The following is a 55,749-nucleotide window of genomic DNA, read 5'->3' on the forward strand; positions in this document are numbered from 1 at the left end:
GTGCCCAGCACGACCGGCAGCTTCGCCTGCTGCCCGGCGGCGACGATGCCGTAGGCGAGCGCGGTGTTGCCGGTGATCTGGCGGTAGGTGCCCTGGTTGAGCTTGGCCGGCGCGACCTCGTAGGTGACCGCGAAGGACTCGGTGGTCTCGCCGTAGTTCCAGCCCGCCCGGAACGCCAGCACGTTGGCCTCGGCGATGTCGGGCTTCTTGGCGAACTTCTCGCGCAGGAACCGCTCGGTGCCCTCGGTCGGCCGGTGGTACATCCAGGACAGCAGGCCCAGGGCGAACATGTTCTTCGCCCGCTCGGCGTCCTTCTTGCCCAGGCCGGTGTTCTCCAGCGCGCCGATGGTCAGTGTGGCCATCGCCACCTTGTGGACCTGGTAACCCTCCAGGGAGTTGTCCTCCAGGGGGTCGCTGTCGTAGCCGACCTTCACCAGGTTGCGCTTGGTGAACTCGTCGGTGTTGACGATCAGCGTGCCGCCGCGGGGCAGGTCGCCGATGTTGGCCTTGAGCGCGGCCGGGTTCATCGCGACCAGGACGTCGGGCCGGTCGCCGGGCGTGAGGATGTCGTAGTCCGCGAAGTGCAGCTGGAAGCTGGAAACGCCCGGCAGGGTGCCCTGTGGCGCCCGGATCTCGGCCGGGAAGTTCGGCAGCGTCGCGAGGTCGTTGCCGAACGCCGCGGCCTCCGAGGTGAACCGGTCACCCGTGAGCTGCATGCCGTCGCCCGAGTCGCCCGCGAACCGGATGACCACCCGGTCGAGCTTGCGGGTGGTCTTCTCCGGGGAGCCACCTGGCGCGGCGCCGTTACCAACGTCGGTAGTCATGTCCTACGCCGATCCCTCTCTTCACGCCCGCTAGGGGCCAAGTCGCCCCTCCCCCTCCATCGAGGGTAGTCGTGCCCGTCGTCGAGCCGGTTTCCGCCGTACCACTGTGCGGGACGATCCGTCCCAAGTGGTGCACTGCCGGGCAACCCCGCGGTAACTCAGCAATCCTCCGTAAGTACCGGTCAGTAAGTGTTACCGGAAGTTACAGGTAAGTCGCGGGGTCTGTCCACAGCCCTCCGCTCAGGGGTGCCCGCTGATGCGGGCCTTCATCGCGGCCAGCTTGGCGGCGAACTCCGGCGTCTCGATGGACGCGACCTGGGGGACGATTTCGGTGTCCACGGCTTCACTGTGCTCGACCATGGCCGCCGTTCGCCGCATGGTCGCCTTGATGGTTCGGACCAGTTCCCGGGGAGCTTCGGCCGCCGGCCGGGCCAGCTCGACGGCCCGTGCGAGCAGCTCGTCGTGCCCGCCGTCGACCCGTTCCCACGCCAGTCCGTGCCGCACGGCCCCGTCCGCGTCCAGGACCTGCCCGAACAGCGTCATCGCGGTGGCCGTCTGCGGGCCGGCGAGGCGCTGGAGCATCCACGTCATGCCGCCGCCCGGGTGGATGCCGAGCTGGAGGAACCGCGCGTCGAACCGCGCCTTCGGACCTGCGAGCCGCACGTCACACGCGAGCGCCAGGTTCAGCCCCGCGCCCACCGCGGCCCCGCCCACGGCCGCGATCGTCGGCAACGAGCAGCCGGCGACGGCGAGGAACCCGGCGTAGATGCGCCGCAGCCCCTCCTCCCGGGCCTCGCCGAGCGCGGTCAGGTCGGCCCCCGCGCAGAACGCCGGGGGAGCGCCGGTCACGACGACGGCGTGGGCGTCCTCCTCGGCCCTTCCCACGGCCCGCACCAACTGGTCGGACAGGTCGAGCGTCAGCGCGTTGCGCCGGTCCGGGTCGTGCACGGTGATGACGGCCACACGGTCGACGAACTCCAACAACACCTCTGGCATGGCGGCACTCTAGGGGGCCGGTGGCCGGTCCAGCAGTCGGGAGAGCACGACGGTCGACACGGTCCGGTCGATGATCTCCACGGCGCGCAGCCGTTCCAGCGCGGTCTCCAGGTGGTGGATGTTCGCCGCCCGCAGGTGGACGATCGCGTCGGCCGCGCCGGAGACCGTGTAGGCGGCCATGACCTCGGCCATCGGCTCCAGCCGGGCCTGGATGTCGCCGGGGGTCACGTTGCCCCGGCAGTGCACCTCGACGAACGCCTCCGTGCCCCACCCGAGCTGCTCGGGGTCCACGACGGCCGTGAAGCCGCGCAGCACACCGGTGTCCAGGAGCCGGTCGACCCGCCGCTTCACCGCGGGGGCCGACAGGCCGACCTCCTTGCCGATGTCCGCGTAGCTGGAGCGGGCGTTGGCCATCAGGCACGAAATGATCCGCTGGTCGATCGAGTCCACACGCAACATTCTGCACTAGAAGACGCAATACTGCGGCGTTGTTCGCTGGTCTGAGGGTTATTTACCCTTCGATCCATGACCTCGGTTTCCCTCCTGGGCCCCGGCGATGAGCCGATCGTGCTGGGCGTCACCACGCCCGCCGCCCCCGTGCGCGTGCCGACCACCCGTCGGTACCTCATGTGCCCGCCGGAGTACTTCACGGTGGAGTACGCGATCAACCCGTGGATGGACCCGACCAAACCCATCAGCACCGAGCTGGCCCTGGCCCAGTGGACGGAGCTGAAGGAGACCTACGAGCGACTGGGTCACAAGGTCGACCTGATCGAGCCCCAGCCCGGTCTGCCCGACATGGTCTTCTCGGCCAACTCGGGCACGGTCATCGACGGCCAGGTCCTCGGCTCCCGCTTCCGAGCCGAGCAGCGCGTCCCGGAGGCGGACCACTTCCGCCGCTGGTTCCTGGCGAACGGCTACACCAACGTCGTCATGCCGGAGCGCACCAACGAGGCCGAGGGCGACTTCACCTGGACCGGCAGGTACCTGCTCGCCGGCACGGGCTTCCGCACCGACCCCCTGGCCCACTCGGAGGCCCAGGAGGTCCTGGGCGTGCCGGTGATCTCGCTACAGCTGGTCGACCCGAGGTACTACCACCTGGACGTGGCCCTGTTCGTGCTCTCCGACGACCTGGTGGCGTACTACCCGGAGGCCTTCTCCCCGGGCTCGCAACGAGTCCTGCGCCGCCTGTTCCCGGACGCGGTCATCGCGACCGCGGAGGACGCGGAGTGCCTGGGCCTGAACGCGGTCTCCGACGGCCGCCACGTGGTCCTGCCGGTCGAGGCGACGCACCTGGCGGAAGAAGTGGCGAAGCGCGGCTTCGAACCGGTCTTCGTGGACATCTCGGAACTCCGCAAGTCCGGCGGCGGCCCGAAGTGCTGCACGATGGAACTCCGGGACTGAGCGCTGTTTCGTTGAAGGCCTCCGACTGCGGTCGGGGGCCTTCGCGTTTCACGAACCCACAGACGACGCGTCGGCCAAAGGTGACGCGGGCAGGGGTGGCTCGGGGCCGTCCGGGCAGCCGGTGATGATCACCAGGGCATCGTGGCGGGAACGGGCGGAGCGCGCGTCACCCATAGGGCTGATCGGGCTAGCGACGGAACCTCGCGGAGTGCTCCGATCGACGGCACCTCGCTGTCGACCAAGGTAGGGAGCGCGCCATGAACGACCTCGACGCCCAGCGGGCAGAGCCGTTGCCCCAGCCGCCGGAGGAGGAACGGGTGGAACGCGAGAAGCCCGAGGTTCCGCACCAGCTCACCGGGATCGAGTGGCTGGTCAAGCAGGTTCAGCGGCAGCGCAACGGTTAGTCCGACACCTCCCGTTGGAACGCCGCCCACAGCAGGTTCAACGGGTGGTCGGCCGGGAACTTCGCCCGCTCCTCCTTGCGGGCGAAGACCCCGACCAGGCGTTCCAGGACCGGCTTCCGGTCGTTCTTCAGCTCCACCACCCGCAGGCCCGAGCCCTCGCGCAGCTCGTTGTTGGCCGCGACCACGCCCAAGCCGGACGTGACGATCATGCAGCCCTCCACCAGGCCGGACCGCAGCAGCGACATCCCGTACTGGATCTCGTCGATCTCCGCCGCGATGTCCAGCTCGTTGCGGTAGTCCGGCCCGAACCACCCGCGCAGGAACTCGGCGATCAGCCCGTCACCCGGCACCACCAGCGGCAGCTTCGGCAACTCCCCGGTGCCGACGCTCGAACCCAACCGGTGCTCCGGGATGTTCGTCAGCAGCGCCAGCCCGCCGCGCCGCCACTCGATCACGTCGAAGTCCGCGAACTCCGACCCGTCGCCCGCGGGCGTCACCACGCTGCCGCAGACGATGTCGACCTCCTTGCTCTCCAGCTTGTTCCAGATGTCCCGGGTCCGGATGTGCACGACCTTCAGCTCCACGTCCCGCCGCCGGAAGTCGTCGGCCACGTGGTGCCACGCCTTCGCCAGCGAGTCGAGCATGAACCGGGTGGTACCCACGGTGAGCGTCGTGCCGAGCTTGCGGCGGCACTCGTGAATCGAATCCAGCCAGTCGGTCATTGTGGACCGCGCCAATTCCACCAACGCCTCGCCGGTGGGTGTGATCAGCACGTCTTTTCCGCGCCCCTGCTTGACGACCAGCGGTTCGCCGCACAACGACTTGAAGTTCCGGTTCAGCGTGTCGATCTGCTTCTGCACGCTGGACTGCTCCCGCCCCAGCACCCGTGCCGCGCGCAGCGCCGACTTCGTCTCATACACCGCGATCAACGTCCTGAGCTGGTCGAACGTTGTGTCCAGCAGCAGCGGGGAGGTGTGCAGGAGCCTGCTGAGCCGGTTGCCCGCGGGGAGCAGGAGCTGTGCCGACGTGGACATCGGGGCCTCTCGGGTCGGGGTCGTACTGTTCTACCGATCAGTTGTACTGAACTTGATCGCAGTATGGGGTCAAATTATCCGAAGAACTTGGTTGCTTTGTCTGGACACGTATACACGGTTCGTAAGAGACTTCTTCCGCAACCAGGTGCGAGTTCACGTGGGAGCAATCAAGGGGGTTTTGGGGGGTTGGGGGCCCGCCGGGCGTGCGCCGGGCGGGCCCCCACGTATTAACCTCATCCGACGTGACGGTTTCCACCCTGGACTGGGGAACGAAGTACCGGGTCACCGTGCTCGACCTCGGGCTCGCCTGCTGCGGCGTCGAGGTCATGGCGGCCCTGGAGGGCGGACGGCCGCACGACCTGGCCGCGCTGGGGGTGGACGTGGCGCACGCCGCGGGCGAGGCGCACGTGCTGGTCGTGTCCGGGACGGTCACCGATGTCATGTTGCCCGCAGTGATCGCCACATACCAGGAGATGCCGGAACCCCGTTACGTCCTGTCCGTCGGGGCGTGCAGCAACACCGGCGGGCCGTACTGGGACTCCTACAGCGTCACCAAGGGCGTCGACCAGGTGCTGCCGGTGCACGTCGCCGTGCCGGGTTGCCCACCCCGCCCCGAGGCGCTGCTCGAAGGCCTCGCCGCCCTGCACAGGTTGGTGTCATGACCGCCGCGTCCGCCGACCTGGCCGCGCTCGTGGAGGGCGCGACGGTGAAGACCGCGTTCGGGCAAACGATTGCGCACGTCGCCGTCCAGCACTGGTCCGCTGCCGCGCGCCAGGCGTATGACCTGGGCTGCACCGCTTTCGACTGGCTGGGTGTCGAGGACGCCGGGCGTCCCGGCGCGTCCGGTGTGCGGCACGCGGTGTACCTGCACGTGCTGAACCCCGAGACCAAGCTGGGGCTGTTGCTGCGCACCGAGATCGGCGACGAGCCGCTGCCGAGCGTGGCCGGTCTGTGGGCGGGGGCGGCGTGGCACGAGCGGGAGGCGGTGGAGATGTTCGGCATCGCCCTGACCGAACCCGCGCCGCACCTGCTGCTGCCGGAGTCCTTCACCGGCCACCCGCTGCGCAAGGACTTCGTGCTGGCGTCCCGCGTGGTCCGCCCGTGGCCGGGCAGGCTGGAACCGGGCGAAGACGGCACCACCGCCCCCAGCCGCCGCCGCACCGCCCCACCCGGCGTACCCGACCCGTCCTGGGGCCCCCGACGCCTCGAAGGTGACCCCCATGCCTGACCCGACCCACCCGACGGACCCGACTGACCCGACGGACCCCACCGCCGCGCCCGCCAAGCCCGCCGAAGCCGCCGCGCCCGCCGCCGCAGCTGCCGTGCCCGCAGCCGAAGCTGCCGTGCCCGCCGCCACAAGCGCCGAGCCCGCCGCCGTGCCGGCCGAGCCCGCCGCCGTGCCGGCCGAGCCCGCCGCCGTGCCGGCCGAGCCCGCCGCCGTGCCGGCCGCGCCCGCTCCACCTCCCACCCTCGCCGCGTCGGCCCTCCCACCCCGCACCCGAGGCGTCATCGCCCTGCTCGAAGCCAACTGCACCGTCTGCATGATCTGCGCCCGCGAGTGCCCCGACTGGTGCATCCACATCGACTCCCACACCGAGGTCGAGCACCAGCCCGGCTCCGCCCGCCCCCGCGCCCGCAACGTCCTCGACCGCTTCGCCATCGACTACGGCCAGTGCCTCTACTGCGGCATCTGCGTCGAGGCCTGCCCGTTCGACGCCCTCCACTGGGCCCCCGACTTCTCCTACCCCGGCACCGGCACGCTCGACGGCCACGGCGCCGTCGCCGAACTCGTCCACGAACGGGATGTTCTGAACATGTGGGTGGAACATGTGCCGCCGCCACCTGTTCTCGACACCCAGGCGGAACCCGCTCCGGAGACCGGTGCCACACGCCCCGGACGAGGGGGTTCCGGAACCCCCGGACGTCCGGGAGCGTTGAGAGGGAGGACGTAGTCACCCGGAGGCGAACACCGTGCACAAGCACTACAACGGGTTGAAGACCGCGTTGCTGCTGGGCGCCATGAGCGCGCTGATCGTCGGGATCAGCTCGTTCTTCGGGCGCACCGCGCTGGTCATCGGCGTCGTGCTGGCACTGGGCGTCAACGCCTACGCGTACTTCAACTCCGACAAGCTGGCCCTGCGCGCGATGCGGGCCCGCCCCGTGTCGGAGGTCGAACAGCCCGCGATGTACCGGATCGTGCGGGAACTGGCGATGGCCGCGCGGCAGCCCATGCCCCGCCTCTACATCAGCCCCACGGCCGCGCCGAACGCGTTCGCGACCGGCCGCAACCCGCGCAACGCCGCCGTGTGCTGCACCACCGGAATCCTCGAACTCCTGGACGAGCGCGAGCTGCGCGCGGTCCTCGGGCACGAGCTGTCGCACGTCTACAACCGCGACATCCTCATCTCGTGCGTCGCGGGCGCGCTGGCGAGCGTGGTCAGCGCGTTGGCGAACCTGGCCCTGTTCGCGAGCCTGTTCGGCGGCGACGACGAGGACCGCCCCAACCCGTTCGCCATGCTGCTGATCGCCGTCCTCGGGCCGATCGCGGCGGGCATCGTGCAGCTGGCCGTCAGCCGGTCCCGCGAGTACCAGGCCGACGCGTCCGGCGCGGAACTCACCGGCGACCCGCTGGCCCTGGCCTCGGCGCTGCGCAAACTCGACCTCGGCACCCGCGCGGCGCCCCTGGCCCCGGAGCCGCAGGTGGTGTCCCAGTCGCACCTGATGATCGCGTCACCGTTCCGGCCCGGCGAACAGCTGGCGCGCTGGTTCTCGACCCACCCCCCGATCGCCGACCGCGTCCGCCGCCTGGAGGAACTGGCCCGCCGCTCCTAGCGCGGCAGGCCGGTCACCGCACCTCGCGGGCCACGCTCATCAGGTACTGGCCGTAGCCGGACTTCGCGAGCTTCTCACCCAGCGCGTAGCACTCGTCCGCGCTGATGAAGCCCATCCGCAGCGCGATCTCCTCCGGGCACGCGATGCGCACGCCCTGCCGGTGCTCCAGCACCTGCACGAACTGGCCCGCCTCCAGCAGCGAGTCGTGCGTGCCGGTGTCCAGCCACGCGAAGCCGCGACCCAGGTCCACCAGCTGCGCCTTGCCGCGCCGCAGGTACTCCAGGTTGACGTCGGTGATCTCCAGCTCGCCCCGCGCCGACGGCTTGAGGTTCCGCGCGATCTCCACGACGTCGTTGTCGTAGAAGTACAGGCCGGTGATCGCCTTGTTCGACTTCGGCACCGCCGGCTTCTCCTCGATGGAGACCAGCCGGCCCTCCGCGTCGACCTCGCCCACGCCGTACCGCTCGGGGTCGCGCACCGGGTAGCCGAACAGCACGCAGCCGTCCAGCGTCGCCGCGTGGTGCTGGAGCAGCTTGGAAAAGCCCTGGCCGTAGAAGATGTTGTCGCCCAGGACCAGCGACACCGCGTCGTCGCCGACGAAGTCCGCGCCGATGACGAACGCCTCGGCCAGCCCGTTCGGGTGGGCCTGCTCGGCGTACTCCACGGAGATCCCGAACTGGGACCCGTCCCCGAGCAGCCGACGGAACAGCGGCAGGTCGGTCGGCGTCGAGATGAGCAGGACCTCCCGGATGCCCGCGAGCATCAGCACCGACAGCGGGTAGTACACCATCGGCTTGTCGTAGACCGGGAGGAGCTGCTTGGACACCGCCTGCGTGATCGGGTGCAGCCGCGTGCCGCTCCCGCCCGCCAGGATGATGCCCTTCATCGGTAGTTCGTGAACTGGAGGGCGATACCGAAGTCGCTGCTCTTGAGGAGCGCGATGACGTCCTGCAGGTGGTCCTTCTTCTTGCCCGAGATGCGGAGCTGGTCGCCCTGGATCTGCGCCTGCACGCCCTTCGGGCCCTCGTCGCGGACCTTCTTGGCGATCTCCTTGGCCTTCTCCGACGAGATGCCCTGGACGACCTTGCCTGTGACCTTGAACACCTTCCCGGAGACCGCGGGGTCGCCGATCTCGAAGGCCTTCATCGAGATGCCGCGCTTGACCAGCTTCTCCTGGAAGACGTCGATCGCGGCCCGGCAGCGCTCCTCGGTCGAGGACTCGAAGGCGATCGCCTCCTCGCCCGCCCAGGCCACCGACGTGCCGGTGTTCCGGAAGTCGAACCGGGTGCTCAGCTCCTTGGCGGCCTGGTTGAGCGCGTTGTCGACCTCCTGCCGGTCGACCTTGCTCACCACGTCGAACGACGGGTCTGCCACGTGCCCGATACCTCCGCGTAGGCGTGTCTGCGAACCCCCGGAAGCCTACCGGGACGGCCCCGGTTTGAGTGGCCGCGACGGGGTTATGTATTGTCTGCACCGCACCCGGGCGACCGGGGGCGGGGCGGGTTGCCCGAGCGGCCAATGGGAGCGGACTGTAAATCCGTCGCGAAAGCTACAGAGGTTCGAATCCTCTACCCGCCACATCAGCGAGAAAGCCTCCGTGAGCACGGTTCACGGAGGCTTTCTCGCGTTTTCGGGCCGGCAAAGGCTCCACACGATTGCGGTTCGAGACGCCGTGGGCTCGGCACGGCGGTCGTGACCCTGTCCGGCGGGCCTGCCGAACGCCCGGAGCGCGTCAGCCTCGGCTGCGCTGACCCCGGACGTAGGCGAGGCCGACGCGCAAGCGCTTCCTCTCGCTTGCGTGCCGGCCTCGGGTGCAGCATAACCCATGTCGAACGTGTGTTCGAGGGTTATGCGATGGCTGCTCGTCCCGCGTCGGTCAGCTCGGCGTCCGTGCGCTCGTACAGGCCCACGGCGCGGCGGGCGCGGAGGAGGCCGGCGTGGACCAGGGCGTGGGTGGTCGCCTGGTCGCAGCAGGGCAGGCCGTCGACGTACAGGTCCGGCTCCACGCCGCCCGACAGTTGGCCCCTGCCCGCGGCCACGGCCTTCAGCATGGCCTTCGCCCGGTTGGACAGTTCCTTCGCGATGGTCATGGCGACCCCCTCGCCCGTTGTGCATCCCCTTTGTCTTGTCAGGAGGTCTCGACCTACGGCTTGAGTACCCCTCGGTTCCGGGTTCACTCGGGCGGACGAGAGCCTGGGGGACACCTTCCCCCTCTGGGCCGTTCGGATCACGTCGCCACGCCGACCGGTTGGGCTGTTCAGCTCAGCCGAAGTCGGGACGACCTCTCGGCGCTGCCAGACCGCCGGCCGTCGTGCGCGCGCACGGAACACCGGTGCGTGCGACCAGACTCGAACCCATGAGCGAAATCGGGATCGCCCTGACCGCCCTCGCCGTCGGCGTCCTCCTCGGCCTGGTGATCCGGCACCACCCCGTCCGCCGGCGCGCCCAACCCGCCACCCGCGACCACGTGCGCGAGGTGCTCAACGCCGCCGACGACCTCGAATACGCCCTCACCACGGTCCTGAACTTCGGACCGCTCTCCACCTCCGAGCTGGTCTCCGTGGACCTCCCCGCCAAGCTCGACCGCCTGGCGGCCACCGGCCTCGACCGCGACACCCTGCGCGACCTGCGCACGCACACCGACCGCATCGCCCTGCACCCCTACCCGGAACCGCGCGAGCTGCTCACCGCCGTCCGCGAGGACGACGCCTCGGTCTGGCTGGTCCTCCGCGAAGCCGTGGGCAGCGGCGCGGCGCAGCACCAGGCCGCCGCCGACGCCCGCGAGTGCCTGGCGGTCATCCGCGCCGGCCTGCGCGAGACCGCGCCGCGCGAGATGAAGGAACTCGTGCCCGTCTAAAGAGCCGGCCGACGCTGCCAAGTCGTCCACAACGGACGGTAGCCGTGGGAGTACCAGAACGGCGTCGAGCGCGGGTTCGGCAGGGCGTGGTGCAGCAGGGTCACGGCCACGCCCGCCTCGTCCAGCAGGCGGTGGGTGTGCGCGACCAGGGCGCTGCCCACCCCCGCACCCCGGGCCGCCTCCCGCACGCCCAGCAGTCCGATGTAGACCACCGGCGCGGCGGACGTGCGCCCGGCGATCCAGTCCGAGTGCGGCGGCATGTCGTAGTACAGGACGCCCAGCGGCGTGCCGTCCCGCTCCGCCAGCCACAACCCCGGCTCGTCCCACGTCAGCCGGGCCTCGATGTGCTCGCGCAGCCGCGCCGCGGTCGAGGGCCGCTCGGTGACCATCCCGAACCAGCCGTCGTACCGGACCGTCTCCACGTTCACCGACACGGCCACGGCCACGTCCGCCGCCGTCACCCGCCGGATCCGCACGTCCGCCGCGCCCACCGGGCCACCCCGCCCCGCCCGCCGCGCCGCGGTCACCAGCAGGGGCGCGAAACCGTGGCGCACCAGCACCTCCGCGGCGGCCACCGCCCGGCTCGGCACCGTCACCAGCGCGGCCGTGTCGGGGTCGCCGGCGCCGGTCAGCGGCCAGTCCCGCAGCTGTGCGTCGAGGTCGGCGTCCGGGTGCCACGTCAGGCTGTGCGTGCGCAGCGCGCCCCAGCTGGCGTTCAACGCGTCGGCGGTCAGTTCGGCGAACGAGTACGGCTCGGGCACCGGTCCGATGGCGGGCAGTAGCGGGTCCATGCCGTGACCGTAGCCAGGGCCGTAGCCTGCGGCGGTGCGCATCTTCGTGGTGGACGCCTTCACCGACCGGGCGTTCGCGGGCAACCCCGCGGGCGTCGTGCTGCTCGAAGACGACGGGACTCCGGACGACGAGCGCTGGATGCAGTCCGTCGCGGCGGAGCTGAAGCACGCCGAGACCGCATTCGTGCGCCTCAAGGATGAAGGACCGCTGCCGCTGCGCTGGTTCACCCCGGTCCGCGAGGTGGACCTGTGCGGCCACGCGACCCTCGCCACCGCGCACGTCCTGGGCGGCGACCGCGCCTTCACCACCCGCAGCGGCCTCCTCACCTGCGCCACCACCCCCGACGGCTGGGTCGAGATGGACTTCCCGGCCGACCCGGCCACGCCGATCGAGGTGACCGAACCCCTCGCATCAGGCCTGCCCGGCGTCACGATCAAGGCCGTCGCCCAAGCCGTCTCCGACGTCCTCGTGGAGGCCGGGAGCGCCGCCGAGGTCCGAGCGCTCGAACCCGACCACGCCGCCCTCGCCCGGGTCCCCGGCCGCGGCGTCATCGTCACCGCCCCCGGCGACCGCCCCGGCCTCGACGTCGTCAGCCGCTGCTTCTACCCCTCCTACGGGGTCCCGGAGGATCCCGTAACCGGTTCCGCGCACTGCACGCTCGCTTCCTGGTGGGCGCCGCGCCTGGGCCGCGCCGAACTGCTCGCCGAGCAGGCCTCGCCGCGCGGCGGACAGGTCCGGGCGATCTTGGACGGTGATCGCGTGCGACTCGCCGGACGAGCGGTGACGGTGCTGGCAGGGGAGCTGATCGTGTGATCCGAACTGTTACCTTTCGTGGTAATCCGCGCAACGACCTGCCATTTCGTCGCCCAACCGGGGTACATTGGCACCCCTGGAGGGGTCTCGGTGGGTGTTCGGGACCCCTCAGTCACGCCAGGAGCTCGTAGGCCGCGACCCGGCCAACCGCGACGACGGCCGACTTGGAGGGTGGATGTCCGACCACGCGTCGGCCACGGCGCAGAGCGCGCCGACCCGGTCCACGACCCGCGCGTTCAGCGTGTTCGCGGTGCTGCTCCTGCTCGCCGGGACGCTGTCCGCGGTCGCGGTGGGCTCGTGGCTGCCCGACCGGGACCCCAGGCACCTCCTGTGGACCGGACCGCTGCTCGTCGTCGGGTTCCTGCTCGCCGAGCAGCTCGCCATCAACGTCGACGTGCGCAGCGGAGTGGCCTGGACCATCTCCTTCACCGAGATCCCGCTCGTCCTGGGCCTGTTGGTCGCCCCGTTCGAGGTCGTGCTCGCCGCGCACGTGGTCGCGGGCGTCGGCACGCTGCTCGGCCGCCGGGTGCTCGACCGCGCCGTCTACAACGCGGGCCTGATGTTCATGGAGATCTCGGTGGCCTTCGCGGTCGCCCACTCCGTGGACCTCTTCCTGGACGGCAACGGACCCAAGTGGGCGGGCGCGTTCCTCGGCACCATCACCGTGCCGCTGCTGGCCAGCGTCCTGGGCCTGACCGCGCTGCGCCTGATGGGCAAGGGCATGCGCGTCGGCCCGAGCCTGCGGCTGGTGCTGCAGACCCTGGTCGTGGCGCTGCTGAACACCTCCGCCGGCCTCGCCGGCTACGAGATCGCGGACAAGGCCCCGTGGGGCGGCGTCCTGATCGTCCTGGTCTTCGCCGGCATCACCGCCATCTACCTCGCCTACTCCGGCCTGCTGCGCGAGCAGCGCGACCTGGAGACGCTCAGCGAGGTGTCGCTGCGCGTCGCCCGCTCCGGCCGGCACGCCACCGGACCGCGCGGCGCGACCCCGGACGGCGGCGACGCCCGCGCCGACGACGACGAGTGGCAGCTGATCGCCGAACGCATCCGCGAGCAGCTCAACGCCAACCGGGTCGTGCTGCGGCTGCGCACCGACCCGCAGGCCCCGATGCGCACGCTGGTCGCCGGCGAGCCGCTGCCCCAGGGCATGCGCCGCGACGACCCGCGCCAGCTGCGCGAGGACGCCATGCTCCAGCTGCCCGGCTCGCAGGTGCGGTACTTCCGCGTCGTCGACGCCGGCGAGGACGTCTCCGAGTCCCTGGTCCGCCGCGACGCGCAGGAAGCGCTGGTGGTGCCGTTGCGCGGCGCGACCCAGCTGCTCGGCGCGGTCGAGGTGCACGACCGGCTCAGCCGGTGGCGCGGCTTCGGCAAGGCCGACATCCAGCTGCTGCGCACCCTCGCCAGCCACCTGTCCACCGCCGTGGACAACCGCCGCCTGCTCGCCCGGCTGCGCCACGACGCCTACCACGACCCGCTGACCGGCCTGCTCAACCGGCCGGGCCTGCGCGAGGCCGCCGCCGAGCCGATGCGCCAGGCCGACCGGTCCGCGGTCATCCGGATCGACCTCGACGTGCTGTCCACCGTCTCCGACGCGCTGGGCCAGGCCTGGGGCAACCGGATGGTCGTCGCGGCCGGCCGCCGCCTGCGCGACGAACTCGGTCCCGAGGTGCCGCTGGCCCGCCTGGAGGGCGGCGCGTTCGCCGCGCTGCTGCTGGACCGGCAGGCCGAGCGCATCCAGGAGATCGCCGAACGGCTGCGCGCCGCGCTGTCCGTGCCGTACCCGGTGGACCGGCTCACCGTCGAGGCGGGCGCGGTCGTCGGGTGGGCGTCCACCGCGGACTGCGAGATCGAGGACCCCGACGCCGACGCCCTGCTCCAGCGCGCCGACGTGGCCGTGCGGGCGACCAGCGAGGCCGAGCCGCTGCGCGCGTACGCGCCGTCGATGGGCCAGATCTTCCTGCGCCGCTTCCAGCTGGTCACCCAGTTCCGGTCGGCGCTGGAGAGCGGCCAGGTGTCGATCCACTACCAGCCGAAGGTCGCGCTGCCCAGCAGACAGGTGGTCGGCGCGGAGGCCCTGGTGCGCTGGAAGCACCCCGAGTTCGGCCGCGTCGACCCGGACGAGTTCGTGCCCGCCGTCGAGGCCACCGGCCTGGTGGACGTGCTGACCGACTTCGTGATGGACAAGGCGCTGGACCGGGTCCGCCGGTGGATCGACCGCGGGCTGCGGATGTCCATCGCGGTGAACCTGTCCGTGCGGACGCTGGCCGACGAGGAGTTCCCGGACCGCGTCGCGGCGGCGCTGCTCAAGCACGACGTGCCGCCCGAGCTGCTCACCTTCGAGCTGACCGAGTCCGGCGTGATGGCCGACCCCGAGCGGGCGCTGCCCGTGCTGCGCCGCCTGCACACGATGGGCGTCGTGCTGGCCGTTGACGACTTCGGCACCGGCTACTCGTCACTGGCCTACCTGCGCCAGCTGCCGGTGGACGAGGTGAAGATCGACAAGTCGTTCGTGCTCGGCATGGGCACCGACCTGGGCGACATGGCCGTGGTCCGCTCGATCGTCGAGCTGGGCCACTCGCTGAGCCTCACCGTCGTCGCCGAGGGCGTCGAGGACGACGCCGCGCGCGACCAGCTCGTGTCGATGGGCTGCGACGTGGCCCAGGGCTACCTGATCTCCCGGCCGCTGTCCGAGGAGCGCTTCGAGGCCTGGTTGCGCGCGCGAACCGTGCAGGTCAGGGGTGCGCGGGATGAGACGGTGCTCACCTTGGTCCACTGAAGGGACCCCCCGATTTCGTGAACGGCGCGAGGTTGTGTAGAGTTCTCCTCGCTCGGCAAGAACGAAAGAGCAAGCCCCTTTAGCTCAGTCGGCAGAGCGTCTCCATGGTAAGGAGAAGGTCTACGGTTCGATTCCGTAAAGGGGCTCCACGACTTGGCCGCGGTGCGCAAGCATGCGCGGCCTCTGGTCGTGCGAAGCGGTGTAGCTCAGTTGGTAGAGCAAGCGGCTCATAATCGCTGTGTCGCCGGTTCAAGTCCGGCCACCGCTACTCGGTCGAAGATCCCCGCCAGGCGGTAAGCCCGCACTGGGCCCACGGGGCTGGTGAGCTCTAGGAAGGCAAGGACCCGTGGCTGCAACCGACGTACGCCCGAAGATCACCCTCGCGTGCGAGGAGTGCAAGCACCGGAACTACATCACCAGGAAGAACCGGCGCAACGACCCGGACCGCCTGGAGATCAAGAAGTTCTGCCCGAACTGCAAGACCCACCGGCCGCACAAGGAAACCCGCTGAGCCGGTAGCACCACTTCCACGAGGCCCGTCCCCGCTCCAGGGGGCGGGCCTCGTCGCGTAACCTGCTCCGGTGCCCCTCGACCAGTCGTTCATCGGCCGCGCGTACCCACCGTCACCGCCCTACGAGGTGGGCCGCGAGAAGATCCGCGAGTTCGCCACGGCGGTAGGCGCGACGAGCCCGGTGCACCACGACCCGGAGGCCGCCCGCGCGGCGGGCTACAAGGACGTCATCGCGCCCCCCACGTTCGCGGTCATCGTGTCCCTGAAGGCCAACGACGTCCTCGTGGAGGACCCGGAACTGGGCCTGGACTACAGCCGCGTCGTCCACGGCGACCAGACCTTCACCCACACCCGCCCCATCACGGCCGGTGACCGGCTCGTGGTGGAGCTGCACGTGGACGGCATCACCAGCCGGATGGGCAACGACATGCTCAACCTCCGCGCCGAGGTGAGCACCGACGAAGGCGAACACGTCTGCACCGGCCGCTGCACGCTGGTGGTCCGAGGGGAGGACGCGTGATCAAGGCGGAGCACGTCTCGGTGGGCGACGAACTGCCCCCGCTGACCCTGCGCATCACCCGAGCGGACCTCGTGAAGTACGCGGGCGCGTCGGGCGACTTCAACCCGATCCACTGGAACGAGCGCTTCGCGACCCAGGTGGGCCTTCCCGGCGTCATCGCGCACGGCATGCTGACCATGGGCATGGCGATCCGCGTCGTCACGGACTGGACGGGCGACCCGGGCGCGGTGGTCGAGTACGGCGTCCGCTTCGGCCGGCCCGTCCCGGTGCCCGACAACGACGAGGGTGCCCTGGTGGAGGTCACGGGCAAGGTGACCAAGGCCCTGGAGGACGGCACCTTCAAGGTCAACATCACGGCCACCTACGACGGCAAGTCCGTGCTGGGCGGAGCCTCAGCCCGAGTACGCCTACCCTGACCCAACCAGCACCAGGCGCGCAGCGCCCAGGCAGGGCCTCGTGAGGTCACACCCCAACCCGGGCTTCTTGCTTGTGTCATCTCCGTATGGCCTGCCCGCAGGGCTACCACACTTTCCCGGGGTTGGGCCAAAAAGTTTTGCGAGGAACGAGCAAAAGTTTTTCGACCAACCCCGGGAAAGTGTGGTTGGCTCCGCCAGGCCATACGGAGATGACACAAGCAAGAAGCCTCCGCTCTTTCTTTTGTTTTTGTGTCATCTTTGGCGGCCTGCCCGCCGGCGAGGCTCTTTTAAGCTTTAAGCGTGACGCTGACGCTCTCAAGCCGGACGCGCTTCGCGCTTGAACGCGCGGAGCGCTTGAACGCGCGGAGCGCTTGAACGCGCGGAGCGCTTGAACGCGCGGAGCGCTTGAACGCGCGGAGCGCTCTCAAGATTAAAAGCGCCTCGCCGGCGGGCAGGCCCCCGGGGGGGGTGGAAGGGCGTCGGTTCGTTCCCCGTACGGCCTGCCGGAGGCAACCACCCTTGGGGGTTCTTGGCAACCGGTGAAGCGTGGTTGCCAAGAACCCCCAAGCGCGGTTGGGCTGCGCCCAGGCCGTACGGGGAACGAACCGAGGCCCTTCCTGTGCTTGGCAGCCCGATGAAGAAACCGCGCTTCGCGCGGACGACTAGCGTGCATCGGTTTGTGTGTGCCGGCGCGTGAGGGCTTTGCTGGGCGTTAAAAGCCGCTGCAGAATGCGCTGGTGTTCGGACCGCTCGCGGTAGCGGATCGCCGTTCCACGCCGTCCACGCTCACCTTGCACCCCACCGAGCCGCCTTCCGGTCCCACGGTCACCGTGAGCACCCCGTTCCGCACTTCTCCGGACACGGCCAACTCCGCCCGCCAGGGGAACGAACTCAACTCCACCTCGCGCAGAGCCTCGCCTCTTCCGCGAATGTGGAGTACACGACCGTGGCGCGCACGGCCTCTCCGGACACCTCGTACACGACAACGGACCGTTGCTCCGGTCTGGCCACCCAGTACGCCAGGGCCAGGGCGCTCAGCACGAGTGCCACCGAACCGGCGATCACGATCCACTTCCGGGCGGGTTTGTCGGACTCCGGTGGGTCCGGCTCCGTCATCGTTGGTCTCCTTGGGTGAAGATCGGTTGCTCTGAACGGATCATCGCCCACTTTCTACTGTGAGTTACTCCATTCACCCGTTGGAGTTGCAGTTGGCCAGCGCGAACGGGCCGGTGGCCGTGGCGGTCTTGCGCTGGACGCCGTCGACCAGGATTCGGCAGGTCACCGTGCCGCCGGTCGGGCCGGCCATGGCCGTGAGCGTGCCGGCGCTGAGCAGGCCCTTGACCTTCAGCGTCTTCGACCACGGCAGCGTGGCGGCCTGCTCCTGCTCGGTGGTGCTGTCGCCGTCGCTGTAGGTCGAGTACCGGACGTCCGCCTTGTCGACGTCACCGGTGATCTCGTAGACGACCGTGGACTCGCGGCCGGCGTGGCGGTCGAGGTCGTCCAGCGGCTCCTCGGGCTCGGCCGCGAACGCCGTCAGCCACACCACCACCGCCCCGGCTAACAGGGCTAACACGAGCACGGCGACCAGTGGTCCACGGCGGCGCGGGCGGGTGGTCGGGTGCTGGGCGTGGGCCACGGGGTACTCCCTCGGGTCGGCGTACTGAGACGCCGGGACCATCGAGTGACCTCGGACACGGTTACTGGTCGTGATCGAACTGTGGCCAAAAACGCAACAAGGGCACCCGCGGCAGCGGGTGCCCTTGCCGATCGCGCAGCGCGCGTCTTACAGCTCGATCTCGCCCAGCAGCTCGGCCATGCGCGTGACGCCGGTCTTCAGGTCGTCGTCGCCCAGGGCGTAGGACAGGCGCAGGTAGCCCGGCGTGCCGAACGCCTCACCCGGCACGACCGCGACCTCGGCGTGCTCCAGGATCAGGGCCGCCAGCTGCACGGTGTCCTTGATCTCGGTGCCGCGCAGCGTCTTGCCGATCAGCGCCTTCACCGACGGGTACACGTAGAACGCGCCCTTCGGGGTCGGGCACTCCACGCCCGGGATCGCGGACAGCAGGTCCACGATCGTCCGCCGCCGCCGGTCGAACGCCTTGCGCATCTCGTCCACCGCGTCCAGCGACCCGGAGACCGCCTCCAGGGCCGCGCGCTGCGAGACGTTCGCCACGTTCGAGGTCAGGTGGGACTGGAGGTTCGCGGCGGCCTTCACGACGTCGGTGGGGCCGATCAGCCAGCCCACCCGCCAGCCGGTCATCGCGTAGGTCTTGGCGACGCCGTTGAGCACGATCGTCCGGTCGGCCATCGCGGGCACCGCGACCGGCAGGGACACCGTCTCGGCGCCGTCGTAGAGCAGGTGCTCGTAGATCTCGTCGGTGATCACCCACAGGCCGTGCTCCAGCGCCCACTCGCCGATCGCGGTGATCTGCTCGCGGCTGTAGACCGAGCCGGTCGGGTTGGACGGCGAGCACAGCAGCAGGACCTTGGTCTTCTCGGTCCGCGCCGCCTCCAACTGCTCGACGGTCACCAGGTAGTCGGTGGTCTCGTCGGCCGTGACCTGCACCGGGACGCCGCCCGCGAGGGTGATCGCCTCCGGGTAGGTGGTCCAGTACGGCGCGGGCAGCAGGACCTCGTCGCCCGGGTCCACGATCGTCGCGAACGCCTGGTAGACGGCCTGCTTGCCGCCGTTGGTGATCAGCACCTGGGCCGCGGTGACCTCGTAGCCCGAGTCCCGCTTGGTCTTGGCCGCTACGGCTTCCCGCAGCTCCGGCAGGCCGGCGGCGGGGGTGTAGCGGTGGTTCTTCGGGTCCGCGCAGGCCGCCGCCGCGGCGGCCACGATCGCCTCCGGGGTCGGGAAGTCCGGCTCGCCCGCGCCGAAGCCGATCACCGGTCGGCCGGCCGCCTTGAGCGCCTTCGCCTTCGCGTCCACCGCGAGGGTGGCGGACTCGGCGATACCGCCGATCCGCTTCGAGATCCGGGGGAAGGCGGAGGAGCCGGGCGCGGAGGTCGTCTCAGGTGAGGCCATGGCCCCAATCGTGGCAGACCGCACAACCGAGTTGGAGCCCGGCACCCCCTCTGACCGGGCCGGTTGGGAGTAACGGCCCCCTGTGCCGTATGCTCTGACACCGGGAACGTCCAGCCGCTGCCTCACGGGCCACGTGAGGAGGGTGCAAGGCGTCCTCAGCCAGCGGGTCCCCTCACGGGGGACCCCGAAGGGGTGTAGCTCAACTGGCAGAGCAGCGGTCTCCAAAACCGCAGGTTGCAGGTTCAAGTCCTGTCGCCCCTGCGTCGAAGCGCGATGGTGAGCGGAGGACGGCATGAGCGAGGGCCGCGAGCAGGACCAGCCGGACGAGCGCGAGAGCGCGGCCCGGCCGGTCACCGCCGCAGCGCGCCGCGAGCGCCGCGGCACCGCGCGCCCGGCGGGTCGCAAGGACGCCGCCGCCAAGCCGTCCGAGGCGAAGAAGTCGGCCGAGTCCGACTCGGACGCCGCGGACCGCAAGGGCCGTCCCACGCGCGCTCGGGGCGACCAGGAGAAGCGACCGGGCTTCTTCGCCCGGATCGTCCGCTACATCCGTGAGGTGGTCAGCGAGCTGCGGAAGGTCATCTGGCCGACCCGCAAGCAGATGATCACCTACACCTCGGTCGTGTTGGTCTTCGTGGCCTTCATGGTGGCGTTGGTGTTCGGCCTTGACTCGGCCTTCGCCTGGGGCGTGTTCAAGGTGTTCGGCTGAGCCGACGCCTCCCCGCCCGGGGTGGCGGTGGCGAACACGTGGATGAAAGGAAGCGAGACCCACAGTGACCTCCGAGAACGGCGTTGACGCCCAGGAGCTGACCGACCTGACCGACGAGCAGGACTTCGACGGTGATGTCGAGGACGTCGAGCAGGACGAGGCGACGGAGGACACCGCGGAGTCCGCTGACGACGCCGCCGAGTCTGCTGACGAGTCCGACGACTCCGACGACGAGTCCGAGGAGCCCGCCGCTGTCGCCGCGCCGGTCGCCGACATCGACGCCGAGCCCGCCGACCCGGCCGCCGAGATGCGCGAGGCCCTGCGCAACGCGCCCGGCGACTGGTACGTCGTGCACTCGTACGCCGGGTACGAGAACAAGGTCAAGACGAACCTCGAAACGCGCATCCAGACGCTCGACATGGAGGACTACATCTTCCAGGTCGAGGTGCCGACCGAGGAAGTCACCGAGATCAAGAACGGCCAGCGCAAGCAGGTGCAGCGCAAGGTGCTGCCCGGCTACATCCTGGTCCGGATGGAGCTCAACGACGCCTCGTGGAGCGCGGTGCGCAACACGCCGGGCGTCACCGGCTTCGTCGGCGCGACCTCCAAGCCGTCGCCGCTGACCCTGGACGAGGTGCTGAAGTTCCTGCTGCCGCAGGTCGAGCAGAAGCCGGCCGCGGGCAAGAAGGCCGCTTCCGCGCCCGCCAAGACCGCGGTCGAGGTGGACTTCGAGGTCGGCGAGTCGGTCACCGTCATGGACGGCCCGTTCGCCACGCTGCCCGCGACGATCAGCGAGGTCAACGCGGACGGCCAGAAGCTGAAGGTCCTGGTGTCGATCTTCGGCCGCGAGACTCCGGTCGAGCTGTCGTTCAGCCAGGTCTCCAAGATCTGACCGGGTCCCTCCGGTCCGGTCACCAGACTCCGGCGCCCCGGTCGGGTGCCGGCAGCCACGCTGCGGCTGGCAGGGCCGCGCGCGGACACCGCAATAACAGGAAGCACTGAGATGCCACCCAAGAAGAAGAAGCTCGCAGCGATCATCAAGCTGCAGATCAAGGCCGGGGCCGCGAACCCCGCGCCGCCGGTCGGCCCCGCGCTGGGTCAGCACGGCGTCAACATCATGGAGTTCTGCAAGCAGTACAACGCCGCGACCGAGTCGCAGCGCGGCACCGTGGTGCCGGTCGAGATCTCCGTGTACGAAGACCGCTCGTTCGACTTCAAGCTCAAGACGCCGCCGGCCGCGAAGCTGCTGCTGAAGGCCGCGGGCGTGGAGAAGGGCTCGGGCGAGCCGCACCGCACCAAGGTCGCCAAGGTGACCATGGACCAGGTGCGCGAGATCGCGCAGACCAAGATGGTCGACCTGAACGCCAACGACGTGGACCAGGCGGCGAAGATCATCGCCGGCACCGCCCGCTCCATGGGCATCACCGTCGAAGGCTGACCCTTTTCTTTTGATCCCGTGGGAGAGCCAAGCGCTGGCTCGTCACCACTACTGTTTGGTTAAGGAACAGAAGCATGAAGCGCAGCAAGGCGTACAAGGCCGCGGCTGAGCTCGTCGACCGGGAGCGGCTGTACTCGCCGCTGGAGGCCGCGAAGCTCGCCAAGGAGACGTCCAAGGTCAAGCTGGACGCGACCGTCGAGGTCGCCATCCGGCTCGGCGTCGACCCCCGCAAGGCCGACCAGATGGTCCGCGGCACCGTGAACCTGCCGCACGGTACGGGCAAGACCGCCCGCGTGATCGTCTTCGCGACCGGTGACAAGGCCAACGAGGCCACCGCCGCCGGTGCGGACGCGGTCGGCAGCGAGGACCTGATCGAGCGCATCCAGGGTGGCTGGCTCGACTTCGACGCCGCGATCGCGACGCCGGACCAGATGGCCAAGGTCGGCCGCATCGCCCGCATCCTCGGCCCCCGCGGCCTGATGCCGAACCCGAAGACCGGCACCGTGACGCCCGACGTCACCAAGGCCGTGACGGAGATCAAGGGCGGCAAGATCAACTTCCGCGTGGACAAGCAGGCCAACCTGCACCTCGTCATCGGCAAGGCGTCCTTCGACCCGGAGAAGCTGGTCGAGAACTACGCCGCCGCCCTGGACGAGATCCTGCGCGCGAAGCCGTCCGCCGCGAAGGGTCGTTACCTGAAGAAGGTCACCGTCTCCACGACGATGGGCCCGGGCATCCCGGTCGACCCGAACCGCACCCGCAACCTGCTGAGCGACGAAGCCACCGCCTGATCCGGCTTCGCGCGGTAGCTGACGAAAGCCCCTCGGCACCTCGTGCCGAGGGGCTTTTCGCTGGCCTCAACAGGCCGGTTCGGCCTCGTACCCGGTGATCACCCACGTCTTGTTCTCCTGCATGGAGAGGACGAAGCGACCGAGCCGGGGTCCGCCATCGACCTGGAGCTCGCACGAGCTGACCACGACCGAGCCGCCGTCGGGCACCGCGCGCATGTCGGCCGGGAAACCGATCTGGCGGTACTGCGCGCCGTTGGTCACCTGCTTGCTGAGCTGGTGCACGGCGGAGTCGCAGTCGGGCGCGCCGAACGCCTCGGTGAACGCCTTCTTCGCCTTGTCCTCGCTGAAGAGCAGGCACGCGCGGCCCGCGTCGTCGTTCAGGACGTGCTTGTAGAACAGGGCGACCGTGCCCTGGAGCCCGTACGGCGTCTGGGGCGCGATGACGTTGCCCTTGTCGCCGCCGCTGTCCACCGCCACCGAGCCGGGGTCCTCGCCGCCGAAGTACCGCTCGTAGAAGTACATGCCCACCAGCACGACGATGAGCAGCAGGATCAGGCGGCGGACGAGTTTGCTGCCGAGTACGACCTGCCACAGCGGTTTGCGCGGGGGTGCCGCGGGGGCCGCCGGTGGGGGCGGGGGTGTGGGGGTGCCCGGTGGGAGGGCTTGGGGGCCCTGGGCTTGCTGGAAGCGTTGGAACTCCTGGAACCGTTGGAACTCCTGGAACTGCCGGAGTTGTTCCGGGTCGATGTCCGGGGGCGGCGGGTTCCTCGGTGGCTCTTCGGTCACGGGTCACATCATGCCGATTTGGAGGCTCCGGGACACGTCCCGTACTCTGGTGCACGGTTCCACCAAAGACCGCTGGTCTTCCCACGCCCTCGGGCGCGGGGACGAAGGGTTCGCACGGCGAACGGCCCGCGCAGGAGGACGAGGTAAGCATCAGACGCGCTCGCGCGTCTCTTCCGCCCCGTGCTGCTGTGCGCCGGGGCGTTTTTCATGCCTTCTCTTCGGTCGGCCGGCGGCTCACCTAAGCCCAGAGAGGAGGCGATCATGGCGAAGCCCAGCAAGGTTTCGGCCGTCGCCGAGCTGACGGACAAGTTCCGCGGCAGCTCGGCCGCCGTCGTCACCGAGTACCGTGGCCTCTCCATGGCGCAGCTCACCACGCTGCGTCGCGCTCTCGGCGCGGGCACCACGTACACCGTTGCGAAGAACACGCTGGTCAAGCGTGCCGCTCAGGACGCGGGCGTCGAGGGTCTGGAAGACCTGCTCGTCGGCCCGACCGCCATCGCCTTCGTCGAAGGCGAGCCGGTCGACGCGGCCAAGGCGCTGCGCGACTTCGCGAAGGACAACAAGGCCCTGGTCATCAAGGGCGGCTTCATGGACGGCCGCCCCCTCTCGGTCGACGAGGTCACCGCCATCGCGGACCTCGAAAGCCGCGAGGTGCTGCTCGCCAAGCTGGCGGGCGCGATGAAGGGCAACCTGGCCAAGGCCGCGGGTCTGTTCAACGCCCCGGCTTCCCAGGTCGCCCGCCTGGCCGCTGCCCTGCAGGAGAAGAAGGCTTCGGAGGCTCCCGCCGCCGAGGCCGAGGCTCCGGCCGAAAGCTGATCAACCCGACACATCGCGTCCAGTTCGGGCGTTGGATTAGAAAGGACCGCCGATCATGGCGAAGCTCAGCACCGACGAGCTGCTCGACGCGTTCAAGGAGATGACCCTCCTGGAGCTGTCGGCGTTCGTGAAGCAGTTCGAGGAGACCTTCGAGGTCACCGCCGCCGCTCCGGTCGCCGTCGCCGCCGCGGGCCCGGCCGCCGCCGCTGCCCCGACCGAGGAGGAGAAGGACGAGTTCACCGTCGTCCTCGACTCCGCCGGTGACAAGAAGATCCAGGTCATCAAGGTCGTCCGCGAGGTCGTCTCGGGCCTGGGCCTGAAGGAGGCCAAGGAGCTGGTCGAGTCCGCTCCGAAGCCGCTGCTGGAGAACGTGGCGAAGGACGTCGCCGACGCCGCCAAGGAGAAGCTCGAAGCCGCCGGCGCCAAGATCTCGCTCAAGTGAGCCGAGCGGCCCGCCGGGAACACCGGCGGGTCGGCGCCTGAAGCTGAACGCGCGGAAGGGCGGGCACCCACTCTGGGTGCCCGCCCTTTCGCATGTCCGGAACGCGTGCGGAGTTCACGTACCTGTGACCCGGAGATTGACCGAATCGGGCGAAACGGAGATCACACCGTTCGTTACGCATCCGTGACACCCGCTAACCCAACTGGGGAGTAACCACGACGCGACGGGCTCGTTGCACGGGTATGGCGACCTGCTGCGCGGGTCTCGCCAGGCGTTGTGGCCGGTGACCTGGAGGTGCGATGGGCGTCGAGGTGGTCGTCGAGGGCCTGACCAAATCCTTCGGCAAGCAGACCATCTGGCGGGACGTCACGCTCACCCTGCCGCCGGGCGAGGTCAGCGTGATGCTGGGTCCCTCCGGAACGGGCAAGTCCGTCTTCCTCAAGTCCCTGGTCGGGCTGCTCAAGCCCGAAAAGGGCCGGATCATGATCAACGGCACCGACCTGGTCCGCTGCTCGGAGCACAAGCTCTACGAGATCCGGAAGCTGTTCGGCGTCCTGTTCCAGGACGGCGCGCTGTTCGGCTCGATGAACCTCTTCGACAACGTGGCGTTCCCGCTGCGCGAGCACACCCGCAAGACCGAGGCCGAGGTCCGGCGGATCGTGCTGGAGAAGATGGAGATGGTCGGCCTCGTCGGCGCGGAGAAGAAGCTGCCCGGCGAGATCTCCGGCGGCATGCGCAAGCGCGCCGGCCTCGCCCGCGCCCTGGTGCTCGACCCCGAGATCATCCTGTGCGACGAGCCGGACTCCGGTCTCGACCCGGTCCGCACCGCCTACCTCTCGCAGCTGCTCATCGACCTGAACTCGCAGATCGACGCCACGATCCTGATCGTCACGCACAACATCACCGTCGCGCGCACGGTCCCGGACAACCTGGGCATGCTGTTCCGCCGCGAACTGGTCATGTTCGGCCCCCGCGAGGTGCTGTTGACCAGCGACGAACCGGTCGTGGAGCAGTTCCTCAACGGCCGCCGCATCGGCCCGATCGGCATGTCCGAGGAGAAGGACCAGGCCACGATGGCCGCCGAGCTGGCGCACCGGGACGCGGGCCACTTCGACGGCTCCCCGGACGAGGACGTGCGCGGCGTGGTGCCGCAGCTCGAACCCACCCCGGGCCTGCCGCCGCGCACCGCCGTGCGCCGCCGCAAGGACCGGGTCATGAGCATCATCCACACGCTGCCGCCCGAGGCGCAGCAAGGGATCATCGCGAGCCTCACGCCCGAGGAGCAGCGCCACTACCGCGTGCTCGCGACCTCCAGCCAGACCCAGCAGAGCTTCGACCGCACCGTCCCGGCCGCGGGCACCACGGTGCCGGTGGCCGAGCGGCCCGCGCCCAGTCCCTGGCCCCGGCGGGGAGGCGACCTGTGAGCGCCCCGGCGACCTTCCCCGGCGCGGGCGCCCTGCGGGAGACCGGCCGGCTGTTCGCGCTCGGCATCGACGTCGTCCGCAACACCTTCCGCCGCCCGTTCCAGCTGCGCGAGTTCATCCAGCAGTGCTGGTTCGTGGTCAGCGTGACGGTCCTGCCGACCGCCCTGGTCTCGATCCCGTTCGGCGCGGTCATCGCGTTGCAGCTCGGGTCGCTGACCCGGCAGATCGGCGCCCAGTCGTTCACCGGCGCGGCCAGCGTGCTGGCGATCATCCAGCAGGCCAGCCCGATCGTGACGGCCCTGCTCATCGCGGGCGCGGGCGGCAGCGCCATCTGCGCGGACCTGGGCTCGCGCAAGATCCGCGAGGAGATCGACGCCATGGAGGTGCTGGGCGTCTCGCCGATCCAGCGCCTGGTGGTGCCCCGCGTCCTGGCCGCGATGCTGGTCAGCGTCCTGCTCAACGGCATGGTCAGCGTCGTCGGCGTGATGGGCGGCTACTTCTTCAACGTGATCCTCCAGGACGGCACGCCCGGCGCGTACCTGGCGAGCTTCAGCGCCCTGGCGCAGCTGCCGGACCTGTGGATCTCCGAGATCAAGGCGTTGATCTTCGGCTTCATCGCGGGCATCGTCGCGGCCTACCGGGGCCTGAACCCGGCGGGCGGCCCGAAGGGCGTGGGCGACGCGGTCAACCAGGCCGTGGTCATCACGTTCCTGCTGCTGTTCTTCGTGAACTTCGTGCTCACCACGATCTACCTCCAGGTCGTCCCGGCGAAGGGGAGCTGAGATGGCCACGATCGGCAACCGCGCGCGCAAAGCCGCCAACGCGCCGCTGAACATGCTGGACACCTTCGGCGACCAGCTCTGGTTCTACCTGCGCGCCCTGGCGTGGACGCCCCGGACGCTGCACCGCTACCTGCGCGAGACCCTCCGGCTGCTGGCCGAGGTCAGCTTCGGCTCGGGCGCGCTGGCGGTCATCGGCGGCACCATCGGCGTGATGGTCGGCCTGTCGGTGTTCACCGGCACGGTCGTGGGCCTCCAGGGCTTCGCCGCCCTGAACCAGATCGGCACGTCGGCGTTCGCGGGCTTCGTGTCGGCCTACTTCAACACCCGCGAGATCGCGCCGCTGGTGGCCGGTCTCGCCCTGAGCGCGACGGTGGGCTCCGGGTTCACCGCCCAGCTCGGCGCGATGCGGATCTCCGAGGAGATCGACGCGCTGGAGGTCATGGGCATCCCGAGCATGCCGTTCCTGGTGACCACCCGGATCATCGCGGGCTTCATCGCGATCATCCCGCTCTACGTCATCGGCCTGCTGACGTCCTATCTAGCGGCGCGGTTGATCACCGTCGAGCTGTACGGGCAGTCAGCGGGCACATACGACCACTACTTCAACCTGTTCCTACCCCCGGTGGACGTGCTCTGGTCGTTCGGCAAGGTCCTCGTCTTCTCGGTCGTGATCATCCTGACGCACTGCTACTACGGCTACCGGGCGTCCGGCGGCCCGGCGGGCGTGGGTGTCGCGGTCGGCCGCGCGGTGCGCACCGCGATCGTGACGACGAGCCTGCTGGACTTCTTCCTGAGCATGGCGATCTGGGGCACGACGACCACGGTGAGGATCGCCGGATGATCACCCGCAGGCTCCTGGGCGTCGTCTTCATCGCGGTCATCGCCCTGTTCCTCAGCCTCACCGTCGCGCTCTACAACGACGCCTTCACCAAGGTCGTCAAGGTGACGCTGAAGACCGACCGGGTCGGCAACCAGCTCCAGCTCGCCTCGGACGTGAAGGTGCGCGGGCTGGTCGTCGGCGAGGTCGCGGACATCCGCACCGAGGGCGACGGCGCCGTGCTGGAACTGGCGCTGCACCCCGACCAGGTGCACCAAATCCCCGGCAACGTCTCGGCGCGCCTGCTGCCCAAGACGCTGTTCGGCGAGCGGTACGTGAACCTGGTCGTGCCCAAGCAGCCCGACCTCGCGGACCACCTCGCCGACGGCGACGTCATCGAGCAGGACCGGTCGAGCAGCGCGATCGAGCTGGAACGGGTGCTCGACGACCTCATGCCGGTGTTGCAGGCGGTACAGCCGGAGAAGCTCGCCACCACGCTGACCGCCATGTCGCAGGCCCTGGACAACCGGGGCGAGCAGCTCGGCGAGACCCTCGTGCAGCTCGACGGTTACCTGGGCGAACTCAACCCGCAGCTGCCCGCCATCAAGCAGGGCATCAGCAAGCTGGCCGAGGTCTCCGACGTCTACGCCGACGCCGCGCCGGACCTGGTGCAGGCGCTGTCCGACGCCACCGTCACCAGCCGCACGCTGGTCGACCAGCGGGACAAGCTGCTCGCCATGTACGGCACGCTGACCACGACCGCGGTGGACCTGAACAGCTTCGTCACGGTCAACCGGAACAACCTGATCCAGCTCGCCGACGTGTCGCGACCGACGCTGGAGCTGCTGGCCAAGTACGCGCCCGAGTACCCGTGCCTGCTCAAGGGCCTGACCGAGTTCAAGCCGATCATGGACCAGGTGTTCGGCAAGGGCACCGACGAGCCGGGCCTGCACATCACGCTGGAGATCACCGCGAACCGCGGCAAGTACGAGCCGGGCAAGGACGAGCCGGAGTACGCCGACAAGCGCGGCCCGCGCTGCTACGACATCGTGCCGCGGCCGGACCCGTTCCCGCAGTACCCGCCGGAGGGCGCGGTGAAGGACGGGTCCACGTCCCCGCCGCCCGCGCGCAACGCCACCGACGGCCTGCTGCCGCCCAACACCGGCCAGATCAACCCGGACGGCACGGTCGTCTCGTCCGCGCCCGGCGGTCCGGCGCTCGCGCCGAGCCTCGCGAACTCGCCCGAGGAGATGGACTTCCTCAACGCGCTGCTCGCGCCGCAGTTCGGTCTGCGCAAGTCCGAGATGCCCAGCTTCACGGCCCTGCTGCTGGGGCCGCTGTACCGGGGAGCGGAGGTGACGGTGTGAGGTCGCTCGTCGCGCCGCTGGTCAAGCTGTCGATCTTCGCCGTCGTCACGGTCCTGGCGACCGCGCTGCTCGCCGTGACCATCGCGAACGTCAACTTCGCCGGCGCCACCACCTACACGGCCCGGTTCACCGACGTCACCGCGCTCAACGAGGGCGACGACATCCGCATCGCGGGTGTCCGGGTAGGCCAGGTGCGGGAGATCCGGGTGGTGGACCGCCGGCTCGCGGAGGTCGAATTCTCGCTGGAGGGCGAGCGCCGGCTGCCCGCCTCGGCGACCGCGACCATCAAGTACCGCAACCTGGTCGGCCAGCGGTACATCGCGCTGGAGCACGGCGTGGGCGACGCGTCCCCGCTCAAGCCCGGCGACGTGATCCCGGTCGAGCGCACCAAGCCCGCCCTGGACCTGACCGTGCTGTTCAACGGCTTCAAGCCGCTGTTCCAGGCGCTCAACCCGGACGACGTGAACAAGCTGTCCAACGAGATCATCCAGGTGCTCCAGGGCGAGGGCGGCACGATCGACAGCCTGCTGCGGCACACCGCGTCGCTCACCTCGACCCTGGCGAGCCGGGACAAGGTGATCGGCGAGGTCATCGACAACCTGAACACCGTTCTGGACACCGTGAACAGCCGTACGGACCAGGTCTCGACGCTCGTCGCGACCCTCCAGGAGCTGACCACGGGCCTGGCCGGCGACCGGCAGCCGATCGGCGAGTCGATCGCCGCCCTGGGCGACCTGACGAACAGCACGGCCGGCCTGCTCGACGAGGCCCGCGAGCCGCTGAAGAACGACATCGCCCGCCTGGGCGTGGTCTCCCAGACGCTGGCCGACAACGAGGCCGTGGTCGAGGGCGTCATCCAGCGGCTGCCGAACAAGATCGAGGCGATGGCGCGCACCGCGTCCTACGGCTCCTGGTTCAACTTCTTCCTGTGCGAGGGCACGGGTCGGATCGCCGTCCCGCCGGTCATCAACGACCCGATCCCGATCACCGCCCTCCCCGTCACACAGCCGAGGTGCCGCCGGTGAAACCCGAACGGAATCCGGTGACCATCGGCGCGGTCAGCCTGACCGTGATCGCGCTGCTGCTGCTCGCCGCCTTCTACTCCGACGACCTGCCGATCATCGGCGGCGGCACCACCTACCAGGCCGAGTTCAGCGAGGCCGCCGGGCTGGTGCCGAGCAACGAGGTGCGGGTCGCGGGCGTGAAGGTCGGCAAGGTGACCGACGTCGAGCTGGCCGGCGACCGGGTGCTGGTGTCGTTCAAGGTCAAGGACGCCTGGGTGGGCGACCGGACCACGGCGACCATCCGGATCAAGACCCTGCTCGGCCAGAAGTTCCTGGCGCTGGACCCGCAGGGCGCCGAGCCGATGGACCCGGGCAACCCGATCCCGCGCGAGCGCACCCTGGCCCCGTACGACGTGCAGGAGGCGTTCAACGGCCTCGCGTCCACGGTCGGCCAGATCGACACCAAGCAGCTCGCGGACAGCTTCCAGGTGCTGTCGGAGACGCTCGACGGCACCAAGGACAGCGTCCGGGGCGCGCTGGACGGCCTGTCCGCGCTGTCCAAGACGATCTCCTCGCGCGACGAGCAGCTGGCGAAGCTGCTGGCCAACACCCGGCAGGTCACCCAGACCCTGGCCGACCGCAACGAGCAGTTCGAGAAGCTGCTCGCGGACGGCAACCTGCTGCTGGGCGAGCTGCGCAAGCGCCGGGACGCCATCGGCGCGCTGCTGTCCGGCACCCGCGAGCTGTCCAAGGAGCTGTCCGGCCTGGTGGCGGACAACAACGCCCAGCTCAAGCCCGCCCTGGAGCAGTTGGACCGGGTGTCCACGATGCTCCAGCGCAACCAGGACACGCTCAGCCGCAGCCTCGCGCTGATGGCCCCGTTCTACCGGGTGTTCGCCAACACCCTGGGCAACGGCCGCTGGTTCGACACCTACATCTGCGGCCTGCTGCCGCCGTCGGTGAACCTCGGCGTGGTCGGCTTCAACGAAGAGGGCTGCCTGCCCCCCGGCGTGCAGAGGGGGAACTGACGTGGCGACCACGAGGGTCGGACGCGACCTCGGACGGGCCGTGGCGATCGCGTGCGTGCTCGCGCTCGTCGCCGCGGCGGCGATGTGGTGGGCGTTCGCCGGCGTGAACAGCCGGAAGGTGACCGCGCTGTTCGGCGGGGCGGTCGGCGTGTACCCGGGCTCGGACGTGCGGGTCCTGGGCGTGCGGATCGGGTCCATCGAGGACGTCGAGCCGCAGGGCACGCTGGTCAAGGTCACCATGTCGATCGACCGGACGGTCAAGGTCCCCGCGAACGCGCAGGCCGTCGTGGTCGCGCCGAGCGTGGTCAGCGACCGGTACGTCCAGCTCGCCCCCGCCTACACGGCCGGGCCGGCGATGGGCGACAACGCGACCATCCCGCGCGAGCGCACCGCCACCCCGGTCGAGCTGGACGAGCTGTACGCGAGCCTGGACAAGCTGACCACCGCGCTCGGCCCGAACGGCGCCAACAAGGACGGCGCGCTGTCGGACCTGCTGGACTCGGCGGCGGCCAACCTCGACGGCAACGGCAAGGCGCTCGGCGACACCATCAAGCAGCTCGGCGACGCCACCCGCACCCTGTCCGGCTCCAAGGACGACCTGTTCGGCACGGTGGACAACCTCCAGAGGTTCACCGGCATGCTGGCCGCCAACGACAGCCAGGTCCGGGACCTGAACCGGCAGCTCGCCGAGGTCGCCGGGTTCCTCGCCGACGAGCGGGAGAACCTCGGCGCGGCCCTGACCGAGCTGGCGAACGCGCTGGGGCAGGTGCAGGGCTTCATCCGGGACAACCGGGCGATCATCAAGACCAACGTGGACAAGCTGACCGGCATCACGCAGGTGCTGGTGGACCAGCGGGCCGCGCTGGCCGAGACCCTGGACGTCGCCCCGCTCGCGCTGGGCAACCTCCAGAACGCCTACAACGCGGCGTCGGGCACGCTGGACACCCGCGCCGACCTGAACGAGCTGAACCAGCCGCCGATCGTGCTGGTGTGCAAGCTGATCCAGTCCGTCGAACCGGGCAAGGTGCCGCTGGTGCTGTCGCAGGCGTGCAAGCAGTTGGAGCCCATCCTGTCCGGCGCGGTGCCGCTCAAGACGCCGGCCGAGGTGCTCAGCGACATGTCCCAGGGCAAGGTTCCGCTGCCCCTGCCGCTCGCGGGGGTGCCGCAATGAGGCGTCTGGTGGGGCTGATGGCCGGCGCGCTGCTGCTCACGGGCTGCGGCTCGGGCGGGTTCGACGGCGTCTACAACATGCCGCTGCCCGGCGGCGCGGACCTGGGCGACCGACCGTACGCGGTGAAGGTGCAGTTCAAGGACGTCCTGGACCTGGTGCCGCAGGCCGGCGTGAAGGTCAACGACGTGCCGGTGGGCCGCGTCGACCGCATCGACCTGGCCGCCGACGGCTGGACCGCCGAGGTGACCGTCCTGGTCAACGGGGACGTGAAGCTGCCCGGCAACGCCATCGCCAAGCTGCGCCAGTCCGCGCTGCTCGGCGAGAAGTACGTGGAGCTGGCCAAGCCCGCCGAGGGGCGCGAGGAGGGCACGCTCGCCGACGGCGCGACCATCCCGGTGGAGCGGACCAACCGCAACCCCGAGGTGGAGGAGGTCTTCGGTGCGCTGTCCATGCTGCTCAACGGCGGCGGCATCGCCCAGCTCCAGAACATCAGCAAGGAGCTGAGCGCGGCCCTGGAGGGCAACGAGCCCGAGATCAAGTCCCTGCTGACCAACCTGAACACGCTGGTCGGCGAGCTGGACGGGCACAAGACCGAGATCACCCGCGCGCTGGACGGCGTGAACCGGCTGGCCGGCACGCTGAGCGCCCAGCGCGACCAGATCAGCGGCGTGCTGGAGGGCCTGGAGCCCGGCCTGAAGGTGCTCAGCGAGCAGCGCACCCAGCTGGTGACCCTGTTGCAGTCGCTGGACTCGCTGGCCGACGTCGCCGTGGACACCATCGACAAGTCCAAGGCGGACGTCGTGGCCGACCTCAAGGCGCTCGAACCCGTGTTGCAGAAGCTGGTCGAGGCGGGCACGAACCTGCCCAACGCGTTCGAGCTGCTGCTGACCTACCCGTTCCCGGACGCGGCCGTCGACGGCATCAAGGGCGACTACACCAACCTGTACGCCGACCTCGACCTGAACCTGGGCACGGTCGTGGACAACCTGGGCCGGTCGCGGCAGAGCCCGCTGCCGACCCTGCCCGGCCTGGACGGCAACGCGCCGTCCCTGCCGCTGCCGCTGCCCAACCTGCCGCTGCCCCACCTCGGCGGCACCACCGGCCTCGGTGACGTGCTCGGTGGACTCCTGGGAGGTGGTCGCCGGTGATGACGGCCCGCACCCGCCTGCAGATCATCGCGTTCGTGCTGATCGCGCTGGTCGGCGTGAGCTACGTCGGCGCCCGGTACGTCGGCCTGGGCCGCGCGTTCGGCGCGACCGGCTACGTGGTGAAGATGCAGCTCGCCGACTCCGGCGGCGTGTTCACCAACGCCGAGGTGACCTACCGCGGCGTGACCGTCGGCCGGGTCGGCCAGATGCGGCTGACCGCCGACGGCATCGAGGTGGACCTGGACATCGACCCGGACGCGCCGCGCATCCCGGCCGACCTGGAGGCCGTGGTCGCCAACCGGTCCGCGGTCGGCGAGCAGTACGTCGACCTGCGCCCGCGCGGCGAGGACGGCCCGTACCTGGCCGAGGGCACGGTCATCCCGCGCAGCTCCACCAAGACCCCGCCGCCGGTGGACGGCCTGCTGACCAACCTCGACGCGTTCGCCAAGTCGGTGCCCACCGACTCGCTGCGCACCGTGGTGGACGAGCTGGACCAGGCGTTCAACGGCACCGGGCCGGACCTGCAGGTGCTGCTGGACAACACCCGCGTGTTCACCGAGGCGGCCACGCAGAACCTCCCGCAGACCAAGGCGTTGATCAACGACGGCCTGGTCGTGCTGAACACGCAGGCGGCGCAGGGGAGCGCGATCCGGTCGTTCTCCGGCGACCTGCGCGCGCTGGCGGAGACGCTGAAGAACTCCGACAGCGACCTGCGGGCGTTGATCGGCATCTCGCCGCAGGCCGCCGAGCAGCTGTCCGCGCTGCTCCGGGAGACCGGCCCGAACCTGGGCGTGGTCCTGGCGAACCTGCTGACCACCGGGAACGTCCTGGTGACCAGGCTGGACGGGCTGGAGCAGATCGCGGTGACCTACCCGATCGCCGTCGGCGGCGGGTTCAGCGTGGCCAAGGGCGACGGCACCGGCGCCCACTTCGGCCTCGCGCTCAACGTCTTCGACCCGCCGCCGTGCACGGTCGGCTACGAGGGCACCAGGATCCGCCAGGGCACCGACACCAGCCCCGTGGCGCTCAACACCGGGGCCTACTGCGCCCTGGCCCCCGGCAGCGTGACCAGCGTGCGAGGTGCGCAGAACGCCCCGTACGGTGGCACCCCGGGCACTCCGAAGGGCGACGAGACGTCCCAGCCGGGCCGGGAGCCCACCACCGGGCAGCCGGGTGAGCCGGTGGTCCTGACCAGCCTGGGGCAGTTGCTCGGTCTGCCGGGCTGAGCGGAGAGGACATCGTGCGACGTTTCTTCCTGCCGATCGCGGCCGTGCTGGCCGTGCTCGCCGCCGGGTACGCCACCTGGGCGGGCGTGTCCTGGTGGGGCGCCTCCACGAACGACTCGGCGGCGTTCGCCCGGGAGCGGGAGGAGGTGCTGCGGGTGGGCCAGGTCGGCATCGCGAACTTCACGACCCTGGACTACAAGAAGGTCGACGACGACCTGAACCGGTGGGTCGACTCCGCCACCGGCGAGCTGCGCACCGAGATCGAGAACGGCCGCGCGGAGCGCAAGAAGCAGATCGAGGACGCCAAGACCGTGACGGTGAGCCGGGTGCTGGACGCGGCCGTGACGGAGCTGGACTCGCGCGCGGGCAAGGCCCGCCTGATCGCCGTGGTCGAGACGACGGTGACGCCGGAGGGCGGCCAGCCGGTCAAGAAGGTCAACCGCTACCAGACCGCCCTGACCCGCACCGACGCCGGCTGGAAGCTCAACGCGCTCGGCCCGGTCGCGGCCGGCGGCGCCTGAGGATAGGAACGACTCGTGCCCCCGTCACGCCGCCGCCCCGTCCCGTCCACCCCGACGGGCCGCCCGAAGGTTGCCGGCCTCCGCAAGCGCCAGGACGCCCCGCCGTCGTCTTCTGACGCGGTCGACCCCGCGGTTGACCCCGCTGTCGACCCGGCTGTCGACCCGGCGGTTGATCGCGGTGTCGATCGCGGTGTCGATCGCGCTGTCGACGGCGCGGAGGAGCTGGAGCCGTCGCCTTTCGTGGACGCGGTCCCCGAGGGCACCACCGACCCGGCCCCGCCCGCCGACTCCGGTTCCGGTGCCGAGCGCGGGTCGGGTGCCCTGGGGGCCGAGCGCGGGTCGAGTGCGTCCGGTCCCCGCCCGACCGGTCGCCGGAAGCGCTCCGGTGCGCCGGTGCCGACGTCCGCCGACGAGCCCCGCCGGTCGCGCCTCAAGGTCGCTGACGCGGAACCCGTCGAGCGCGGTGGCGTGGTGCTGCCGATCGCGCTGGTCGTGGTGGCGGCGGTGCTGGTGGGGTTGGGCGTGTGGTTCCAGACGCGGTCCGGGGACGTGAAGTACAACCAGGCCCTGGTGGACAGCGCCGGCACGACCGAGGTGGCGGGGCAGGTGCGCGAGGCGGTCGAGAAGTCGTTCTCGTACAACTTCGCGGACGTGTCCGGGACCGAGAAGGCGGCGAACGAGCTGCTGGTCGGCAGGGCGAAGTGCCAGTACAACGCGATCTTCGGGCCGGTGAAGACGCTCGCGCCGGAGCAGAAGCTGGTGGTGACGGTGAAGGCCGTGTCGACCGGCGTGACGAGCCTGGACGGCGACCGGGCGACCGTGCTGCTGTTCCTGGACCAGGTCACGACCCGGACGACGGACAACCAGAGCGGCGGCGGCATCGCGATGATGCGGGCGGGCGCGCAGAAGGTCGACGGGCGCTGGAAGGTGGACAACATGGAGATGTTCGGCGCGGCAGCCGACCAGTCCGCCGCCCTGGCGAAGTGCAACTGACCGAGCACGCCCGGTAGCGGGTCCCTCCGCGAGGCACGCCGCCCCCTCAGGCGCTTGCCGACGCTGCCCACCGCGCCCTGCCCGCCGAGGCTCCCCGCCGCCGCTGTCGCCGGGTTCGCCCCGTCCTGCCGCCGCGAGCCCCGCTCAGCCCGCAGCCCCGCCCCGCACCGCCGGCCCGCAGCCCCGCCGGCCCGCAGCCCCGCCCCGCCCTGCACCGCCGCCCCGCACCGCCGCGAGCCCTGTCCCGACTCGCCGCTGCCCTTCGCCGTTGCCCGCTCTGGTACCCCCGCGCCCCCGCCCGAAACGCCCGCCCGGAACGCCCGCCGAAGCGCTCGGCCGTGGCCGCCGGCCCCCGACTCCATGATCGCACGCGGCACCGACAATTCCGGGCGGGCGCAGACCGGGGGTAGCCGCACGGTCGCTGAGCGTGTGCGCTACCTTCATGATCATCGGTCAGGGGTTCGGGACCCGTCGAAACCGCCGCTCGCAACGGCGTAGTACAGTGATCTCCGTCACACTTTTCGCCGGTGACTGAACGGAATCGGCGGGCCTTCCCGAAGGGCGACAAAGACCAGCCAACAGTTCACCCCCGCCCACAACTGTGTAATTCCGCAGGTCAGGGCGGTAACCCGGCGTGAACCCCGCTTGCGCCACGCGAGTGATCGCCGCGTGGCATCTTGACTGACGGCGTCGGCGGGGTCACTCTGTCGGTGAAGACGAGGAAGGTCCTTCCAGGTGCCTCTCGACAGTTGGCGTGCGCGTGGCTAGACTGCCCCTTTGCGCTGCCCTCTTTCCGTTTGCCCTTCGCCGAGAGCTGGATTGCCGGGCATCGCCGCACCCTTGACAGCCGTGCTAGTCCGCTGCTAGCCAGCTACCTGTCCCTGGAAGGACGCATCTTGGCGATCTCTCGCGCGACCAAGGCCACTGCTGCGACCAACTCCACGTCGGGGATTCCCGGAGCGCCGAAGCGAGTCTCATTCGCGAAGATCCACGAGCCGCTGCAGACGCCCAACCTGCTGGACCTCCAGATCCAGTCCTTCGAATGGCTCACCGGCGACGAGGCGTGGTTCCAGCGCCGCGTCGACGAGGGTGACGAGACCCCCACCAGCGGTCTCGAAGAGGTCTTGAACGAGATCTCGCCCATCGAGGACTTCTCCGGCTCGATGTCGCTTTCCTTCTCCGACCCGCGCTTCGACGAGGTCAAGGCCTCGACCGAGGAGTGCAAGGACAAGGACATGACGTACGCGGCCCCGCTGTTCGTCACGGCGGAGTTCACCAACCACACCACCGGCGAGATCAAGAGCCAGACGGTGTTCATGGGTGACTTCCCGATGATGACGGACAAGGGCACGTTCATCATCAACGGCACCGAGCGGGTCGTCGTGTCCCAGCTCGTCCGGTCGCCGGGTGTCTACTTCGACACCGCGATCGACAAGACGACCGACAAGGACGTCTTCAGCGTCAAGATCATCCCTTCGCGGGGTGCCTGGCTGGAGTTCGACGTCGACAAGCGCGACACCGTCGGCGTCCGCATCGACCGCAAGCGCCGGCAGCCCGTCACGGTGCTGCTCAAGGCGCTGGGCTGGACCACCGAGCAGATCCGGGAGCGGTTCTCCTTCTCCGAGACGCTGCTCACCACGCTCGAAAAGGACCACACCGCCGGCACCGACGAGGCGTTGCTCGACATCTACCGGAAGCTGCGTCCGGGCGAGCCGCCGACGAAGGAGTCCGCGCAGGCGCTGCTGGAGAACCTGTTCTTCAAGGACAAGCGCTACGACCTGGCCAAGGTCGGCCGCTACAAGGTCAACAAGAAGCTGGGCCTGGACATCCCGATCGCCACGGGCGTCCTGACCGAGGACGACATCGTCACGACGATCGAGTACCTGGTCCGCCTGCACGCCGGTGAGACCACCATGCAGCCGGGCGAGACCGAGGTGCCGGTCGAGGTCGACGACATCGACCACTTCGGCAACCGCCGCCTGCGCACCGTCGGCGAGCTGATCCAGAACCAGATCCGGGTCGGCCTGTCCCGCATGGAGCGCGTCGTGCGCGAGCGCATGACGACCCAGGACGTCGAGGCCATCACGCCGCAGACCCTGATCAACATCCGCCCGGTCGTGGCGGCGATCAAGGAGTTCTTCGGCACCTCCCAGCTGTCGCAGTTCATGGACCAGACCAACCCGCTGGCGGGTCTGACCCACAAGCGCCGCCTGTCGGCGCTGGGCCCGGGTGGTCTGTCCCGTGAGCGGGCCGGCATGGAGGTCCGCGACGTCCACCCGTCGCACTACGGCCGCATGTGCCCGATCGAGACGCCGGAAGGCCCGAACATCGGCCTGATCGGCTCGCTGTCCTCCTACGGGCGGGTCAACCCGTTCGGCTTCATCGAGACGCCGTACCGCAAGGTCGTCGACGGCCGGGTCACCGACCAGATCGACTACCTGACCGCGGACGAGGAGGACCGCTTCGTCAAGGCGCAGGCCAACGCGAAGATCGACGACGAGGGCAACTTCCTGGAGGACCGCGTCCTGGTCCGCAAGAAGGGCGGCGAGGTCGAGCAGATCGACCCGCGCGACGTCGACTACATGGACGTCTCCCCGCGCCAGATGGTGTCGGCGGCGACCGCCATGATCCCGTTCCTGGAGCACGACGACGCCAACCGCGCCCTGATGGGCGCGAACATGCAGCGCCAGGCCGTGCCGCTGCTCCGCTCCGAGTCGCCGCTGGTCGGCACCGGCATGGAGCTGCGCGCCGCGGTCGACGCCGGCGACGTCGTGGTGGCCAAGAAGACCGGTGTGGTCGAGGAGATCTCCGCCGACTACGTCACGGTCATGGCCGACGACGGCTCGCGGCAGACCTACGGCCTGCACAAGTTCCGCCGCTCGAACCAGGGCACCTGCATCAACCAGAAGCCCATCGTCAACGAGGGCGACCGGGTGCAGGAGGGCCAGGTCCTGGCCGACGGCCCGTGCACCGAGAACGGCGAGATGGCGCTGGGCAAGAACCTGCTCGTCGCGATCATGCCGTGGGAGGGCCACAACTACGAGGACGCGATCATCCTGTCGCAGCGCCTCGTGCAGGACGACGTCCTGACCTCGATCCACATCGAGGAGCACGAGATCGACGCGCGGGACACCAAGCTGGGCGCCGAGGAGATCACCCGGGACATCCCGAACGTCTCCGAGGAGGTCCTGGCGGACCTGGACGAGCGGGGCATCATCCGCATCGGCGCCGAGGTCCAGCCGGGCGACATCCTGGTCGGCAAGGTCACACCCAAGGGCGAGACCGAGCTGACCCCCGAGGAGCGCCTGCTGCGCGCGATCTTCGGCGAGAAGGCCCGCGAGGTGCGCGACACGTCCCTGAAGGTGCCGCACGGCGAGTACGGCAAGGTCATCGGCATCCGCGTGTTCTCCCGCGAGGACGACGACGAGCTGCCCCCGGGCGTCAACGAGCTGGTCCGCGTCTACGTGGCCCAGAAGCGCAAGATCCAGGACGGCGACAAGCTCGCCGGCCGCCACGGCAACAAGGGCGTCATCGGCAAGATCCTCCCCGTCGAGGACATGCCGTTCCTGGAGGACGGCACCCCGGTGGACATCGTGCTGAACACGCACGGCGTGCCGCGTCGTATGAACATCGGCCAGGTGCTGGAGACCCACCTCGGGTGGATCGCCAAGCAGGGCTGGAGCATCAACGGCGACCCGGACTGGGCGAAGAACCTGCCCGCCGAGCTGTACGAGGTCGAGCCCGGCACGAAGACCGCCACCCCGGTCTTCGACGGCGCCCGCGAGGACGAGATCACCGGTCTGCTCGGCTCCACCATCCCGAACCGCGACGGTGAGCGGATGGTCAAGGAGAACGGCAAGGCGCAGCTGTTCGACGGCCGCAGCGGCGAGCCGTACCCGTTCCCGGTGTCGGTCGGCTACATGTACATCCTGAAGCTGCTGCACCTGGTGGACGACAAGATCCACGCCCGCTCCACCGGCCCGTACTCGATGATCACCCAGCAGCCGCTGGGCGGTAAGGCGCAGTTCGGTGGCCAGCGCTTCGGTGAGATGGAGTGCTGGGCGATGCAGGCCTACGGCGCGGCCTACACGCTGCAGGAGCTGCTCACCATCAAGTCCGACGACGTGCTCGGCCGCGTGAAGGTCTACGAGGCCATCGTCAAGGGCGAGAACATCCCGGAGCCGGGCATCCCGGAGTCCTTCAAGGTGCTGCTCAAGGAGCTGCAGTCGCTGTGCCTCAACGTCGAGGTGCTGTCCTCGGACGGCGCCGCGATCGAGATGCGCGACGGCGACGACGAAGACCTCGAACGCGCGGCGGCGAACCTCGGCATCAACCTGTCGCGGTCCGAGTCGCCGTCCGTGGACGACGTCGTCAACTAGACACCTCGCCGGTCGGGCGGGGGACGCCTCCCGCATCCCCGCCCGGCCCCGCCACCAGCTCCTGAGCCACGCCCTTCGCAGGGCAACCGATTCAAAAGGGGAAGAGAGTAGACGTGCTCGACGTCAACTTCTTCGATGAGCTCCGCATCGGTCTCGCGACCGCGGACGACATCCGCCAGTGGTCCTACGGCGAGGTCAAGAAGCCCGAGACCATCAACTACCGCACGCTCAAGCCGGAGAAGGACGGCTTGTTCTGCGAGAAGATCTTCGGTCCCACCCGGGACTGGGAGTGCTACTGCGGCAAGTACAAGCGCGTCCGGTTCAAGGGCATCATCTGCGAGCGCTGCGGCGTCGAGGTGACCCGCGCCAAGGTGCGCCGCGAGCGGATGGGCCACATCGAACTGGCCGCCCCGGTCACGCACATCTGGTACTTCAAGGGCGTCCCGAGCCGGTTGGGCTACCTGCTCGACCTGGCCCCCAAGGACCTTGAGAAGATCATCTACTTCGCCGCCTACGTCATCGTGGGCGTGAACGGCGAGCTGCGCCACAACGACCTGCCGACGCTTGAGAACGAGATGCAGGTCGAGCGCAAGCGCGTCGAGAACCGCCGCGACGCCGACGTCGAGGCGCGGGCGCAGAAGCTGGAAGCCGACCTGGCCGAGCTGGAGGCGGAGGGCGCCAAGTCCGACGTGCGCCGCAAGGTCAAGGAGGGCGGCGAGCGCGAGATGCGCCAGCTGCGCGACCGCGCGCAGCGCGAGCTGGACCGCCTCGACGAGATCTGGTCCACCTTCACCAAGTTGGAGAAGGGCCAGCTCATCGCGGACGAGCTGCTCTACCGCGAGCTCTACGACCGCTACGGCGACTACTTCACCGGCGCCATGGGCGCGGAGGCCATCCAGAAGCTGCTGGGTGACTACGACGTCGACGCCGAGGCCGAGGTGCTGCGCGAGACCATCCGCAGCGGCAAGGGCCAGAAGAAGCTGCGCGCCCTCAAGCGCCTCAAGGTCGTCGCCGCGTTCCAGGCGACCCGCAACAACCCGCAGGGCATGGTCCTGGACTGCGTCCCGGTCATCCCGCCGGACCTGCGCCCGATGGTGCAGCTCGACGGTGGCCGCTTCGCGACCTCCGACCTGAACGACCTGTACCGCCGGGTCATCAACCGGAACAACCGCCTCAAGCGGCTGATCGACCTCGGCGCGCCCGAGATCATCGTCAACAACGAGAAGCGGATGCTCCAGGAGGCCGTCGACGCGCTGTTCGACAACGGCCGCCGCGGCCGTCCGGTCACCGGTCCGGGCAACCGGCCGCTGAAGTCGCTGTCCGACCTGCTCAAGGGCAAGCAGGGCCGGTTCCGCCAGAACCTGCTCGGCAAGCGCGTCGACTACTCCGGCCGTTCGGTCATCGTGGTCGGCCCGCAGCTCAAGCTGCACCAGTGCGGCCTGCCCAAGCAGATGGCGCTGGAGCTGTTCAAGCCGTTCGTGATGAAGCGGCTGGTCGACCTCAACCACGCGCAGAACATCAAGTCCGCCAAGCGGATGGTCGAGCGCGCCCGCCCCGCCGTGTGGGACGTGCTGGAAGAGGTCATCACCGAGCACCCGGTGCTGCTCAACCGCGCGCCCACGCTGCACCGCCTGGGCATCCAGGCCTTCGAGCCGCAGCTGGTCGAGGGCAAGGCCATCCAGCTGCACCCGCTGGTCTGTGAGGCGTTCAACGCCGACTTCGACGGTGACCAGATGGCGGTCCACCTGCCGCTGTCCGCCGAGGCGCAGGCCGAGGCGCGCGTGCTGATGCTGTCGTCGAACAACATCCTCTCGCCCGCGTCGGGCAAGCCGCTGGCCATGCCGCGTTTGGACATGGTGACCGGCCTGTACCACCTGACCCGGCACAAGGAAGGCGACATCGGCGAGGGCCAGGCGTACTCGTCGCCGGCCGAGGCGCTGATGGCGTTCGACCGCAAGGTCCTGGGCCTGCAGGCGATGGTGAAGATCCGCATCGCGGACAAGAACCCGCCCAAGGGCCAGGAGCCGGAGGGCTGGGAGCCCGGTCAGCCGTGGCTGGCCGAGACCACCCTGGGCCGCGTGCTGTTCAACGAGGTCCTGCCGCAGGACTACCCGTTCCTGAACGAGGTCATGCCCAAGAAGCGGCAGGCCACGGTCATCAACGACCTCGCCGAGCGGTACCCGATGGTCACCGTCGCCCGGACGCTGGACAAGCTGAAGGACGCGGGCTTCTACTGGGCCACCCGGTCCGGTGTCACCGTCGCGATCTCCGACGTGCTCGTGCCGGAGGCCAAGCAGGGCATCCTGGACGAGTACGAGAAGCTCGCCGACGCGGTGGAGAAGCGCTACCAGCGCGGTCAGCTCTCCTACGCGGAGCGCAACAACGAGCTGGTCAAGGTGTGGACCAAGGCGACCGAAGAGGTGGCCGAGGTCATGGAGGCCAACTTCCCCGAGGACAACTCGATCCGCATGATCGTGAAGTCCGGCGCGGCGGGCAACATGACCCAGGTCCGCTCGCTGGCGGGCATGCGTGGTCTGGTGACCAACCCGAAGGGCGAGTACATCCCGCGGCCGATCAAGAACTCGTTCCGCGAGGGCCTGTCGGTGCTGGAGTACTTCATCGCCACGCACGGCGCCCGCAAGGGTCTGGCCGACACCGCTCTGCGCACCGCCGACTCGGGCTACCTGACCCGTCGTCTGGTGGACGTCTCGCAGGACGTCATCATCCGCGAGATCGACTGCGGCACCACCCGCGGCGTGAACATGACGGTCGGCGAGCGGCTGGGCGACAAGGTCGTCCTGCACGAGTTCGCGCAGACCTCGGTCTACGCCCGGACCATCGCCGAGGACATCACCGACGCGGACGGCAACATCGTCCTCAACCGCGGTGACGACCTGGGCGACCCGGCGCTGCAGACGCTGGTCGCGAACGGCGTGACCCGGGTCAAGGTCCGCTCCGTGCTGACCTGCGAGTCGGCGGTCGGCGTGTGCGCGTCCTGCTACGGCCGCTCGATGGCGACCGGCAAGCTGGTCGACGTCGGCGAGGCCGTCGGCATCGTCGCCGCCCAGTCGATCGGTGAGCCGGGCACGCAGCTGACCATGCGCACCTTCCACCAGGGTGGTGTCGCCGGTGACGACATCACCACCGGTCTGCCCCGTGTGCAGGAGCTCTTCGAGGCTCGGGTGCCCAAGGGCAAGGCGCCCATCGCGGACGTCGACGGCCGGGTGCGCATCGAGGACGGCGACCGGTTCTGGAAGATCACCCTCATCCCGGACGACGGGTCTGAGGAGATCGTCTTCGAGAAGCTCTCGAAGCGCCAGCGCCTGGCCAACACCGCCACCGGCCCGCTCCAGGACGGCGACCACGTGCACGTCGGCCAGCAGCTGCTGGAGGGCACGCCCGACCCGCACGAGGTGCTGCGCGTCATGGGTCCGCGCGAGGCCCAGCTGCACCTGGTGCAGGAGGTCCAGAAGGTCTACCGGGCCCAGGGTGTGGCGATCCACGACAAGCACATCGAGGTCATCGTCCGGCAGATGCTGCGCCGGGTGACGATCATCGACTCGGGCGCCACCGAGTTCCTGCCGGGCTCGCTGGTCGAGCGCGCGGAGTTCGAGTCGGGCAACCGCGCGGTCGTGGCCGAGGGCGGCGAGCCGGCGGCCGGCCGCCCGGTGCTGATGGGCATCACGAAGGCGTCGCTGGCCACGGACTCGTGGCTGTCGGCGGCCTCCTTCCAGGAGACCACGCGTGTCCTGACCGACGCCGCGATCAACGGCCGGTCGGACAAGCTGATCGGCCTGAAGGAGAACGTGATCATCGGCAAGCTGATCCCGGCCGGCACCGGCATCAACCGGTACCGGAACATCCAGGTCCAGCCGACCGAGGAGGCGCGGGCGGCGGCGTACGCCATCCCGAGCTACGACGACGGGTACTACACGCCCGACGTCTTCGGCACCGGCACGGGCGCGGCGGTCCCGCTCGACGACTACGACTTCGGTCGCGACTACCGCTGACAGCGCTGCAACAGAACGGCCCCTCGAAGCCTCCCGCTTCGAGGGGCCGTTTCGTGTCTGATGGCGCGCGGCTCGGCCGGCGTCCACAGTGGCCGGGGTGGTGCGTGTGGACAGTCCGAACGGGATGGTTCAAGTCCGGTAAAGGTCTGTTCGTCGGATTAGCGCGTGCGCATGGGTGTCGTAAAGAACGCTGCGGCATTCGGGTGATGCGCGAGTGGACCTCTTGTCCAACCTACTTGGAAGTAGATAGCTTTCCGATCGACGTGATCATGCGTCACAGGCCGTGATCCGGCCGACCTTCGAGGTACCTCCGCCGCCATCGGACCCTCGACCGATCAGGAACCACGATGTTTCGTGTGCTGCTGGTCGCGCTGGTGACGGCCTTCGCCGTCTCCTCGTGCGCCGGCTCCGAACCACCACCGAACCCCCGGCCCCGGCCGCAGGCCGTCGACGTGCAGTCGTTCGCCGTGCTGCCCGAGGCCACCACGTTCGCCAAGATCGAAGCCCTCCCGCGGGACGACGACACGTCGCCCACGGCGGGCCAGGTCCTGCGGGCGAAGAAGGACGTGCCCGTCTACGACGCCGTGGACGGGCGCGCCGTCGCCAAGCTCCCCGCCACCCAGCTCGGCTCGCCGACGTGGGTGCCCGAGGTCGACCGGCGGGACGGCTGGTCCAAGGTGCTGCTGCCGTCCCGGCCCAACCGGTCCGCCGGCTGGGTGTTCACCGGCTCCGACGACTTCGAACGCGCCGAGAACGACTACCTGGTCACCGTGGACCTGGCCGCGTTCCGGATGGACGTCACCGAGAAGGGCCGCTCGATCGGCACGTGGACCGTCGGCACGGGCAGTGCCCAGCACCCCACGCCCACCGGCCGGACCTACGTGATGGCCTCCATCAAGGAGACCGTGGCGACGTTCAGCCCGTACGTCCTGCCGCTCGGCTCGCACTCCGACAGCCACGAGACCTTCGGCGGCGGCCCCGGCACGGTGGCCCTGCACGGCTGGCCGGACGACACCCCGTTCGGCACGGCGAGCAGCGACGGCTGCATCCGCGTCCCCGACGACGCGCTCGACCTCCTCCTCACCCTCCCGCTGGGGACCGTGGTGATCGTCAAGTGAAAGGCACATCCCCCATGAAGAGAACCGCGGCCCTGGTCACCGCCGCCCTCCTCGTCGCCACCGCCGGCACCGCGCACGCCCAGGTCGCCAAGCGGCAGGCGGCGGGCGGCGCCCCGAGCTCCGCGTTCGCCCTGTCCGCGTCCGGCCTGCTCACCGTCGAGCCCCTGGCCGCGCTGGACGGGTCCAAGGGCTACCGGCAGACCTCGGTCGCCTCGGTCGCGCTGCCCGACGCGAAGGCCCCGGTCATCACCGCCGGCGTGCTGAACACCGAGGTGGACACGACGTCCGCCAAGGCGAGCGTCGCCGACCTCAAGGCGCAGCTCGGCCTGCTGAAGCTGTCCGACCTGACGTCCCTGACCGCCGAGGTCATCAGCGCGACCTGCGTGGACGGCGCGGGCGCCGTCACCCTGGCCGCCGCGAAGGCCGGCCCGACCGCGCTGGACCTGCACCCGGGCCCGAACACCCGCGTCCAGGTGCCGGGCGTGGTGTCGGTGGTGCTGAACAAGCAGACCCGCGCCGCCGACGGCTCCCTGACGGTCGTCGCGGTGTCCGTCGAACTGGCGGGCCTGCAGAAGATCGACATCGCGTCGGCGACGTGCGCGCAGGCGCAGAACCCGGTGCCGACGAGCACCCCGTCCGCGACGCCGACGAAGCCGTCCACGACCACCCCGGCCCCGTCCGCCCCGGGCAAGGCGCCGCGTCCGACTCCCGTCGAAGGGCACCTGCCGGTGACGGGCTGAGCTGTGTTGGATTGCGCCGCCTCCGGCGTCGCGGGCGAGGCCGCCTGGAAGTCGGCCCATCGCGCCGGGTTTCCCGCCGATCGAAGGACGTGATCGGCGGGAAAGCCGGCGCGACAGGCCGACGCGGCCTCGCGGGGATCAGCGGCGGCGGGACTTGGCCAGGGCTCGGGCTCGGGCGACCAGGTCGTCCACCAGGTCCGCGTCGGCGGACGGGGGAGTGCCGTCGGAGCAGCACGGGGGCTTCGTGCGGCGCTCGTTGAGGCGGGGGCGGACGCCGGCCAGTTCGTAGAGGGCGTCGTACAGGTTGCGGCCCGGGTCGTCGTCGTGCGCGCCGACCAGCAGGACCCACGCCGTGTCCGGTTCGGGGAAGGCGACGACCACGCGGTCCGTGCCGCGCAAGTGCTTCACGCACAGGCGGGGGAGGGGTTCGGGGCCGGTCACGCGGTACCCGAGGGCGGCGCAGCCGCGGTGGGACAGCTCGTCCAGGAAGCGGTCGTAGGCCTGGCGGGCTGGTCCGCGCAGGGCGGCGGCCTGGAGGCTCGCGACCGGGGTCTCAACTACCTTGATCAAGATTGCGGACTACGCGTCCTTCACCCCGGTGCATCTGCGCCAGGCTCGTGGCCAGGTCGTCGCGGTCGAGCAGGGCCTGGTCGCTCAACCGGCGGTGCACCTCGTCGAGCAGGCCGCGGGTGCGGCCGGCCTGGCGCAACTCGGAGACGACGTGCAGCACCTCGTGCAGGCGGACGGCGTCGAGCAGCATGCGGGGCTCCTGGCTGTGGATCGCCAGCACACCCTCGCGGGCCCACGCCTTGACGGTCTTCTCGGTCAGGTCGAGCAGCTCACCCGCGACCACGGGCCGGACCGGGGGAGCCGTTCGGAGCACACGGGCCACCACGCCGTCGAGCTTGTGGCGGCGTTCGTCGTCCTCCGACAGCGTCGAGGCGACCTCCTCGATCTCCTCGATCTGGTCGAACAAATCCCGGATCTGCGCAGCCTCCGTTGCGACCGACATGGCGACCTCCCTCAGCCACTACTGAGTATCGCCCAATTTTTCGGTAGTCGCAACGGAGGCGGCTGCTCCTGGGATCAGGAGGAGAAGAACAGGCCCGCGAGGCCGTGGTGCTTGCGGTGGCCGTAGCCGTGGCCGTAGTGCGGCGCGGGAGCGCCCCAGCCCGGCTGGACCGGCTGGACGTAGTGGACCTGCGCCGGGGCCGGCGCGGCGGGCGGCGGGGGCGGCGGGGCCTGCATCTGGGCCTCCAGGCGCGTGATGGCCTCCAGCTCGCCGTAGTCGAGGAAGACTCCGCGGCAGCCGTCGCACTGCTCGATGTGTACGCCCATGCGGTCGAAAGTCCGCATGTTCGCATGGCACTTGGGGCACTGCATCGTGTGAGCCTCCTGCTCTCGGTGCGTTGTGCGCGATATTAGCCGCGCGGCATGGGTTCGTGCCTGGACGCGATGCGCTCGCACGCCTCCAGCAACGCGACCTGCGCGGGCTCCAACGCCGTCCCGTCACGCTCCGCCGCCGCGAGGGCACGCGCCGCCATCTGCACGACCAGCGCCCGCGCCGGTCCCTCCAGCGCCGCCCACGGGTCGTCCCGGTCGATCCCCGTGCCGCCCGCGTCGAGGTAGGCGTCCAACAGCCGCGACCACGCGCGTGGTTCGAGCACCCCGGCCGCGAACAGCGCCGCCGGTCGGGCGAGGTCCCACGCCGGGTCGCCGACGCCGAGGTCGTCCACGTCGATCAACCGCCACCCGCCGCGCGCCACGAGCTGCCCGAGGTGCCAGTCGCCGTGGATGAGCACCGTGCCGGGCCGCATGGGCTCGACGGTCGCGAACGCCCGCCGGACGAGGTCCGCGCCCTCGACCGCGGGCACCCGGGCCACAGCCCGCTCCAACCGCTCCCACGCGCCGGCCACCGGGAGCGCGCCGAAGTCGTCCGCGGTGAAGTCGTCCGCGGTGAAGTCGTCGGCGGTGAAGTCGTCGGCGGTGAAGTCGTCGGCGGTGAAGTCGTCGGCGGTGAAGGCGTGCAGGGCGGCGAGCATCCGGCCGGCGTCCTCCATCGGCAGCGCGTCGGGCGCGCCGGGCTCCACCGGCGTCCCCAACGGCCACCCCGTGACCAGCCGGCCCTCCACCGGAACGGGTCCCAGCAGGGGCGGCAGGAAAAGTTCACCCAATCGTGGGTCACCGGCCAACTTGCACCGAGCGGCGAGCAGCGCGGCGTCCGTGCCGCTCTCGTGCGCCTTCAACACCACGTCCCCGACCCGCACCACCACGACGTCCCCGCGCACGGCGAGCACCACGGGTTCGGCGACGGGGTCGACCAGCGCGGCCATGGCGGTCACTAGAGCGGTGTGCACCGCGCCCCTCTACACTGGAGACGCCCCGCCGGACAAGTCCCCGCAACGCGCGGACCGCCCGGCGAGGGTGTGCGCGCGGTCACCGGTCGGGCCGGAAAACCGCAGGTCGACACGGCTCGGCGGGCACGTCAAACCCTCGACCCCACCCGTTTTGACCAGTGGGAAGCGGGCGGGGTATCTTTGGTACTCGTGCCCGACCCATGTCGGGCCGCTCCGCGTGCCTACGCGCCAGTCGTGCTGGAAAGCCGGCCGCGGTGACCTCCACACGTAGGGGCGTCCTGGGATGTCGCCTGCGGACCTTGGGTCAACGGTGTTCCACCCCCGGGTTTCGGCCACAGGGGCGCGACACGCCCGACCTCGGGTGCAGAGAGGGACCAAGTAAACAGCGCTCGCCGCCCGCGCGACGAGCACGCGAACGGAAGAAGCAGCCGGCGTATGCCAACGATCCAGCAGCTGGTCCGCAAGGGCCGGCAGGACAAGGTCGCCAAGCAGAAGACCGCGGCGCTCAAGGGCAGCCCGCAGCGGCGCGGTGTGTGCACCCGCGTCTACACCACCACGCCCAAGAAGCCGAACTCGGCGCTGCGCAAGGTGGCCCGCGTGAAGCTGACCTCCGGCATCGAGGTCACGGCGTACATCCCGGGTGAGGGCCACAACCTCCAGGAGCACTCGATGGTGCTCGTGCGCGGCGGTCGTGTGAAGGACCTCCCCGGTGTCCGCTACAAGATCATCCGCGGCTCCCTGGACACGCAGGGCGTGAAGAACCGCAAGCAGGCTCGCAGCCGCTACGGCGCGAAGAAGGAGAAGAGCTGATGCCCCGCAAGGGACCGGCCCCGAAGCGGCCGTTGATCTCCGACCCGGTCTACAGCTCTCCGCTGGTGACCCAGCTCATCAACAAGGTGCTGGTCGACGGCAAGCGCTCCGTGGCCGAGCGGATCGTGTACGGCGCCCTCGAAGGCGCCCGCGACAAGACCGGCACCGACCCGGTCGTCACGCTCAAGCGCGCGCTGGACAACGTCAAGCCCGCCCTGGAGGTCAAGAGCCGCCGCGTCGGTGGCGCCACCTACCAGGTGCCGGTCGAGGTCAAGCCCGGTCGGGCGACCACGCTGGCGCTGCGCTGGCTGATCAGCTTCTCCCGGCAGCGCCGTGAGAAGACCATGATCGAGCGCCTGATGAACGAGCTGCTCGACGCGAGCAACGGCCTGGGCGCGAGCGTCAAGCGCCGCGAGGACACCCACAAGATGGCCGAGTCGAACAAGGCCTTCGCCCACTACCGCTGGTGACTCACCGCCCGGCCGGCACCCGAGACCCGGCCGGGCGCACCCAGCCCTAGTGAGCCTGCGAGCTCAAGACAGGGGAAGACACCCGTGGCACAGGACGTGCTCACCGACCTGGCCAAGGTCCGCAACATCGGGATCATGGCCCACATCGACGCGGGCAAGACCACGACGACCGAGCGGATCCTCTTCTACACCGGGATCAGCTACAAGATCGGCGAGGTCCACGACGGCGCGGCCGTGATGGACTGGATGGAGCAGGAGCAGGAGCGCGGCATCACGATCACGTCCGCCGCGACGACGTGCTTCTGGAAGAACCACCAGATCAACCTGATCGACACGCCCGGCCACGTCGACTTCACCGTCGAGGTGGAGCGCAACCTCCGCGTCCTCGACGGCGCCGTCGCCGTCTTCGACGGCAAGGAGGGCGTCGAGCCCCAGTCCGAGCAGGTCTGGCGCCAGGCGACCAAGTACGACGTCCCGCGCATCTGCTTCGTCAACAAGATGGACAAGCTCGGCGCGGACTTCTACTTCACCGTCCGCACCATCTCCGAGCGCCTGGGCGCGAAGCCGCTCCCGATCCAGATCCCGATCGGCGCGGAGAGCGACTTCATCGGCGTCGTCGACCTGGTGGAGATGCGCGCGCTGACCTGGCGCGGCGAGGTCCAGAAGGGCGAGGACTACACCGTCGAGGAGATCCCCGCGGACCTCCAGGACAAGGCGCAGGAGTACCGCGAGGCGCTGGTCGAGGCCGTGGCCGAGACCGACGACGCCCTCATGGAGCTGTACCTGGGCGGTGAGGAGCTGTCCGTCGAGCAGATCAAGGCGGGCATCCGCAAGATCGTCGCCGAGGGCACGGCCTACCCGGTGCTGTGCGGTTCCGCGTTCAAGAACAAGGGCGTGCAGCCCATGCTCGACGCGGTGATCGACTACCTGCCGTCGCCGCTGGACCTCCCGCCGGTCGAGGGCACGCTGCAGGACGGCGAGACCCCCGAGTTCCGCAAGGCCGAGAGCACCGAGCCGTTCTCCGCGCTGGCGTTCAAGATCGCCGTGCACCCGTTCTTCGGCAAGCTGACCTACATCCGGGTCTACTCGGGTCGGGTCGCCTCCGGTACCCAGGTCATCAACTCGACCAAGGACCGCAAGGAGCGCATCGGGAAGATCTTCCAGATGCACGCCAACAAGGAGAACCCGGTCGACGAGGCCATCGCGGGCCACATCTACGCCGTGATCGGTCTGAAGGACACGACCACCGGTGAGACGCTCTGCGACCCGCAGCACCCCATCGTGCTGGAGTCGATGACCTTCCCCGAGCCGGTCATCCAGGTGGCGATCGAGCCCAAGACGAAGGCCGACCAGGAGAAGCTGGGCACCGCGATCCAGAAGCTGGCCGAGGAGGACCCGACCTTCCGGGTCAACCTGGACCAGGAGACCGGCCAGACCATCATCGCCGGCATGGGCGAGCTCCACCTGGACATCCTGGTGGACCGCATGCGCCGCGAGTTCAAGGTCGAGGCCAACATCGGCAAGCCGCAGGTGGCGTACCGGGAGACCATCCGCCGCAAGGTGGAGAAGTACTCCTACACCCACAAGAAGCAGACCGGTGGCTCCGGCCAGTTCGCGAAGGTCCTCATCGACCTGGAGCCGCTGGAGAAGCAGGAAGACGGCGCGCTCTACGAGTTCGTCAACGCGGTCACCGGTGGTCGCATCCCGCGGGAGTACATCCCGTCGGTCGACGCCGGCGCCCAGGACGCCATGCAGTACGGCGTGCTGGCGGGCTACCCGCTGGTCGGCGTGAAGGTGACGCTGCTCGACGGCGCCTACCACGAGGTCGACTCGTCGGAAATGGCGTTCAAGATCGCCGGCTCCATGGCGCTCAAGGAAGCCGCCCGTCAGGCGAGCCCGGCGCTGCTGGAGCCGCTGATGGCCGTCGAGGTCACCACGCCCGAGGACTACATGGGCGACGTGATCGGCGACTTGAACTCCCGCCGTGGCCAGATCCAGGCCATGGAGGAGCGCAGCGGCACCCGTGTCGTGAAGGCACTGGTCCCGCTGTCGGAGATGTTCGGGTATGTCGGCGACCTGCGGTCCAAGACCCAGGGTCGCGCGAACTACTCGATGACCTTTGACTCCTACGCCGAGGTTCCCGCGAACGTGGCCAAGGAGATCATCGCGAAGGCGACGGGCGAGTAACCCCAACCGGAGCACCGCAGCACCACGCGGGCTCTCCGGGGTCTCTCGTCCCTGGGGTCCGCACAACCCTTGACGTGACGCCCGGCGGGTGGCAACTCGCCCGCCGGGTACAGCAACAGAAGTCCAGGAGGACAATCCAGTGGCGAAGGCGAAGTTCGAGCGGACGAAGCCGCACGTCAACATCGGCACCATCGGTCACATCGACCACGGCAAGACGACGCTGACCGCGGCGATCTCCAAGGTCCTGCACGACAAGTACCCGGACCTCAACCCCTTCACGCCGTTCGACCAGATCGACAAGGCGCCGGAGGAGAAGCAGCGCGGCATCACCATCTCGATCGCGCACATCGAGTACCAGACCGACAAGCGCCACTACGCGCACGTCGACTGCCCCGGCCACGCCGACTACATCAAGAACATGATCACCGGTGCGGCGCAGATGGACGGCGCCATCCTGGTGGTCGCGGCGACCGACGGCCCGATGCCGCAGACCAAGGAGCACGTCCTCCTGGCCCGCCAGGTCGGTGTGCCCTACATCGTGGTGGCCCTGAACAAGGCCGACATGGTGGACGACGAGGAGATCCTGGAGCTCGTCGAGCTCGAGGTCCGCGAGCTGCTCTCCGAGTACGAGTTCCCGGGTGACGACCTGCCGGTGGTCCGCGTCTCCGCGCTCAAGGCGCTGGAGGGCGACGCCGAGTGGGGCGAGAAGCTCCTCGGCCTGATGGACGCCGTGGACGAGAACATCCCGGAGCCCGAGCGCGAGGTCGACCGGCCGTTCCTGATGCCGGTCGAGGACGTGTTCACCATCACCGGTCGTGGCACCGTGGTGACCGGCCGCATCGAGCGCGGCATCATCAAGGTCAACGAGGAAGTCGAGATCGTCGGCATCAAGGAGCAGTCGCGCAAGACGACTGTCACCTCGATCGAGATGTTCAAGAAGTTCCTCGACGAGGGCCAGGCCGGCGACAACGCCGCCCTGCTGCTCCGCGGCATCAAGCGCGAGGAGGTGGAGCGCGGCATGGTCATCGTGAAGCCGGGCACCACCACCCCGCACACCGAGTTCGAGGCGCAGGTCTACATCCTGTCGAAGGACGAGGGTGGCCGCCACACGCCGTTCTTCAACAACTACCGTCCGCAGTTCTACTTCCGGACGACCGACGTGACCGGCGTCGTGACCCTCCCCGAGGGCACCGAGATGGTCATGCCGGGCGACACCACGTCGATGTCGGTCAAGCTGATCCAGCCGATCGCCATGGACGAGGGCCTGCGGTTCGCCATCCGCGAGGGTGGCCGCACCGTCGGCGCGGGCTCGGTCACCAAGATCATCAAGTGACCTGGCTCTAAAAACCGACCCCCGATTTGGCCTGCGCACCCCGGTGTGCGACCATTGACGGGTTGCTCGTCACGGGGCGGCCGAGTTCGACTCGAACCGGCCGCCCCCGTGCGAGCGGGGTTAGCCAGCTTGACAATCCCACAGGTTTCATCAGTGGGACCGGTCTATGGCCAAGGGCGCGACACGCCCGACCGCGTGGACCGGGCACCGTGACACCGCTCGGTGTCAGTCCTTAATAGGGGGCGGAGCGCGCCGGAAGGTCCCAGTGGCCTCGTGGTGCCCGCACCGCAGCGGTACGAGAAGCAGAGGAACGGCAAGCCATCATGGCGGGACAGAAGATCCGCATCCGGCTCAAGGCCTACGACCACGAGGCGATCGACGCGTCCGCGCGCAAGATCGTCGAGACCGTGACGCGCACCGGCGCTCGGGTCGTCGGGCCTGTGCCGCTGCCCACTGAGAAGAACGTTTACTGCGTCATCCGCTCGCCGCACAAGTACAAGGACTCGCGCGAGCACTTCGAGATGCGCACGCACAAGCGTCTGATCGACATCCTCGACCCGACGCCGAAGACGGTGGACGCGCTCATGCGCATCGACCTGCCGGCGAGCGTCGACGTCAACATCCAGTAAGCGTGGACGCGGCAGCGTTGATCCCTTTTGGGGCGGAGAGTAACGAGACCAATGTCTGACAGGCAGGTTAAGGGCCTCCTGGGCACCAAGCTCGGCATGACCCAGGTCTTCGACGAGAACAACCGGGTCGTCCCGGTGACCGTCGTCAAGGCCGAGCCGAACGTGGTCACCCAGGTTCGGACCCAGGAGAACGACGGCTACTCGGCCGTGCAGCTGGCCTTCGGCGCGATCGACCCGCGCAAGGTCAACAAGCCCGTTGCGGGCCACTTCGCCAAGGCGGGCGTCACGCCCCGCCGGCACCTGGCGGAGCTGCGCACCACGGACGCGTCCGAGTACACGGTCGGCCAGGAGATCACCGCAGAGGTCTTCGAGACCGGCGCGGTGGTCGACGTGGTCGGCACCAGCAAGGGCAAGGGCACCGCGGGTGTCATGAAGCGGCACGGCTTCGGCGGTCTGGGCGCGAGCCACGGCACGCAGCGCAAGCACCGCTCGCCCGGCTCCATCGGTGGCTGCGCCACGCCCGGCCGCGTGTTCAAGGGCCTGCGCATGGCGGGTCGCATGGGCCACGTGCGCGTGACCATCCAGAACCTCAAGGTGCACAAGGTCGACGCGGAAGCCGGCCTCCTGCTCATCAAGGGCGCGGTTCCCGGCCCCAAGGGCGGCACCGTGTTCGTCAAGACCGCTGCGAAGGGTGGTGCCTGATCATGACTTCCGTTGAGATCCGCACCCCGGACGGCAAGACCGACGGCTCCGTCGAGCTGCCCGCGGCCGTTTTCGACGCGCAGGCCAACGTCGCGCTGCTGCACCAGGTCGTCGTCGCCCAGCAGGCCGCGGCCCGCCAGGGCACGCACAAGGCCAAGACGCGCGGCGAGGTGTCCGGTGGTGGCAAGAAGCCGTACCGCCAGAAGGGCACCGGTCGCGCCCGCCAGGGCTCGACCCGCGCGCCGCAGTTCGCCGGCGGTGGCACCGTCCACGGCCCCGTGCCGCGCGACTACAGCCAGCGCACCCCCAAGAAGATGAAGGCCGCCGCCCTGCGCGGTGCCCTCTCCGACCGGGCGCGCGCCGGCCAGGTCCACGTGGTGAGCGGTTTCGTCTCCGGCGACCAGCCGTCGACGAAGACCGCCCGCAAGGTCCTGGAGTCGGTGACCGAGGCCCGTCGCGTGCTGGCCGTGCTGCTGCGCACCGAAGAGGTGTCTTGGGTGAGCCTGCGGAACCTGCCGCACGTGCACATCATCGCCCCGGACCAGCTGAACACCTACGACGTGCTCGTCAACGACGACGTGGTGTTCACGAAGGACGCTCTGGACGTGTTCCTGGCGAGCAAGGCCCAGCAGGGCAAGGGCTCGGCCGAGGCGGTCGCCGGTTCGTCCGAAGTGGAGGACGAGAAGTGATCCCCGACCACAGGGACATCCTGCTCGCGCCGGTCATCTCCGAGAAGTCCTACGGGCTCCTGGAGGAGAACAAGTACACCTTCGTGGTGGCTCCCGGCGCGAACAAGACCCAGATCAAGATTGCCGTGGAGAAGGTCTTCGGCGTCAAGGTCGTCAGCGTCAACACGATCAACCGGCAGGGCAAGCGCAAGCGCACCCGCACGGGCTTCGGCAAGCGCAAGGACACCAAGCGCGCGATCGTGACGCTGTCCGCCGAGAGCAAGCCGATCGAGATCTTCGGCGGCCCGGCCGCCTGATGACGACGAGGACTGCGTAGAGATGGGCATTCGCAAGTACAAGCCGACGACCCCCGGTCGTCGCGGTGCGAGCGTCTCCGACTTCGCCGAGATCACTCGGTCGACCCCGGAGAAGTCGCTGATCCGCCCGCTGCACGGCCGCGGTGGCCGCAACGCGTCGGGCAAGATCACGACGCGGCACAAGGGTGGTGGCCACAAGCGGGCCTACCGCCTGATCGACTTCCGCCGCACCGACAAGGACGGCGTGCCGGCCAAGGTCGCGCACATCGAGTACGACCCCAACCGCACCGCGCGCATCGCGCTGCTGCACTACGCCGACGGCGAGAAGCGCTACATCATCGCGCCGGCGAAGCTGCAGCAGG

The 55,749-nt window shown here is 69.7% G+C and carries 58 protein-coding genes and 4 tRNA genes (2 of these 62 running past the window's edge); 46 read left to right on the plus strand and 16 right to left on the minus strand.

Annotated features, from left to right (window positions below; all coding sequences use genetic code 11):
* The 3 genes from ABD126_RS19485 to ABD126_RS19495 all read right to left on the minus strand — a co-directional run.
* On the minus strand, positions 1–824 hold the start of the coding sequence (locus tag ABD126_RS19485) for a 2-oxoacid:acceptor oxidoreductase subunit alpha (RefSeq protein WP_343935299.1). It extends 1,069 nt beyond the left edge of the window; 824 of the gene's 1,893 nt are visible here — the first part of the coding sequence; it begins with the start codon at positions 822–824; the stop codon falls past the left edge of the window.
* 240 nt (positions 825–1,064) lie between these two features.
* A complete protein-coding gene (locus ABD126_RS19490; RefSeq protein WP_343935300.1) occupies positions 1,065–1,820 on the minus strand; it encodes an enoyl-CoA hydratase in 756 nt (251 codons plus the stop codon).
* A gap of 9 nt (positions 1,821–1,829) precedes the next feature.
* Positions 1,830–2,270: an Lrp/AsnC family transcriptional regulator gene (locus ABD126_RS19495; protein WP_121224781.1), complete on the minus strand. Its 441-nt coding sequence runs from the start codon at positions 2,268–2,270 to the stop codon at positions 1,830–1,832.
* A gap of 75 nt (positions 2,271–2,345) precedes the next feature.
* On the opposite strand from ABD126_RS19495, the gene ddaH reads away from it, so the two are divergent.
* Positions 2,346–3,224, plus strand: coding sequence for a dimethylargininase (gene ddaH, locus ABD126_RS19500; protein WP_343935301.1), 879 nt, complete (start codon positions 2,346–2,348; stop codon positions 3,222–3,224).
* A 257-nt stretch (positions 3,225–3,481) separates the two neighbouring features.
* Positions 3,482–3,628: a hypothetical protein gene (locus ABD126_RS19505; protein ID WP_343935302.1), complete on the plus strand. Its 147-nt coding sequence runs from the start codon at positions 3,482–3,484 to the stop codon at positions 3,626–3,628.
* Here the strand turns inward: ABD126_RS19505 and ABD126_RS19510 are convergent.
* The gene (locus ABD126_RS19510) at positions 3,625–4,662 is read right to left on the minus strand and encodes a LysR family transcriptional regulator (protein WP_343935303.1); all 1,038 of its coding nucleotides are present in this window, start codon (positions 4,660–4,662) and stop codon (positions 3,625–3,627) included. The genes ABD126_RS19505 and ABD126_RS19510 overlap by 4 nt on opposite strands.
* A gap of 242 nt (positions 4,663–4,904) precedes the next feature.
* Here ABD126_RS19510 and ABD126_RS19515 point away from each other — a divergent pair, with 242 nt between their 5' ends.
* From ABD126_RS19515 to htpX, 4 genes are read left to right on the plus strand one after another with little or no spacing between them, the layout of a single operon-like run.
* Positions 4,905–5,324, plus strand: a complete 420-nt coding sequence (locus ABD126_RS19515) for an NADH-quinone oxidoreductase subunit B (protein WP_343935304.1) — start codon at positions 4,905–4,907, stop codon at positions 5,322–5,324.
* Positions 5,321–5,890 carry an NADH-quinone oxidoreductase subunit C gene (locus tag ABD126_RS19520; protein ID WP_343935305.1) on the plus strand — a complete coding sequence of 190 codons (570 nt, stop codon included), beginning with the start codon at positions 5,321–5,323 and terminating at the stop codon, positions 5,888–5,890. Before ABD126_RS19515 ends, ABD126_RS19520 begins: the two co-directional genes overlap by 4 nt.
* Entirely contained in the window at positions 5,883–6,614 is a 732-nt protein-coding gene (locus tag ABD126_RS19525; RefSeq protein WP_343935306.1) for a 4Fe-4S binding protein, read from the plus strand. Before ABD126_RS19520 ends, ABD126_RS19525 begins: the two co-directional genes overlap by 8 nt.
* A 19-nt stretch (positions 6,615–6,633) precedes the next feature.
* A complete protein-coding gene (gene htpX, locus ABD126_RS19530; protein WP_343935307.1) occupies positions 6,634–7,494 on the plus strand; it encodes a zinc metalloprotease HtpX in 861 nt (286 codons plus the stop codon).
* A gap of 13 nt (positions 7,495–7,507) precedes the next feature.
* Here htpX and rfbA read toward each other — a convergent pair whose 3' ends face one another.
* Positions 7,508–8,380: a glucose-1-phosphate thymidylyltransferase RfbA gene (rfbA, locus tag ABD126_RS19535; protein ID WP_343935308.1), complete on the minus strand. Its 873-nt coding sequence runs from the start codon at positions 8,378–8,380 to the stop codon at positions 7,508–7,510.
* Positions 8,377–8,868 carry a YajQ family cyclic di-GMP-binding protein gene (locus tag ABD126_RS19540; RefSeq protein WP_343935309.1) on the minus strand — a complete coding sequence of 164 codons (492 nt, stop codon included), beginning with the start codon at positions 8,866–8,868 and terminating at the stop codon, positions 8,377–8,379. Before ABD126_RS19540 ends, rfbA begins: the two co-directional genes overlap by 4 nt.
* 123 nt (positions 8,869–8,991) lie before the next feature.
* Between ABD126_RS19540 and ABD126_RS19545 the strand changes: the two genes are divergently transcribed.
* A tRNA-Tyr gene (locus ABD126_RS19545) sits at positions 8,992–9,072 on the plus strand.
* Positions 9,073–9,341: 269 nt separating this feature from the next.
* On the opposite strand, the gene ABD126_RS19550 is transcribed toward ABD126_RS19545, so the two are convergent.
* Positions 9,342–9,584 carry a hypothetical protein gene (locus tag ABD126_RS19550; protein WP_343935310.1) on the minus strand — a complete coding sequence of 81 codons (243 nt, stop codon included), beginning with the start codon at positions 9,582–9,584 and terminating at the stop codon, positions 9,342–9,344.
* A gap of 266 nt (positions 9,585–9,850) precedes the next feature.
* Here ABD126_RS19550 and ABD126_RS19555 point away from each other — a divergent pair, with 266 nt between their 5' ends.
* Positions 9,851–10,351, plus strand: coding sequence for a hypothetical protein (locus ABD126_RS19555; RefSeq protein ID WP_343935311.1), 501 nt, complete (start codon positions 9,851–9,853; stop codon positions 10,349–10,351).
* On the opposite strand, the gene ABD126_RS19560 is transcribed toward ABD126_RS19555, so the two are convergent.
* A complete protein-coding gene (locus tag ABD126_RS19560) occupies positions 10,348–11,142 on the minus strand; it encodes a GNAT family N-acetyltransferase (RefSeq protein ID WP_343935312.1) in 795 nt (264 codons plus the stop codon). The genes ABD126_RS19555 and ABD126_RS19560 overlap by 4 nt on opposite strands.
* A gap of 34 nt (positions 11,143–11,176) precedes the next feature.
* Here ABD126_RS19560 and ABD126_RS19565 point away from each other — a divergent pair, with 34 nt between their 5' ends.
* From ABD126_RS19565 to ABD126_RS19595, 7 genes are all read left to right on the plus strand, one after another.
* The gene (locus ABD126_RS19565; RefSeq protein WP_343935313.1) at positions 11,177–11,956 is read left to right on the plus strand and encodes a PhzF family phenazine biosynthesis protein; all 780 of its coding nucleotides are present in this window, start codon (positions 11,177–11,179) and stop codon (positions 11,954–11,956) included.
* Between the two features lie 175 nt (positions 11,957–12,131).
* Complete coding sequence (locus tag ABD126_RS19570) at positions 12,132–14,732, plus strand: putative bifunctional diguanylate cyclase/phosphodiesterase (RefSeq protein WP_343935314.1); 2,601 nt, start codon at positions 12,132–12,134, stop codon at positions 14,730–14,732.
* A 73-nt stretch (positions 14,733–14,805) separates the two neighbouring features.
* Positions 14,806–14,881 (plus strand) — tRNA-Thr (locus tag ABD126_RS19575).
* Positions 14,882–14,927: 46 nt separating this feature from the next.
* Positions 14,928–15,000 (plus strand) — tRNA-Met (locus ABD126_RS19580).
* A 78-nt stretch (positions 15,001–15,078) separates the two neighbouring features.
* Complete coding sequence (gene rpmG / locus ABD126_RS19585; protein WP_121224826.1) at positions 15,079–15,243, plus strand: 50S ribosomal protein L33; 165 nt, start codon at positions 15,079–15,081, stop codon at positions 15,241–15,243.
* Between the two features lie 70 nt (positions 15,244–15,313).
* The gene (locus ABD126_RS19590; protein ID WP_343935315.1) at positions 15,314–15,763 is read left to right on the plus strand and encodes an FAS1-like dehydratase domain-containing protein; all 450 of its coding nucleotides are present in this window, start codon (positions 15,314–15,316) and stop codon (positions 15,761–15,763) included.
* Complete coding sequence (locus ABD126_RS19595) at positions 15,760–16,179, plus strand: MaoC family dehydratase (protein WP_343935316.1); 420 nt, start codon at positions 15,760–15,762, stop codon at positions 16,177–16,179. The genes ABD126_RS19590 and ABD126_RS19595 overlap by 4 nt, the downstream gene beginning before the upstream one ends.
* A gap of 891 nt (positions 16,180–17,070) precedes the next feature.
* Here ABD126_RS19595 and ABD126_RS19600 read toward each other — a convergent pair.
* The 3 genes from ABD126_RS19600 to ABD126_RS19610 all read right to left on the minus strand — a co-directional run bounded on the left by ABD126_RS19600 (position 17,071) and on the right by ABD126_RS19610 (position 19,207).
* Positions 17,071–17,295, minus strand: a complete 225-nt coding sequence (locus ABD126_RS19600; RefSeq protein ID WP_343935317.1) for a hypothetical protein — start codon at positions 17,293–17,295, stop codon at positions 17,071–17,073.
* Between the two features lie 73 nt (positions 17,296–17,368).
* Positions 17,369–17,857 (minus strand): MmpS family transport accessory protein, encoded by a 489-nt coding sequence (locus tag ABD126_RS19605; protein ID WP_343935318.1) that lies wholly within the window; start codon positions 17,855–17,857, stop codon positions 17,369–17,371.
* A gap of 105 nt (positions 17,858–17,962) precedes the next feature.
* The gene (locus ABD126_RS19610) at positions 17,963–19,207 is read right to left on the minus strand and encodes a pyridoxal phosphate-dependent aminotransferase (protein WP_343935319.1); all 1,245 of its coding nucleotides are present in this window, start codon (positions 19,205–19,207) and stop codon (positions 17,963–17,965) included.
* Between the two features lie 188 nt (positions 19,208–19,395).
* Between ABD126_RS19610 and ABD126_RS19615 the strand changes: the two genes are divergently transcribed.
* The 5 genes from ABD126_RS19615 to rplA all read left to right on the plus strand — a co-directional run bounded on the left by ABD126_RS19615 (position 19,396) and on the right by rplA (position 22,142).
* Positions 19,396–19,468, plus strand: a tRNA-Trp gene (locus ABD126_RS19615).
* A gap of 31 nt (positions 19,469–19,499) precedes the next feature.
* A complete protein-coding gene (secE, locus tag ABD126_RS19620; protein WP_343935320.1) occupies positions 19,500–19,913 on the plus strand; it encodes a preprotein translocase subunit SecE in 414 nt (137 codons plus the stop codon).
* A 64-nt stretch (positions 19,914–19,977) separates the two neighbouring features.
* Positions 19,978–20,805, plus strand: a complete 828-nt coding sequence (nusG, locus tag ABD126_RS19625) for a transcription termination/antitermination protein NusG (protein WP_343935321.1) — start codon at positions 19,978–19,980, stop codon at positions 20,803–20,805.
* A gap of 111 nt (positions 20,806–20,916) precedes the next feature.
* Entirely contained in the window at positions 20,917–21,351 is a 435-nt protein-coding gene (gene rplK, locus ABD126_RS19630; protein ID WP_121224842.1) for a 50S ribosomal protein L11, read from the plus strand.
* 74 nt (positions 21,352–21,425) lie between these two features.
* Positions 21,426–22,142, plus strand: coding sequence for a 50S ribosomal protein L1 (gene rplA, locus ABD126_RS19635; protein WP_343935322.1), 717 nt, complete (start codon positions 21,426–21,428; stop codon positions 22,140–22,142).
* Positions 22,143–22,208: 66 nt separating this feature from the next.
* On the opposite strand, the gene ABD126_RS19640 is transcribed toward rplA, so the two are convergent.
* Entirely contained in the window at positions 22,209–22,928 is a 720-nt protein-coding gene (locus tag ABD126_RS19640) for a hypothetical protein (protein ID WP_343935323.1), read from the minus strand.
* A gap of 261 nt (positions 22,929–23,189) precedes the next feature.
* Between ABD126_RS19640 and rplJ the strand changes: the two genes are divergently transcribed.
* The 17 genes from rplJ to ABD126_RS19725 all read left to right on the plus strand — a co-directional run bounded on the left by rplJ (position 23,190) and on the right by ABD126_RS19725 (position 45,914).
* Entirely contained in the window at positions 23,190–23,744 is a 555-nt protein-coding gene (rplJ, locus tag ABD126_RS19645; protein ID WP_343935324.1) for a 50S ribosomal protein L10, read from the plus strand.
* 55 nt (positions 23,745–23,799) lie between these two features.
* Complete coding sequence (gene rplL / locus ABD126_RS19650) at positions 23,800–24,186, plus strand: 50S ribosomal protein L7/L12 (protein ID WP_343935325.1); 387 nt, start codon at positions 23,800–23,802, stop codon at positions 24,184–24,186.
* A gap of 299 nt (positions 24,187–24,485) precedes the next feature.
* Complete coding sequence (locus ABD126_RS19655) at positions 24,486–25,610, plus strand: ABC transporter ATP-binding protein (RefSeq protein ID WP_343935326.1); 1,125 nt, start codon at positions 24,486–24,488, stop codon at positions 25,608–25,610.
* The gene (locus ABD126_RS19660; RefSeq protein ID WP_343935327.1) at positions 25,607–26,392 is read left to right on the plus strand and encodes an MlaE family ABC transporter permease; all 786 of its coding nucleotides are present in this window, start codon (positions 25,607–25,609) and stop codon (positions 26,390–26,392) included. The genes ABD126_RS19655 and ABD126_RS19660 overlap by 4 nt, the downstream gene beginning before the upstream one ends.
* Position 26,393: 1 nt before the next feature.
* A complete protein-coding gene (locus tag ABD126_RS19665; protein ID WP_343935328.1) occupies positions 26,394–27,233 on the plus strand; it encodes an MlaE family ABC transporter permease in 840 nt (279 codons plus the stop codon).
* Positions 27,230–28,576, plus strand: coding sequence for an MCE family protein (locus ABD126_RS19670; RefSeq protein WP_343935329.1), 1,347 nt, complete (start codon positions 27,230–27,232; stop codon positions 28,574–28,576). Before ABD126_RS19665 ends, ABD126_RS19670 begins: the two co-directional genes overlap by 4 nt.
* A complete protein-coding gene (locus ABD126_RS19675) occupies positions 28,573–29,601 on the plus strand; it encodes an MCE family protein (RefSeq protein ID WP_343935330.1) in 1,029 nt (342 codons plus the stop codon). The genes ABD126_RS19670 and ABD126_RS19675 overlap by 4 nt, the downstream gene beginning before the upstream one ends.
* Positions 29,598–30,608: an MCE family protein gene (locus tag ABD126_RS19680; RefSeq protein WP_343935331.1), complete on the plus strand. Its 1,011-nt coding sequence runs from the start codon at positions 29,598–29,600 to the stop codon at positions 30,606–30,608. The genes ABD126_RS19675 and ABD126_RS19680 overlap by 4 nt, the downstream gene beginning before the upstream one ends.
* 1 nt (position 30,609) lies before the next feature.
* Positions 30,610–31,779, plus strand: a complete 1,170-nt coding sequence (locus tag ABD126_RS19685) for an MCE family protein (RefSeq protein WP_343935333.1) — start codon at positions 30,610–30,612, stop codon at positions 31,777–31,779.
* Complete coding sequence (locus ABD126_RS19690) at positions 31,776–32,927, plus strand: MCE family protein (protein WP_343935334.1); 1,152 nt, start codon at positions 31,776–31,778, stop codon at positions 32,925–32,927. Before ABD126_RS19685 ends, ABD126_RS19690 begins: the two co-directional genes overlap by 4 nt.
* Positions 32,924–34,153, plus strand: a complete 1,230-nt coding sequence (locus ABD126_RS19695; RefSeq protein WP_343935335.1) for an MCE family protein — start codon at positions 32,924–32,926, stop codon at positions 34,151–34,153. Before ABD126_RS19690 ends, ABD126_RS19695 begins: the two co-directional genes overlap by 4 nt.
* A 14-nt stretch (positions 34,154–34,167) precedes the next feature.
* Positions 34,168–34,674, plus strand: a complete 507-nt coding sequence (locus ABD126_RS19700; protein WP_343935336.1) for a hypothetical protein — start codon at positions 34,168–34,170, stop codon at positions 34,672–34,674.
* A 240-nt stretch (positions 34,675–34,914) separates the two neighbouring features.
* Positions 34,915–35,667, plus strand: a complete 753-nt coding sequence (locus ABD126_RS19705; RefSeq protein WP_343935337.1) for a hypothetical protein — start codon at positions 34,915–34,917, stop codon at positions 35,665–35,667.
* An 896-nt stretch (positions 35,668–36,563) separates the two neighbouring features.
* Positions 36,564–40,046, plus strand: coding sequence for a DNA-directed RNA polymerase subunit beta (gene rpoB, locus ABD126_RS19710; RefSeq protein WP_343935338.1), 3,483 nt, complete (start codon positions 36,564–36,566; stop codon positions 40,044–40,046).
* Between the two features lie 113 nt (positions 40,047–40,159).
* Positions 40,160–44,056, plus strand: a complete 3,897-nt coding sequence (locus ABD126_RS19715; RefSeq protein ID WP_343935339.1) for a DNA-directed RNA polymerase subunit beta' — start codon at positions 40,160–40,162, stop codon at positions 44,054–44,056.
* Between the two features lie 347 nt (positions 44,057–44,403).
* On the plus strand, positions 44,404–45,174 hold the full coding sequence (locus ABD126_RS19720) for a L,D-transpeptidase (protein WP_343935340.1): 771 nt from the start codon (positions 44,404–44,406) through the stop codon (positions 45,172–45,174).
* 14 nt (positions 45,175–45,188) lie between these two features.
* Positions 45,189–45,914 (plus strand): choice-of-anchor P family protein, encoded by a 726-nt coding sequence (locus ABD126_RS19725; protein WP_343935341.1) that lies wholly within the window; start codon positions 45,189–45,191, stop codon positions 45,912–45,914.
* A 138-nt stretch (positions 45,915–46,052) separates the two neighbouring features.
* Here ABD126_RS19725 and ABD126_RS19730 read toward each other — a convergent pair whose 3' ends face one another.
* From ABD126_RS19730 to ABD126_RS19745, 4 genes are all read right to left on the minus strand, one after another.
* Positions 46,053–46,484, minus strand: a complete 432-nt coding sequence (locus tag ABD126_RS19730) for a hypothetical protein (protein ID WP_309117934.1) — start codon at positions 46,482–46,484, stop codon at positions 46,053–46,055.
* Positions 46,468–46,926: a hypothetical protein gene (locus tag ABD126_RS19735; RefSeq protein ID WP_343935342.1), complete on the minus strand. Its 459-nt coding sequence runs from the start codon at positions 46,924–46,926 to the stop codon at positions 46,468–46,470. Before ABD126_RS19735 ends, ABD126_RS19730 begins: the two co-directional genes overlap by 17 nt.
* A gap of 74 nt (positions 46,927–47,000) precedes the next feature.
* Entirely contained in the window at positions 47,001–47,297 is a 297-nt protein-coding gene (locus tag ABD126_RS19740) for a TFIIB-type zinc ribbon-containing protein (protein ID WP_343935343.1), read from the minus strand.
* 38 nt (positions 47,298–47,335) lie between these two features.
* The gene (locus ABD126_RS19745) at positions 47,336–48,247 is read right to left on the minus strand and encodes a phosphotransferase family protein (RefSeq protein WP_343935344.1); all 912 of its coding nucleotides are present in this window, start codon (positions 48,245–48,247) and stop codon (positions 47,336–47,338) included.
* Between the two features lie 459 nt (positions 48,248–48,706).
* Here ABD126_RS19745 and rpsL point away from each other — a divergent pair, with 459 nt between their 5' ends.
* From rpsL to rplB, 9 genes are all read left to right on the plus strand, one after another.
* Positions 48,707–49,081, plus strand: coding sequence for a 30S ribosomal protein S12 (gene rpsL, locus ABD126_RS19750; protein ID WP_030473471.1), 375 nt, complete (start codon positions 48,707–48,709; stop codon positions 49,079–49,081).
* On the plus strand, positions 49,081–49,551 hold the full coding sequence (rpsG, locus tag ABD126_RS19755; protein WP_337728372.1) for a 30S ribosomal protein S7: 471 nt from the start codon (positions 49,081–49,083) through the stop codon (positions 49,549–49,551). The genes rpsL and rpsG overlap by 1 nt, the downstream gene beginning before the upstream one ends.
* Positions 49,552–49,635: 84 nt before the next feature.
* Complete coding sequence (gene fusA / locus ABD126_RS19760; protein WP_343935345.1) at positions 49,636–51,738, plus strand: elongation factor G; 2,103 nt, start codon at positions 49,636–49,638, stop codon at positions 51,736–51,738.
* 139 nt (positions 51,739–51,877) lie between these two features.
* Positions 51,878–53,071, plus strand: coding sequence for an elongation factor Tu (gene tuf / locus ABD126_RS19765; RefSeq protein WP_121224896.1), 1,194 nt, complete (start codon positions 51,878–51,880; stop codon positions 53,069–53,071).
* Between the two features lie 323 nt (positions 53,072–53,394).
* The gene (gene rpsJ / locus ABD126_RS19770; protein WP_003938093.1) at positions 53,395–53,700 is read left to right on the plus strand and encodes a 30S ribosomal protein S10; all 306 of its coding nucleotides are present in this window, start codon (positions 53,395–53,397) and stop codon (positions 53,698–53,700) included.
* 51 nt (positions 53,701–53,751) lie between these two features.
* Positions 53,752–54,402, plus strand: a complete 651-nt coding sequence (rplC, locus tag ABD126_RS19775; protein WP_343935346.1) for a 50S ribosomal protein L3 — start codon at positions 53,752–53,754, stop codon at positions 54,400–54,402.
* 2 nt (positions 54,403–54,404) lie between these two features.
* Entirely contained in the window at positions 54,405–55,091 is a 687-nt protein-coding gene (rplD, locus tag ABD126_RS19780) for a 50S ribosomal protein L4 (RefSeq protein ID WP_343935347.1), read from the plus strand.
* Positions 55,088–55,387, plus strand: coding sequence for a 50S ribosomal protein L23 (gene rplW, locus ABD126_RS19785; protein WP_121009862.1), 300 nt, complete (start codon positions 55,088–55,090; stop codon positions 55,385–55,387). The genes rplD and rplW overlap by 4 nt, the downstream gene beginning before the upstream one ends.
* A 22-nt stretch (positions 55,388–55,409) precedes the next feature.
* Positions 55,410–55,749, plus strand: the 5' end (the start) of a protein-coding gene (rplB, locus tag ABD126_RS19790) for a 50S ribosomal protein L2 (protein ID WP_343935348.1). Its footprint extends 494 nt past the window's final position; 340 of the gene's 834 nt are visible here — the first part of the coding sequence; the start codon lies at positions 55,410–55,412; the stop codon falls past the right edge of the window.

The sequence above is a fragment of the Saccharothrix mutabilis subsp. mutabilis genome, assembly GCF_039521145.1.
Classification (GTDB): Bacteria; Actinomycetota; Actinomycetes; order Mycobacteriales; family Pseudonocardiaceae; genus Actinosynnema; species Actinosynnema mutabilis.

What these genes read in the sequence shown, in the direction of transcription:
- ABD126_RS19490 (WP_343935300.1), bottom strand. Translation starts at nt 1,820, where the DNA reads ATGCCAGAGGTGTTGTTGGAGTTCGTCGACCGTGTGGCCGTCATCACC.
- ddaH (WP_343935301.1), top strand. Translation starts at nt 2,346, where the DNA reads ATGACCTCGGTTTCCCTCCTGGGCCCCGGCGATGAGCCGATCGTGCTG.
- ABD126_RS19505 (WP_343935302.1), top strand. Translation starts at nt 3,482, where the DNA reads ATGAACGACCTCGACGCCCAGCGGGCAGAGCCGTTGCCCCAGCCGCCG.
- ABD126_RS19510 (WP_343935303.1), bottom strand. Translation starts at nt 4,662, where the DNA reads ATGTCCACGTCGGCACAGCTCCTGCTCCCCGCGGGCAACCGGCTCAGC.
- ABD126_RS19520 (WP_343935305.1), top strand. Translation starts at nt 5,321, where the DNA reads ATGACCGCCGCGTCCGCCGACCTGGCCGCGCTCGTGGAGGGCGCGACG.
- ABD126_RS19525 (WP_343935306.1), top strand. Translation starts at nt 5,883, where the DNA reads ATGCCTGACCCGACCCACCCGACGGACCCGACTGACCCGACGGACCCC.
- rfbA (WP_343935308.1), bottom strand. Translation starts at nt 8,380, where the DNA reads ATGAAGGGCATCATCCTGGCGGGCGGGAGCGGCACGCGGCTGCACCCG.
- ABD126_RS19550 (WP_343935310.1), bottom strand. Translation starts at nt 9,584, where the DNA reads ATGACCATCGCGAAGGAACTGTCCAACCGGGCGAAGGCCATGCTGAAG.
- ABD126_RS19555 (WP_343935311.1), top strand. Translation starts at nt 9,851, where the DNA reads ATGAGCGAAATCGGGATCGCCCTGACCGCCCTCGCCGTCGGCGTCCTC.
- ABD126_RS19560 (WP_343935312.1), bottom strand. Translation starts at nt 11,142, where the DNA reads ATGGACCCGCTACTGCCCGCCATCGGACCGGTGCCCGAGCCGTACTCG.
- ABD126_RS19570 (WP_343935314.1), top strand. Translation starts at nt 12,132, where the DNA reads ATGTCCGACCACGCGTCGGCCACGGCGCAGAGCGCGCCGACCCGGTCC.
- ABD126_RS19600 (WP_343935317.1), bottom strand. Translation starts at nt 17,295, where the DNA reads ATGACGGAGCCGGACCCACCGGAGTCCGACAAACCCGCCCGGAAGTGG.
- ABD126_RS19605 (WP_343935318.1), bottom strand. Translation starts at nt 17,857, where the DNA reads ATGGTCCCGGCGTCTCAGTACGCCGACCCGAGGGAGTACCCCGTGGCC.
- ABD126_RS19610 (WP_343935319.1), bottom strand. Translation starts at nt 19,207, where the DNA reads ATGGCCTCACCTGAGACGACCTCCGCGCCCGGCTCCTCCGCCTTCCCC.
- secE (WP_343935320.1), top strand. Translation starts at nt 19,500, where the DNA reads ATGAGCGAGGGCCGCGAGCAGGACCAGCCGGACGAGCGCGAGAGCGCG.
- rplK (WP_121224842.1), top strand. Translation starts at nt 20,917, where the DNA reads ATGCCACCCAAGAAGAAGAAGCTCGCAGCGATCATCAAGCTGCAGATC.
- rplA (WP_343935322.1), top strand. Translation starts at nt 21,426, where the DNA reads ATGAAGCGCAGCAAGGCGTACAAGGCCGCGGCTGAGCTCGTCGACCGG.
- rplJ (WP_343935324.1), top strand. Translation starts at nt 23,190, where the DNA reads ATGGCGAAGCCCAGCAAGGTTTCGGCCGTCGCCGAGCTGACGGACAAG.
- rplL (WP_343935325.1), top strand. Translation starts at nt 23,800, where the DNA reads ATGGCGAAGCTCAGCACCGACGAGCTGCTCGACGCGTTCAAGGAGATG.
- ABD126_RS19655 (WP_343935326.1), top strand. Translation starts at nt 24,486, where the DNA reads ATGGGCGTCGAGGTGGTCGTCGAGGGCCTGACCAAATCCTTCGGCAAG.
- ABD126_RS19665 (WP_343935328.1), top strand. Translation starts at nt 26,394, where the DNA reads ATGGCCACGATCGGCAACCGCGCGCGCAAAGCCGCCAACGCGCCGCTG.
- ABD126_RS19670 (WP_343935329.1), top strand. Translation starts at nt 27,230, where the DNA reads ATGATCACCCGCAGGCTCCTGGGCGTCGTCTTCATCGCGGTCATCGCC.
- ABD126_RS19690 (WP_343935334.1), top strand. Translation starts at nt 31,776, where the DNA reads ATGAGGCGTCTGGTGGGGCTGATGGCCGGCGCGCTGCTGCTCACGGGC.
- ABD126_RS19720 (WP_343935340.1), top strand. Translation starts at nt 44,404, where the DNA reads ATGTTTCGTGTGCTGCTGGTCGCGCTGGTGACGGCCTTCGCCGTCTCC.
- ABD126_RS19725 (WP_343935341.1), top strand. Translation starts at nt 45,189, where the DNA reads ATGAAGAGAACCGCGGCCCTGGTCACCGCCGCCCTCCTCGTCGCCACC.
- ABD126_RS19735 (WP_343935342.1), bottom strand. Translation starts at nt 46,926, where the DNA reads ATGTCGGTCGCAACGGAGGCTGCGCAGATCCGGGATTTGTTCGACCAG.
- ABD126_RS19740 (WP_343935343.1), bottom strand. Translation starts at nt 47,297, where the DNA reads ATGCAGTGCCCCAAGTGCCATGCGAACATGCGGACTTTCGACCGCATG.
- ABD126_RS19745 (WP_343935344.1), bottom strand. Translation starts at nt 48,247, where the DNA reads ATGGCCGCGCTGGTCGACCCCGTCGCCGAACCCGTGGTGCTCGCCGTG.
- rpsL (WP_030473471.1), top strand. Translation starts at nt 48,707, where the DNA reads ATGCCAACGATCCAGCAGCTGGTCCGCAAGGGCCGGCAGGACAAGGTC.
- rpsG (WP_337728372.1), top strand. Translation starts at nt 49,081, where the DNA reads ATGCCCCGCAAGGGACCGGCCCCGAAGCGGCCGTTGATCTCCGACCCG.
- rpsJ (WP_003938093.1), top strand. Translation starts at nt 53,395, where the DNA reads ATGGCGGGACAGAAGATCCGCATCCGGCTCAAGGCCTACGACCACGAG.
- rplC (WP_343935346.1), top strand. Translation starts at nt 53,752, where the DNA reads ATGTCTGACAGGCAGGTTAAGGGCCTCCTGGGCACCAAGCTCGGCATG.
- rplD (WP_343935347.1), top strand. Translation starts at nt 54,405, where the DNA reads ATGACTTCCGTTGAGATCCGCACCCCGGACGGCAAGACCGACGGCTCC.